The organism is Phocaeicola sp. RTP21198st1_B8_RTP21198_201120, assembly GCF_040929485.1.
GTDB classification, from domain to species: Bacteria; Bacteroidota; Bacteroidia; order Bacteroidales; family Bacteroidaceae; genus Phocaeicola; species Phocaeicola dorei.
This window is the reverse complement of record NZ_JBCOCI010000011.1, coordinates 1-57,671: the sequence shown is the minus strand read 5'-3', so window position 1 is coordinate 57,671 and position 57,671 is coordinate 1. Positions and strand designations below refer to the sequence as shown.

Here is a 57,671-nt window from a genome sequence, read left to right as displayed (position 1 = left end):
AATTCGAATAATCAGGTTTGCAGGTTGTTTCTTCCATCATTTGTATGTCTGTTCTTTTCTATAGGGCTACAAAAATACATAAATTTTAGATGAAAATGTCGTTCATGTTGTTCTTTTAAGAACAAAAACATTCGGGGTTTGTTTCTATTATCGGAATATATTTTTTATTTTGCAAAAAGAACTTGTACAAATGCAACAACGAATGAATAAAACAATAATTTAATACTTATGCTCATTACGATTATTATCCTTGTACTGTCCGCAGTATTTTTTGTAAATGGCAAGATACGGTCGGATCTTGTGGCTCTTTGTGCTTTAGTGGCTTTGTTGATTTTTCAGATATTGACTCCTGACGAGGCTTTGTCCGGATTCTCCAATTCGGTCGTCATTATGATGGTGGGGCTGTTTGTGGTTGGCGGAGCGATTTTCCAGACAGGACTTGCCAAAATGATCAGTTCACACATTCTGAAATTAGCGGGTAAGAGTGAATTGAAATTATTCTTGCTTGTAATGTTGGTGACTTCTGCCATCGGGGCTTTTGTGAGCAATACAGGTACGGTGGCTCTGATGTTGCCTATCGTGGTCAGTCTGGCAGTCAGTGCCAACATGAATCCCAGTCGTCTGCTTATGCCGTTGGCGTTTGCCAGCAGTATGGGAGGTATGATGACACTGATTGGTACGCCGCCCAACCTTGTTATTCAAAATGCGTTGACTTCGGCCGGTTTTCCTCCGCTTTCGTTCTTCTCTTTTTTCCCGGTAGGGATTATTTGTGTGGCAGTGGGTACTTTGGTGTTGCTTCCGCTCAGTAAATGGTTTCTTTCGAAACGGGGGAAAAACGGGGAAGACAATGTTCATTCGGGCAAATCCCTGAAACAGTTGGTGAAGGAATACGGGCTATCCAGTAATTTGTTCCGGTTGAGGGTGGTGGGTGACTCCCGGCTGCATGGAAAGACGATTATAGAGTTGGATATCCGGCGCAAGTATGGATTGAATATACTGGAGGTGCGTCGTGGGGATATGTCACAACACCGCTTCCTGAAAACAATTACTCAGAAGTTGGCCGATCCCGGTACGGTTCTTCAGAAAGAGGATATTCTGTATGTGACGGGGGATTTTGAGAAAATAAAGTTGTTTGCCGAAGATTATCTGCTGGAGATGCTGGACGAGCATACTACCGAAGAAGCGAAAAACTCAGCCAATTCATTGGATTTTTATGACATAGGTATTGCTGAAATCGTTTTGATGCCTTCCTCCAATCTGATAAACCAGACGATAAAGGGGGCGGGCTTTCGTGACAAGTTTAATGTGAATGTACTGGGTATCCGCCGGAAGAAGGAATATTTGTTGCAGGACTTGGGCAATGAGCGGATTCATAGCGGGGATGTGTTGCTGGTGCAGGGTACATGGAACAATATCGCCCGGCTGAGCAAGGAGGATGCCGACTGGGTGGTACTGGGACAACCGCTGGCCGAGGCTGCAAAGGTCACGCTGGATTACAAAGCACCGGTAGCTGCCGTTATCATGGTGCTGATGGTGGCAATGATGGTGTTCGACTTCATTCCGGTAGCTCCGGTGACGGCAGTGATGATTGCGGGTATCCTGATGGTACTGACAGGATGTTTCCGCAATGTGGAGGCGGCTTACAAAACCATTAACTGGGAAAGCATCGTACTCATTGCGGCCATGCTGCCTATGTCGCTGGCATTGGAAAAGACAGGGGCTTCCGAATACATTTCGAACAGTCTGGTCAGTGAACTGGGAACATACGGACCGTTGGCGCTGATGGCAGGTATTTATTTCACTACTTCCCTGATGACGATGTTTATCAGCAACACGGCTACCGCAGTGCTTCTGGCTCCTATCGCGATGCAAAGTGCAACACAGATAGGGGTAAGTCCCGTACCTTTTCTCTTTGCGGTGACACTGGGGGCAAGTATGTGTTTCGCTTCTCCATTCTCCACTCCGCCCAATGCGCTGGTGATGCCCGCCGGACAATATACCTTTATGGATTATGTAAAGGTAGGGCTGCCGTTGCAGATTATTATGGGCATTGTCATGGTGCTGGTACTTCCTTTGCTGTTTCCTTTTTAAGTTGTTTATAATATATGATGCCGATGACGTCCGCTATAAACCATCCGATAGGAATAGACCACCAGATTCCGATGACCCCGATGGCAGGAATGCCGGCAAGCCAATAGGAAAGGGCTACACGGGTTCCCAACGATACCACTGTGAGCACTACGGACATTCCCGGCATACGGATGGCCCGATAATATCCGTATAACAGGAACAAAATCCCGATTCCGCAATAAAACGCTCCCTCGATGCGTAAATAACTGATACCGATGTTCAGAATTTCCGTTTCGTGGGGGCGGACAAAAATCAGCATCAATGGTTTGGCGAATAAAAAGACCAGAATGGAAATGACCAGAGAGAAGAGAACGGTGGTAATCAAGGCACTTTTCACTCCTTTGCGGATCCGTTCCTCTTTTCTCGCTCTGAAGTTCTGGGCAATAAAGGTGGAAAAGGCATTTCCGAATTCCTGTACCGGCATATAGGCGAACGAGTCTATTTTTATTGCTGCCGCAAAGGCGGCCATGACTACAGTGCCAAAACTATTGACCAATCCTTGTACCATCAGAATGCCCAGATTCATCACCGACTGTTGTACACAGGTCAGTGCGGAGAACGAAGTGATCTCTTTCAGGCAGTGACGGTCGAAATGCAGGTCGTTGCGGTGTAATCTCAGTTCGGGGTATTTCACGTAGGCATATCCCATAATTCCCAAAGCGGATACTCCCTGTGCGGCTACCGTGGCGATGGCTGCTCCCTTGATTCCCCAATCCAACTGCAAGATAAAGAATAAATCCAGCCCGATGTTCAGTACAACGGAAACCGCCAGAAACCAAAGAGGAGTAACGGCATCTCCTATGGCACGCAGTAATGCCGCATAGAAATTATAGATAAAGGTAAAGCCGATTCCCCAAAAGATAATCCACAAGTAATCATACATCATGCCATAAATATCTTTGGGAATCTGCAATAACCTGAGAATGGGATGAATCCAGACGAAAGCCGCTATATTTAGAATCAATGTTACTGTACCGATCAGCAGGGCGGATACATAGATGTTACGGCGTAGGGAATCCGTTCGTCCGGCTCCATATTGCAAGGAAAAAACGGTTCCGCTTCCCATGGACAATCCCAGCAGGATGGAAATGAGGAAAACCATCAGCGTATAGGCGGAACCGACGGCAGCCAATGCGCCGGAACCTATACATTGTCCTACAATCAGCGTGTCGGCTATATTGTAACACTGTTGTAGCAGTGAGCCTATAATCATAGGTAAGGTAAAACGTAGCAGAGTGCCGGTGATACCTCCCTGCGTCAAGTCTATTTTAGATAACATGATGCATGTCTGTTCGATTCAATTTCTTATTTATTTTGAAATTTATTGCGAAGGTAGGGAATAAAATATCAAACAACAATAAAGATTGTCTATTTAATACCCGGAATGTTCTTTCTCCTTAAAAAGAGTTAACTTGATAATATTTTCCATAGGAAACTTTTTATTATAAGAAATATCATGTATGTTTGCATAAAGTTTCCATTGGAAAATATTAAATCAAATAAAATAGTTTAATTATGAAGTATATAGTAATAGGAGGCGTAGCAGGAGGTGCAACTGCTGCCGCACGTATCAGAAGAAACACGGAACAGGCGGAAATCATTTTGTTCGAGAAGGGAGAATACATTTCGTATGCCAATTGTGGTCTACCTTATTATATAGGAGGTGTGATTGCGGAGCGGGAAAAATTGTTTGTACAGACTCCGGAGGCTTTCGGGAAACGTTTTAACATAGATGTGCGTACCCGGTCCGAGGTAATAGCCATCCATTCTGCCGAGAAAACAGTGGATATTCGTACTTCCGACGGGAAAACTTATACGGAGAGTTATGACAAATTATTGCTTTCTCCGGGTGCGTCGCCTGTTCGTCCTCCCTTGCCGGGCATTGACAATGAAGGGATTTTTACCCTACGTAATGTGAATGATACCGATGCTATCAAGAGTTACTTGCAGCAGCATAAGGTGAAACGGGCGGTAATCATCGGGGCCGGATTCATCGGGTTGGAGATGGCGGAGAATCTGCAGGAAGCCGGTGCGGAAGTGGCGGTTGTAGAGATGGCAAATCAGGTCATGGCTCCTATTGATTTCTCTATGGCTTCTTTGGTGCACGAGCACTTGTTGCAGAAAGGAGTACATCTCTATCTGGAAAAGGCGGTGGCTTCTTTCGAACGCACGGTCAACGGACTGGAGGTTGTTTTCAAATCGGGCGAAAGGCTGCCTGCCGATATGGTGTTGTTATCCATCGGGGTACGTCCCAATACCTCATTGGCGATAGAGGCTGGACTGGAGATAGGGGAGATGCGCGGTATTAAGGTTAATGATTACTTGCAGACTTCCAACGAGCATATTTATGCGGTGGGCGATGCTATCGAGTTCCGTCATCCACTGACTGATAGACCGTGGTTGAATTATCTGGCAGGTCCGGCCAACCGTCAGGCGCGTATTGTGGCAGATAACATGGTCTTTGGAAATAAGGTTACATACGAAGGGGCTGTCGGTACTTCCATTGCCAAAGTTTTTGATATGACTGTCGCTGCTTCGGGCCTTCCGGCAAAACGGTTGAAACAGGCAGGCATTGATTATTTGTCGGCAACCATCCATTCCGGTTCCCATGCGGGATATTATCCTGATGCTTTACAGATGTCCATTAAAATAACTTTCTCTCCTGTGAATGGGAAATTACTCGGAGCGCAGATTGTGGGGTATAACGGAGTGGACAAACGTATTGACGAATTCTCGCAAGTGATTAAGCATAACGGAACTGTTTATGACTTGATGGCTTTGGAGCAGGCATATGCTCCTCCTTTCTCTTCGGCTAAAGATCCTGTAGCAGTAGCCGGATATGTAGCCGGAAATATACTGAGCGGAAAGATGAAGCCTCTTTATTGGCGCGAATTACAGGCTGCCGATTTGAGTAAAGTTACGTTGGTTGATGTCCGTACTCCCGATGAATTTGCACTCGGTGCTTTGAAAGGGGCTGTCAATATTCCTTTGGATGATATGCGCGAAAGGATGGAAGAGATTCCTCAGGATAAGCCGGTCTATTTGTATTGTGGAGTAGGGTTGAGAGGGTATTTGGCTTCTAATATATTGTTACAGAATGGTTTTGGGGAAGTAAAGAATTTAATAGGAGGTTTAAAACTGTATAAAGCGGCAACGGCTCCTCTGCCCGAGCCGGAGGAGTTTTCAAATTCTGGCTCTTCAAGTTCTGATTCTTCAAAAGTTGATCATTCTGAACACAGTAAAGATTCTGCTGGAGCTTATACTATTGCCTCTTCCGTCATTCCTTCTATGAAAGCAATAAAAGTGGATGCTTGTGGCATATCTTGTCCCGGTCCTATCATGAAACTGAAGAAGAGTATGGAAGAACTGGCGGACGGCGAACGTTTGGAAATTGTCGCTACAGATGCCGGTTTTCCCCGCGATGCCGAGGCATGGTGTCAAACTACCGGAAACCGTTTTGTTTCAGTAAATTCAGGAGCAGGAAAGTATCAGGTAATTGTTGAGAAAAATACTCCGCAATCTTCTTCCTCGGAAGTTTGCCGGGAGGATAAAGGGAAAACTTTTATTCTGTTCAGTGATGACCTGGACAAAGTTTTAGCTACTTTTGTACTCGCAAACGGTGCGGCGGCTACGGGAAAGAAGGTAACCATCTTCTTTACTTTCTGGGGGCTGAATGCCATCAAGAAGCTGGACAAACCTGTGGTGAAGAAAGATATCTGGGGGAAGATGTTCGGCATGATGCTGCCTTCCAGTTCTTTAAAGTTGAAGTTGTCTAAAATGAATATGGGCGGAATGGGAGCTAGGATGATGCGATATATTATGAATAAGAAAAATATCGATTCATTGGAATCTCTGCGTACTCAAGCCATTCAGAACGGAGTGGAATTTATTGCTTGCCAGATGTCAATGGACGTAATGGGTGTGAAACGTGAGGAATTGCTGGATCATGTGACTATTGGTGGAGTGGCAACTTATATGAACCGTGCCGAACAGGCGAATGTAAACTTGTTTATTTAAATTTGCATGGAGAAAATAAAATCAATATGTGTCATGAGAGAGCTGTTCAAGGCTCTCTCTGAACTTGAAACCCGCTTAATGGAACAATATGAAGTGTCATTGAATGAGGCAATGGCACTTTGTTGCATTGGCGGAGATACGCTGACGGCTAGTGTGATATCGGAAAACACAGGTCTGTCTGCTTCGCATACCTCTAAGGTCATCCGTTCCATTGAAGAGAAAGAATTAATCGTCCGTAATTTGGGGGATAAGGATAAACGGCAGATGCATTTTACTTTATCCGATAAAGGGCATGAATGTTTGGAAGCGCTGAAAGCAAATGAAATAGAAATACCGGAACTATTAAAGCCATTGTTTAAATAAACCCTTCTCTTTTCCATTTGTTTATTCCGGATATGAAACTGGAGAAATGGAAAAACAAATGGAAGAAGTGGAGCAATCTGCGCAAATGGCAAATATGGAAACTGAAGCTGATTGATGCCCGTCTGTATTTCGTGAGCATATTCGTGGGGCTGCTTACGGGACTGGTTGCTGTGCCTTATCACTATCTTCTTTGGTATTTCTTTGATGTGCGGAAAACTTTTTTTACGGCACATTATCCGTGGTATTGGCATGTATTGTTGTTTTTTATCTTATGGGGGATTCTGATCTTTGTCGCTTCTTTGGTAAAACGTATGCCATTGATAGCCGGTGGTGGGATTCCTCAGACACGTGCGGCCAATAACGGTCGTATCCGTTATGAGCATCCTTTTAAAGAACTGGTAGCTAAATTCTGCGGAGGGGTGTTGGCTCTCAGTGCGGGGCTGTCTTTGGGACGCGAGGGGCCGTCTGTTCAGATAGGGTCTTATATAGGAACACTTATCTCTCGTTGGGGACATATTCTGAAAGGGGAACGGAAACAATTGCTGGCTGCCGGAGCTGGTGCGGGCTTGTCTGCCGCTTTTGCTGCTCCGTTGTCTTCTTCTTTGTTGGTGATAGAATCCATCGAGCGTTTTGATGCACCTAAAACCGCTATTACTACCTTGTTGGCCGGCGTGGTAGCCGGAGGAGTGGCTAGTTGGATGTTCCCCACGACTCCTTATCATCTGATTAGTGCGGTCGTTCCTGGTTTATCTTTTATCCGTCAGGCGGAGCTTTATATTATCTTTGCCGCCCTTATGGCTGTCATTGCAAAGTTTTATTCGCTCATCGTTCCTTTCTTTCAAGAAAGGATACCTGCCATGAAACTCTCCATTCCTGTCAAGATGTTGTATTTATTAACCATAGCTTATGCCATATCGTTAACAGAGACGAATCTGACAGGTGGCGGAGAGCAGTTTTTGATGATGCAGGGAATGAATGGAACTCATGATATCCAGTGGCTTACTATCATGATGCTTATTCATTTTGTTTTTACGCTGTTTTCTCTTTCTTCAGGTTTGCCGGGAGGAAGTTTCATTCCTACCTTGGTTACGGGAGGATTATTGGGACAAATCTTCGGGTTGGTATTGGTACAACGCGGATGGATAGGGTATGAGAATGTGAGTTATATGATGCTGATCGGGATGGTGGCTTTTTTGGTGGCTGTGGTGCGTACTCCTTTGACTGCTATTGTCCTGATAACGGAGATTACCGGTCATTTCGAGGTGTTCTATCCTTCCATTGTGGTAGGTGGATTGACTTATTATTTCACCGAATTGTTACAGATAAAACCTTACAATGTATTGCTGTATGACAGGATGTTCCGTAGCCATAATCCGGAGTCTTCCGAAGAGGCTGGTGCCCGCTATCATCTTTTTGTCGAGATAATGGATGGGTCTTATTTTGACGGAAAGGAAGTGGATACATTGGCTTTACCTAATCATTGTATCATTCGTAGTATACATCGGAATCGTAAAAACTTACTTCCTCAGGGGCAAACCCTGGTTCCCGGTGATCAAGTGGAGATAGAAATAGATGCGCAGGATATAGAAAAATTATACGAACCGTTAGTCAGTATGGCAAATATCTATTAAATTTGCCGTATGAAAAAGAAATTCCAGCTTGAAGTTCCGGGAGGAGCCGACAAGGTGTTGCTTCATACTTGTTGTGCTCCTTGTTCATCAGCCATCATAGAGTGCTTGATGCAGCATGGTGTCACTCCGGTTATCTATTATTGTAATCCCAATATTTATCCGTTGGAGGAATACATTATCCGCAAGGACGAATGTACGCGGTACGCCCAATCTTTGGGATTGGAAATTATAGATGCCGATTATGATCATGATGCCTGGCGTTGTCGAATGGCAGGAATGGAGCAAGAGCCTGAAAGAGGAGGCCGTTGCTTGCGTTGTTTCAAGATGCGACTGCAGGAAACCGCACGTTATGCTCACGAACATGGATTCCCGGTTATCACTACTACGCTTGCTTCCAGCCGTTGGAAAAGTTTGGAACAGATAGAGGAAGCGGGCCGATATGCTACGGCCCCTTATCCGGATGTCACTTATTGGGAACAGAACTGGCGTAAAGGTGGATTGAGCGAGCGTCGCATTGCTATCATTAAGGAATATAATTTTTATAATCAGCAATATTGTGGCTGTGAGTTCAGTATGCGAAAAGAAGAAAAGGAAGAATGACAGGAATGAGGATGCTTAAACTGTGGGTGGTTGTAATGTTATTGGGACTCTTGCCCGTTGTTTCAGAGGCGCAAGAAGAAATAAATAATGCCATTAATGTACAGTTGGAGTATCTGAAAAAGTATCCTAAAGATAAAGAAGCGCTTCGGAAAGTTAGTTTTCTCTATCTGAATAAAGCAGATTATGATCAGGCTATCTTTTATGGTCGACAATTGTTTGAGATAGGTTATAATGAACGGGATTACAATGGCGCTGTAATTTATTCTCATATTTGTCTGGGGCAGGCCCATATGATGAAGGGAAATGTAAAGGAGGCTTATAGTCATTTAGGGCAGGCCAGGCTGATAGGTGAAAGTAATAAAAATGATTCCGCCTTATGTTCCGTATATAATGGTCTGGGACTTTATGCATCGAATGTCCAAAAAGACTATTATCGTTCACTTACTTATTTCTTCAAAGGAGTTGAAGCTGCAAGACGTTGTCATTATGACAGACTCTATTCCATTTTACTTTCTAATATTGCCGGTATTTATTATTTAAAAAATGATAGCACAGGATTGAAATATGCCCTTGAATGTTATGAACTGGGACATGAACGGAAAGATCCTTATCTGATTTATAGTGGTTCAACCAATACCGCTTATATGTATTATTTGAAGAGTGACTATAATACAGCATTGAAATATATTCAGGAGGCGGAGTTCACCATGGTGCAGAATGACTTTTATGATCAATCAAACGTTTACAATCTTTATGGATATATTCTGCATAAATTGAATAAAGATGATGAAGCGCTGGGCTTTTTCCGGAAGGCTTTGGATTTGAAAGAACAGGGAAATATTTCTTCTGTGATGAATTCCTATTTGGGCTATGCCGAAATTTTAATGGAGCATCATCAGTATGACCGGGCTGTCTGGATGCTGAAAGCCGGAATAGAACTGTCTTACCAACAGGCTAATGCCATTTATCGAAGTGACCTGTTGCAGGCTTTATCCCGATGTTATGAAGAAGATGGTATGCTGGTAGAGGCGTTGAAGTATCATAAGCTCTATCAGCTGGAAACAGATAGCTTATATAATGCGGAAAAGGAACGTGCCGTGGGGGAGATACGTGCAAAATACGATATGGAACGGCAGGAAAACGAGATAAAACAAAACCGTCTGGAATTATTGGAAAAGGAAAATAAGATGCAATTGCTTATAGCCGGATTTATTTGTATCTTCATAGCTGCCTCTTTACTATATTACTTATATTACAGAAAAAATAAGCTGTACCTTACCATTGTGAAGCAAAATCAGGACGCTATCCGGCGTGAACAGCAATTGCAGAATAAAATAGACGAGCAGTTTGCAGAGATAGGCCGCCAGTCCGCTCTTTTACAAGAATATCTTACGGACTCGACGAAAACTTCTTTGCCGCAACCTGAGAAATATGCTTCATCCTCGTTGACAGATGAAAAGAAGCAGGATTTATTTCTGCGTTTGGAAACGCTGTTGCGGGAGGAGAAGGTATTTACAGACAATTTGCTGACCAAAGAGAAAGTAGCGGAAATGTTGGGAACTAATCGTACTTATCTCTCTCAAATTATTAATGAGCAGACCAAGCAGACTTTTACTCAATTTGTAAATGGTTTCCGCACAAAAGAGGCAGTCCGTTTACTTTCCGATCCTGATAACCAAACTCCGCTAAAGGCGATTTCAGCTGAATTGGGCTTTAATTCCATGACTACTTTTTATAGCCAGTTTCAGGCGGCTACTGGTATGACTCCCGCTCAGTATAGAAACAAAGTGCAGGAATTGCATAAAAATAGATAATCTATTAATTTGCTATCATAAATTTATCCAAATGCGGCAATTGCTGTATTTGGATAACCTATTTTTGCTATAATTTAAAACTTTATGCATTAATTTGCTATCGGCGCGATATAAGCTGCAAAACTGTTTTAACAATAAAACGGGACTTAAAAAGTGATTATAAACAGTATTAATATTAAATCTATGAAGAGTATGAAACATTCAGATTACCACGGAAAGCTACTTCGACTGGCGATGGTTTTCGTTGCATTGTTTTTGTGTGGAACAATGGCATATGCACAAACAGACCGGATGATCAGCGGTATAGTTGTAGATGAGAATGGAGATCCCCTGCCTGCCGCTCACATCCGTCAGGTGAGCCAGACGAAAGGGGAGGAACTAGCTGCTGTCATAACCGATATGAACGGGCACTTCCGGCTGACCCTGCTTCGCACAGCGAAAGAGATAGAAATCTCTTACTTGGGCTATGAATCAAAGAAAGTAAGATTGACAAGTGCGAACAGTTACAGAATTGTCTTGGAGCCGGCCTCCGAACTGCTGGACGAGGTGGTGGTAACCGGATATCAGACTATCTCCAGGGAACGGGCTACCGGTTCATTTGCGAAAGTAGATTCGAAAAAGTTGGAAACTCAACGGTTAAGTAGTGTCAGCTCATTGATGGAGGGAAGAATAGCAGGTTATAGTGACGGTAAGATACGTGGTGTGACTTCGATGAACGGACTTACTACTCCTCTGTATGTGATTGATGGGTTTCCGGTAGAGAAAACTATTTCTGACGGACTGGGCAACTGGGTCGAAAATGTACCTGATTTGAATATAGAGGATATAGAGAATATTACGGTATTAAAAGATGCCGCGGCTACGTCTATCTATGGTGCTCGTGCTGCTAATGGTGTAGTAGTCATCACTACTAAAAAAGCCGGAAAGAATCAGCTGAATGTATCATTTTCAGCGACATTGACAGTACGCCCTTATAATTTTTATACCGGTCACTTGGCCGGTACGGCTGACATGATAGAGATGGAAAAGGAGTGGGCGGCCATGAATCCTAATCTTCAAGGAGAGGGAGCATCCCAATATGCACAGAATTTATTGGACAATGCATCCATGTATTCCTGTTTGGGGGTACAGGCTATTTTAAAACATCATACAGGTGCGATCAGCGAAGCACAAATGGAGCAGACGCTACATGAACTGGCTTCACAGGGATTCCGTTATTATGATGATGTGAAGAAATATGGTAAACGAAATCCGTTTTCGCAACAATATAACTTGAATATCGGGCGTGGAACGGAAAAAAATACATTTAATGCTTCGCTGTCTTACAGGAATAACCGGGAAGAAGATAAATATACTGACAGCGAGAGTTTCGGATTGAATTTGCAGAACACTAGCCGGCTTACTTCATGGCTGAGTCTGGATTTGGGAACGTATCTGAATTATGGAGATGGTACAACGCAGAGTTATAATCTGACCTCACCCGGATATAATTATGTTCCTTATAGTTCGTTGTTGAATGGCGATGGAAGCTACTATACTAACACGGCTGCCGACCGGTACAGTAAGTCACAACAGGAAATTATTTCTTCTTACGGATTGTATAGTATGGATATTACCCCTTTGGACGAATTGGGAAGAAACTTGTCGAAGAGTAAGAATTTTAGTAATCGTACTTTTGCGAGACTTAATTTTAAATTCACAGACTGGTTGAGATACACTGCTTCGTTCCAATATGAAGTAGGGGAATATAAGACAAGCCAATTGCAAGATAAGGAAAGCTATGCTGTGCGTAATAAAGTAAATACATTTGCTACTGATGCAAGTGGGAGTGGCCAGGCTACTTATAATCTTCCTTATGGCAATATTTATACAACGGGAACTAATAGTATTCGTGCTTATAATTTCCGTCAGCAATTGGATTTTAACAAGACATTTGCAGAAAAACATGATGTGACCGCTTTGTTTGGTATGGAAGTACGTGAAAATAAGACGGAATACAATAATCGGAAATATTATAATTATGATCCGGCTTTACTAACTTATGATCTTATTGATGAACGGGTGCTGAGTAATACTTATACCGGAGTTTTGGGAAACTATGTATCATTCAATAAAAATGATATCTCCAACATCTATGAACTGGTAAATCGTTTTGTTTCTTTTTATGGGAATGCAGCTTACACGTATGATGGTAAATATATGGTGACAGGAAGCATTCGTTGGGATCGTACCAATTTGTTTGCTACTGGTTCCAAGTATCAGAAGAAACCTATCTGGTCGGTAGGTGCTGGTTGGAATCTGGACAAAGAATCTTTTTTTAAAGTTTCATTTATAAATATGATGAAACTGCGTTTCAGTTATGGTATCGGTGGTAACATCGCCAAGAATTCTGCTCCTTATATGACGGCTTATTATAATAATAATACCCATGTGGGCGGCATACAAGGGACTATCAGCAACCGTCCTAATCCTGATTTGCGGTGGGAAAAGACAACTACAGCTAATATTGGTGTAGATTTCTCTATGTTTAGAAATCGATTGAACGGTTCTATTGAATATTATAATAAGTCGGGCGTGGATTTGTTAGCCAATACCAATGGAGTACCTACCGAAGGTTTTGGTTTTTCTACTTATACCATGAATAATGGTAAAATGAGAAACCGTGGATTCGAGTTGACTCTTTCCGGTGATGTCATTATGGGAAAAGATTGGAATTGGAACGTAGGTGGTGTGCTGGGATACAATAAGAATAAAGTGACTTATGTCAATGTAAAAGCACCTGCTATTTTTCTTCAGTTCGATTATCCTGCCGCCTATCCCCGTGTTGGAGTGCCTTATAATGCCATTTATGGATATCTGTGGGCAGGGCTGGATAGTAAAGGGCAGCCTCAGGTGTATGACTCGGAAGGAAATATCCATGTAAGCAGTTCACCGCAAAAAGTGGAGGATGCTGTGTATTTAGGAACTTCTGTTCCGGTTTATAGTGGGGCTGTTAATACCAATCTCCGTTATAAGAATTGGGAACTGGCTGCTCAACTGCTTTTTGAAGGGGGGCACAAAATGCGGAATACCAATATAGCCTATCCGGGATTAGGAGTGACAAGTAAGGATGTGAGTAAACGTTGGCGTCAGCCTGGTGATGAGGCATATACCGATGTACCACGCTATGTTCCGTCAGAAAGCAAGGATTATAATTCTTACTCATCCGATCTTTATAGCAAGGCTTCCATTCATGTACTTGATGCCGATAACTGGCGCTTGAAGAATCTCTCTGTTACTTATCATGTTCCTGCAAGTGTATGTCAGAAGTTTTATGTAAAAAATGCACGTATCATGCTAGGTATGGAAAATGTGTTCACTTTGGCTAAAAGCCGTGATGTGAAATGGATGCTTGGGGGATATAGTAAACCAAATTATTTGTGTAATGTCAATTTGAACTTTTAAATGAGAGCAATATGAAAAAGATACTATTTATGATAATGACAGTGTTGGGGTGGATAAATCTGACTTCTTGTAATGATTATTTGGATATTGTTCCCAAAGGGAACAAAATTCCTACTACCTTGGCTGATTTTGAAGCATTGCTGCGAGATGAATATACCATTGGCTATATTCCTGTAACGAATAGTCTTTATCTGTTGAATGATAAATTTGTAGGACAAAGCAGTCTGACTAGCGTTACCCTTACGAGTGCCAATTATCTGTGGAATGAAACAGCGGACAGAATTGTACTGAACAATCAGGACGAAGGGACTTATTACCGTAGTTATATGGCTATTTCCACTTGTAATCTCTTGCTGGAGCATGTTCCCGTTGCAACCGAAGCGACTGATTCCGAACGCAATGAGGTAATGGCTTATGCCAAAGTGATTCGTGCTATGAGCTATTACATACTGGCCAATTATTATGCTGATACCTATGTGTCTGCAACTGCCGGTACTAAACTGAGTGTACCTTTGATAACCAGTGCCGATATCAATGCTCCTCACAAGCAGGTCACTATTCAAGAAATCTATGATTTCATGATTAAAGATGTGAAAGAAGCCATAGAACAAGGATTACCCGAACAGTCAAGGACTGTTATCCATCCCAATTTGGGAGCAGCCTATGCCTTCTTGGCACGGGTCTATCTGCAAATGGCGAATTATGAAGAAGCATTGAAATACGCGGATATGGCTTTGGAACAGAACGATAATCTGTATGATTGGATTTCTTATTACGACACTCATAAGGAAGCTATTACAAAAGAAGACAGTTATCCGTCGTTACCGTCAGTGACAGGGTATGATTATGTGGAGAATTACTATTTCCGTTGTGGAGAGGGTAATCCTAACTATGCTACCAGCGAACTTAATATTCCGGTGGAACGTGCGGAGAGTTTCGAGGAAGGGGATGCACGTTTTTTTTCCCGCTGGAAACTACGCACGGTAAATCAGGATACTTACTATCAAGGTTTGGCCAAAGGATATTTCAACGGGGCTGGTCTGACCACTTGCGAGGTATATCTCATCAAGGCCGAATGTTTGGCACGTCAGGTCACAGGTAATGATTTCTCTGCTGCTATGGATGTGTTGAACAAGGTACGTAAGACCCGTATTCTGCCGGAGATATATCAACCCTTGCAGGCTTCAACTTTGACAGAAGCCATTGACTTGATCCGACGTACGAAAGACAATGAATTGATTTTCACTATTGTGCCATTCGCTGATGCCCGGAGGTTTAATGCCGAAGGTACTTTTGCACGTGCGCTATCCAAAACATGGGAAGAGCAGACTTATACATTAACCCCGGCTTCACATCTTTGGATTATGCCTTTCCCGGCAGGTGCCGTTCAGAATCCGGGTAATGGAACTATCACTCAAAATGTATCTAAATAACCTATAAAAACAGACTTTATGAAATTGATGTATTTATTAGCAACATCCGCCGTTGTTTTGGTGATGATGGCATCTTGTACCCGGCAGTCGGTAACGGGGTACACACTGACAGCTGCAATTGATGGAATTCCTGACGGATCCCATGTACAGTTATTTCCTGTAAGTCATGGTCATGAAAAACCGGTGGCGGACACTACTGTTGTAGATGGAAAATTTATATTTAAAGGGGTGGCGGATGAACCTCTGGCTGTACGGTTGATGGTGAAAGATGCATACGGTTCCATGCCTCTGATGTTGGAGAATGGCAGTATAAGCGTGGAGGGTAAGGTGACTTCTGAAAACCTTAATGGAACCGTGAATTATAATTTCTCACAGGTTTCAGTGACGGGATCTCCTTTGACGGACAAATATGTAAAATTATTGAGCACACGTGATGCCTTGGATTCTATTTATGTGACGAATAACGAGAAGTTTAAGGATATCCGTGCTGCCTATGGAAAAGCGAGAGTTGCCAAAGATAAGATCTTGATGGATTCTGTCGTTGCTACGGAAGCTTACAAAGCATCTGCCGTGGCCGATAGTTTGTTCTTTGCTACGGTAGATGCCACTTACTATAAATTAGTTATGGACAATAAAGATTCTTATTGGGGGCCTCTGATGATGATCAGTTTGTTTTCTTATCTTACCGAAGAGCAGAAACCGTGGTATGATGCCTTGTCAGAAGAGGCTAAACATTCCCGCTATGGAAAAATGGTGAAAGAGAGTGTGGCTCCTGATAGTCAGATCGGTTCTAAAGTGCCTGTCTTTACAGCCAAGTCACAAGATGGGAAATCGGTAACTTTAACCGATTTGTGCCAAGGTAAGAAGTATGTCCTTATTGATTTTTGGGCATCATGGTGTAATCCTTGCCGTAAGGAGATTCCTAATTTGAAAAAACTCTATACGCAATATGCAGACAGGGGTTTCCAGATTGTAAGTATCTCTATTGACAAAAAAGAGGCGGAATGGACAAAAGCGCTGAAAGAAGAACAACTTCAGTGGCCTAATTTTTTGGATACTGAAGGTATTGCTGATATATATAAAGTGAAATTTGTTCCTACTATGTATTTGATAGATGCCCAAGGGGTCATGGTAGGAGAAAATCTTCGTGGTGAGGCTTTGGCAAATAAACTGGCTGAGCTTTTTGGAGAGATTGAATAATCATATTCTTTTTATGGCATTCTGACATAGGACGGGGCGGAGTCGATGAATAAGTTGGATCTGTCCCGTTGTCTTATGTTTCGGACTGACCCTTCTGTTGATTCAGCCCCCCTGTACAAGACTATCCAGGTTTATTTTGATTCAAATCCTTCATAAGTGTCTAATCCGCTTGCCTACAGTCGTTTATTATGAAGAATTTAAAGCACAATCCTTCATGAATCCGTCATTTTCGGGTCAACGGTCTAAATTTTAAGGCTGAGCCGTTTTCTAACTGAGCCGTCGGCATACCCTGCACAAAGCAGGATAAAAATAAAGAAGCTATCGAATATTCGATAACTTCTTTATTTGGTAGCCCGTGGGGGAATCGAACCCCCCTTTCAAGAATGAAAATCTTGCGTCCTAACCGATAGACGAACGGGCCATCCTTTTTATCGAGGATTTCTCTCTCGATTGCGGGTGCAAAGGTAGTGACTTTTTTTGAATTTGCAAACATTTCCCAAACTTTTTTCTAAACTTTTTGTTCATAGTCCATTGAATAGACTATTTACCTAAACTTAACTTTTATGAAAACTATCTTTAAATCAATGAGTTGTCTTATACTGGGCGCAATGATTGTTACGCCGATGTTTGCGCAACAAAAAGATCTTTATCCGGAGTTGGAAGGACCGGGACCTGTTGTTATTATCTCAAAAGATAAAAATGGCAAGGAGGAATTAATCAATGTATTTGAAGAAACGCAACGTCCGCATTTCCATGATCCCCGTGCCCCTCGTTTTTTACTTACTGACCAACAGGGAAAGTTTGCATTGGGTATCGGTGGTTATTTGAAAACTACAATGGAATATGATTTTAATGGGATAGTGGATGACGTTGACTTTATCCCTGCACTCATTCCGCAACCGGGATCCACTGCTGTCCGTAATCAGTTCCAGATGGATGCAAGCACTTCCACTATCTTTTTAAAATTGGTGGGGAGAACCAAGCATTTGGGCAACTTCATCGTTTATACAGCCGGAAACTTCCGTGGAAGTGGAAAGACTTTTGAATTGCAGAATGCTTATTTATCTTTCTTGGGTTTTACCATGGGGTATGATACCGGATTGTTTATGGATCTTGCCGCAGCTCCTCCGACTATTGATTTTCAAGGACCTGACGGGATGACTTTCTATCGGGCCACCCAGTTGCGTTATGAAGCTAATTTGATTAAAGGTTTGAAAGTGGGTGTCGGTGTGGAAATGCCTTCAGTAGACGGAACTCCGGCAAAAGATGTGAGAATCGGTAAGCAGCGGATGCCGGATATTCCTGCTTATGTGCAGTATTCCTGGGCGAAAGCGAGCCATATACGTGTGGGAGGAATCTTGAGAAGTATGACTTATGAGGATCAAGTGAATAATAAGGCAAAGTCATTGACCGGTTGGGGGATACAGGCATCGGGAACAGCAAGACTGGGTAATTTCCAGCTTTACGGACAATATACTTATGGTAAAGGTATTGCTCAATATTTGAATGATATCAGTAACTTGAATGTAGATATCGTTCCTTTGGCCGACGAGTCCGGGCGCATGCAGGTACTTCCCATGAAAGGATGGTATGTCGGATTACAGTATAATTTCTCGAAACGGGTATTCGCATCGGCTACGTATAGCCAGTCACGCCTGTTTACGGAAGATTGCTATGCTCACTTTAATGAAACCCAGTATAAAAAAGGTCAGTATCTGGTCGCTAATGTGTTTTGGAATATAAGCCATAACCTGCAGGTGGGTGTGGAATATCTGCATGGCTGGAGAGAGAATTTTAATGATGTGAACCGTGAGGCAAACCGTATAAACTTGAGTGCACAATATAATTTCTAACTTATTCTCTGTATCTTTGTGTCTGTCAATAATGGAAAGAGAATGAAAAAAATAGGTGCACATGTATCCGTAAGCGGGGGCGTAGAAATGGCCCCCGTTAATGCATTAGGGATAGGAGCGGACGCATTCGCTCTTTTTACAAAGAATCAGCGGCAATGGGTTGCAAAACCTTTGTCTGTCGAGAGTATTACTCTGTTTAAAGAAAACTGTGAGAAAGAAGGTTTTGATATCCGGTATATTCTTCCTCATGACAGTTATCTGATAAACTTGGGACATCCTGATAGGGAGGGGATGGAAAAGAGTCGTGCGGCATTCTTGGATGAAATGCGGCGTTGTGAGTTGTTAGGATTGAAAATGCTGAATTTTCATCCCGGAAGTCATTTGAACAAGATATCAATAGAGAAGTGCCTGGACAGGATTGCCGAGTCTGTCAATATGACTTTGGATAAGACGACCGGTGTGACTGCTGTGATTGAGAATACAGCCGGACAGGGAAGTAATGTGGGAAATGAATTCTGGCATTTGAGATATATTATAGATAAGGTGGAGGATAAATCTCGTGTGGGAGTCTGTCTGGATACTTGCCATACCTATACCGCCGGTTATGATATTGCGAATGAATATGACTGGGTCTTTACCGAGTTTGATGAAGTCGTGGGGGGAAACTATTTGTGTGCCATTCACTTGAATGACTCAAAGAAACCATTGGGCAGCCGGGTAGACCGTCATGACAGTATCGGAAAGGGGCTGATTGGTATTGATTTCTTTCGCCGTTTCATGCAGGATTCCCGTTTTAACGATATGCCTGTTATTCTTGAAACTCCCGATGATACCATTTGGAGGGATGAAATTAAAATGCTTCGCAGCTTTGAATTATAGCCTGTGCTTTGAGTGAGATGTGGTGATGCTTTTAATAGTAAACCTGTAGGTGGGAATGATTTGTGTTTTCATGTGTATGGTTAAGCCTTTTTTATTTTATGTCTAAACCTGATTGAACGCATTATTTCTATCTCCATAGTCTTTGGAGTTAACTCCCAAGCTTATGGAGATAACTCCAAAGGCTATGGAGTTAACTCCGCAAGCTTGGGAGATAGAAGTTATCAGTAAAAGAATCTTTAACCTGAAGGATACAACTGTTTAGTTTGCCGTAGTTTATAGGATAATATATCCTTTCCGTATCCTTCAGTTATTTTATACCCTGATTACATGTCTTTTATTTCATCCAGGTTCTTCTGGATATCTTCGTCTTTTAACTCATAATTCATCAAGTTACCTGCCAGATATTGGTCGTATGAGGCCATATCAATCAGTCCGTGACCTGAAAGGTTGAACAGGATCACTTTTTCTTCGCCGGATTCTTTGCATTGATTCGCTTCGCGTATGGCAGCAGCGATGGCATGGCACGATTCGGGAGCCGGAATGATTCCTTCTGCTTGTGCGAACAAACAACCAGCCTGGAAGGATTCTAATTGCTGGATATCAACAGCTTCCATCAAATTATCTTTCAATAATTGTGAAACGATGACACCTGCACCGTGATAACGGAGACCTCCCGCATGGATATTGGCCGGAGAGAAATTATGCCCCAGTGTAAACATGGGCAGCAGCGGGGTATATCCGGCTTCGTCGCCAAAGTCATACTGGAATTTACCACGGGTCAGTTTCGGACACGAAGCCGGTTCGGCAGCAATGTATCGGGTTTGTTTTCCATTCAGGATAGTGTGGCGCATAAAGGGGAAACAGATTCCTCCAAAATTGGAACCACCACCAAAGCAACCGATAATCATGTCGGGATATTCGCCTGCCATTTCCATTTGCTTTTCGGCTTCCAGACCGATAACCGTTTGATGCAGTGTGACATGGCTTAATACCGACCCTAGTGTATATTTACAGTTGGGAGTGCTCATTGCCAGTTCGATAGCTTCGGAAATGGCCGTTCCCAGTGAACCTTGATAATTGGGATTACGGGTAATGATATCTTTGCCGGCACGGGTAGACATGGATGGAGAGGCGGTGACCGTTGCTCCGAATGTCTGCATGATGCTGCGGCGATAGGGTTTTTGATTATAGCTGATTTTTACTTGATAAACGGCAGCTTCCAGTCCGAATACCTTTGCGGCATACGATAGAGCAGCGCCCCATTGTCCGGCACCGGTTTCTGTCGTGACATTGGTTACACCTTCTTCTTTGCAATAATATGCCTGGGCCAGAGCCGAGTTCAGTTTGTGGGAGCCGATGGGGCTGACACTTTCATTTTTGAAATAAATATGTGCGGGAGTCCCTAGTGCTTTTTCCAGTCCGTAGGCACGTACCAATGGTGTGCTGCGATAGTATTTGTACATTTCACGCACTGCTTCAGGGATTTCAATCCATGCGTCTGTCTGGTTTAATTCCTGTTTGCAAAGTTCTTTAGCAAAAATGGGGTAGAGGTCTTCCGGTTTCAGCGCTTCTTTGGTTTTGGGATTCAACGGCGGCATGGGTTTGGTCTTCATGTCTGCCTGTATGTTGTACCAGTATTTAGGAATTTCATCCTCTGGTAAGATAAAACGTTTTTGTTTTGTGCTCATAATCTTTCAATTTAATAGTTTTGCGGTCAAAATTAGGTAAAAAAAGTATTCCTTACTAATTTTCAACTACTTTTTTGTCGGGAACAATAAAAAAAGGGGCTGTCAGAGTAAAAATGCGAAGTTATTTGTTATTATAGACAGAGATGTGAATATTTTGATTAAGTTTGTTTTCTGTTAATGCAAGATAATATCGACATGGAACCTTTACACAAACTATTTATTTATCGTAAGAAGTTAGTAAAACCGTACATAGAGCGATTGCTGAAATGGATGGATGGGATAACTTATATGATGTCGGCTTTGTTAATCCTTACATTGGTTTATGAGCATGGATTTCTTATTTCTTTTGAAGAAATGGAGGTGATAAACATGCTGTATCATTTTGTCTGGATTGTTTTTCTGGTTGATATTTCCCTGCATCTTTTATTAAATTACTCGGACACGAAGCGGAAGTACCGGGGACTGGCGTGGATACTGAGTCTGATGCTTTATCTGACTTTGATTCCGGTTATTTTCCATGAACCGGAGGTGCAAGGGGGAATTCATGATTTCTGGTCTTTTTTCCACAGCCGTTTATATCATGTGGTGCTGCTCACTTTGCTTTCACTGTTGCAATTGTCTAATGGGATAGTCCGGCTGCTGGGCAGGCGCACCAATCCATCTTTGATCTTTGCATCTAGTTTTCTCATATTTATTCTGATAGGGGCGGCGTTACTGATGCTTCCGCGTGCCACTTATCATGGTATTTCTTTTATCGATGCTCTGTTTACCGCTACCAGTGCCACTTGTGTCACGGGGTTGGTCTCGGTCGATGTTTCTTCTACATTCACGCCCGAGGGGTTGTTCATCATTATCATGTTGATACAAATCGGCGGTTTGGGAGTCATGACTCTGACCAGTTTCTTTGCTATGTTTTTTATGGGGAATACTTCGCTCTACAATCAGCTGGTGGTCCGTGATATGGTAAGCTCGCAGTCACTCAGTTCGCTACTTTCCACCTTATTATATATATTAGGATTTACATTGGCGATAGAGGCTGCAGGGATGGGGGTTATTTTTTTAAGTATACATGGCACTATGGGTATGGATATTGAAGAGGAATTGGCTTTTTCTGCTTTCCATTCCATCTCTGCCTTTTGCAATGCTGGATTCTCTACTTTGTATGGAAACTTAGGTAACGAACTGGTACTTCATAATCATAACTTGCTATATATCACTATCTCTTTCCTGATTATTTTGGGAGGTATAGGTTTCCCGATACTGGTAAATCTGTATGAGACGGTTTCTTATGAAAGCAAGCGCTTGTATCACCGTTATGTCAAAAAGAATAAGAGGACAATCCGTAAAATACATTTATATAACCTGAATACCCGTATTGTATTGATTATGACGGCTATCTTGCTAGTGACGGGTACTGTGGCCATTGTTATTTTCGAATGGAATCATGCTTTTGCGGGAATGACGGTTACAGAGAAATGGGTGCAGGGCTTCTTTAATGCGACTTGTCCCCGTACGGCAGGATTTTCAAGTGTGGGCATGACTACTTTCAGTGTGCAGACGTTGCTGCTGATGGTGGTGCTGATGATGATTGGCGGCGGTACGCAGTCTACGGCCGGTGGTGTGAAGGTGAATGTGTTTGCTGTAGTCATGTTGAACTTGCGTGCTATTCTTATAGGTGCCGATAAAGTTAATATTTTCAACAGGGAGTTATCTCATGATTCCATCCGGCGTTCTAATGCCACATTGATTCTTTATCTGCTGATTGTTTTTGCGGGTATCTTTAGTTTAAGCATTCTAGAGCCGCAGGCTTCAGTGATGGCGTTGGTTTTTGAGTGTACTTCGGCACTCAGTACGGTAGGTTCAAGCCTGGATCTGACACCTACTTTGGGAAGTGACAGCAAACTGATTGTCATTGTTCTGATGTTTATCGGACGAGTAGGGGTGCTTACTTTGATATCCAGCCTTATTAAACAGAAAAAAATAACGAAATATAAATATCCGAGTGATAACATCATAATCAACTAGTTATGAAATACATTATTATTGGTTTAGGAAATTACGGCGGTGTGTTGGCCGAAGAGCTTTCCGTATTGGGACATGAGGTGATAGGAGTGGATACAAACGAGCATCGTGTGGATGTGTTGAAGGACAAAATCGCGACTTCTTTTATTATTGATGCTACGGACGAACAATCGCTCAGTGTGCTGCCACTGAAAGATGTGGATGTGGTTATTGTTGCTATCGGCGAGAATTTTGGTGCTTCTGTGCGTGTGGTGGCACTGCTGAAAAAGAAAGGAGTGAAACATATCTATGCCCGTGCGGTAGATGATGTGCATAAGACCGTGCTTGAGGCTTTTAATTTAGATAGTATTCTGACGCCGGAGAAAGAAGCGGCACGCAGTTTGGTCCGGTTATTGGATTTACACGTCAATGTGGAGTCTTTTCAGATTGACGAGGAACATTATGTGATGAAGTTCAAACTTCCTTCTTGTTTTGTAGGCTATAAGGTGAGTGATCTGTCATTAGAAACGGAATTCAATATGAAAATCATTGCATTGATAAAAGGGGAGCAAGTGCTGAATGGTTTGGGTATCTCGATATTGGAGCATCAGGTGGAGAATCATTTTGAGGAAAATTATGAGTTGGAAGAAGAAGATCAGTTGGTCTGCTATGGGCTTTATAAGAATTTTATGGATTTTTGGAAGGCGTTGTAGTAGGAATGCCTTTCAAAGAAAGAATATTTTTTTTCTAAGTGAGATTAAACCTTTTCTTTTGGGTTTAGTCTAATTTAATAAATAATTTAGTTTAGTTTTTAGTTTTCTCTGAAGGCCGGCCAATGTGATATTGCCCGGTTTTCGCTTTTTATAGAGGTTTTCTTGTGAGTGTCCGTTACTTTTTGTTACTTTGTCACCTAGAAATCGAGATTTAGATGAAACAGATATATTTTTTATTTGTCGTTTTACTGGTTGTAATGGCCGCTTGCGGAGGTAAGAAAGAGACTTCCGTTGATGCAGAACAATTGATGTTCCAGATAGACAGTGTGGATCATGTGACAGGTTTGCAGCGTATGCAGGTTTCACGTATTGACCAGCATATTGTCAGTGGCGGAAAAAAATATAATTTGTTTATAGAGCGTGCTCCCAGTGATTCCCTGCCTTCAGTCAAAAGTGATTTGGGGATTTTTGCCGATAATCGTATCGTCGTTAGAATTTCCCGTGAAAATGGGAGTCGGGTCTTTGCCAAAACTTTTACCAAGCAAAGTTTCTCAGGATTCGTAAGTGCTGATCATCTCCGTCATTTTATATTGGAGGGCGTGGTATTTGATGAAGAGAAGACCCGTGAGGGAAAAAATATCATATTGGCTGCCAGTGTGAGTTATCCTCAGACAGATTTGTATATTCCTTTCTCTATCACTATTACTCCTGAAGGAAAAATGAGCATATCTAAAAATGAGGATATGGAGGAGCTTCCTCCTATGTTGGGAGACAGCCTTAATTAAATCTAAAATACAGGAATAATTTTTCGCGTCATAATCTTTTTAGGCGGTTAGTTGTTGGTATGGCATTAACTAACTAAAGAATAAATTAGATTATGAGAAAGATTTTATTTTTAATGGCTATGCTGGTATGCTCTCTTCAGTTCGCCATGGCGGGCGATGTCGTGACCCGCGATGTGAATAAGCTTCCTGTTGCCGCACGTGAAATGATTGGCAAACATTTCTCTCAGACTAAAGTTGCGTATATCAAGATTGAAAAGGACTTGTTTCAGAGCACTTCCTATGATGTAAAATTGGCCGATGGCATTGAATTGGAGTTCAATTCAAAGGGAGAGTGGCTTGAGATAGATTGCAAGAACAAGGCGGTTCCTTCTACTTTTATCCCTCAGGCTATTTCTAAATATATGAAGGCTAATTATAACGGGCATAAAACGGTGAAGATAGAACGTAACCGCAAGGGATATGAACTGACATTGGAAAATGGATTGGAAGTAGACTTTGATCAGTTTGGAGGATTCTTGAAGTTGAGCGATTAAAAAAGATTTTTTCTGTAATAGGGGAACTATCTCTCATTATAGTAATGATGCCATAAGAGGGTGTATCAGGAACAAATTGAACTATCTTTTTATTATCAGCATTGAAAATGATGGTCGCAACGAGTTCTGATTCACCCTTTTATGTATTATAAATACAGTTCTCGGTCTTTTCCCTGTTATTAATCCATCGGCTCGTAATCCTTTGCCAGACCACCTTCGCTGGTTTCTTTATATAAGGAAGGAAGATCATGGCCGGTCTGTTTCATTACTTCCACCACTTTGTCAAAGGATACACGGTGATTACCGTCTGTAAAGGCAGAATAGATATTGGCGTCAAGAGCTCGGGCTGCCGCATAGGCATTTCTTTCGATACAAGGGATTTGTACCAATCCGCATACCGGATCGCAAGTCATTCCCAAGTGATGCTCCAAGCCCATTTCGGCTGCATACTCTATCTGGGCCGGGCTACCTCCGAATAATTGGCTGGCAGCGGCGGATGCCATTGAACAGGCCACTCCTACTTCTGCCTGGCAACCGGCTTCGGCTCCGGAAATGGAGGCGTTGTGTTTTACTATATTTCCTATCAATCCGGCAGTAGCCAGTGCTCTTAAAATCCGCATATCGCTGAAGTCACGGCTTTTTTGCAAGTGATAAAGTACAGCCGGAACCACTCCGCATGATCCGCAAGTAGGGGCTGTGACGATTTTGCCACCTGAGGCGTTTTCTTCACTGACTGCCAGAGCGTATGAGAAGACTAACCCGCGGGAACGCAGATTGTCCTTATAACCTTTTGCCTTAATATAATAGGTGGAGGCTTTTCTGCGCAGATTAAGTGGGCCGGGTAATACGCCTTCTTGATCCAAACCACGCTCAATGGCTTCTCTCATGGTTTTCCATACTTCTGCCAGATAGTCCCAAATGTCTTTGTCTTCACATTGCTGGACGTATTCCCAGTAATTGCGCCCGGTACGTTCACACCAGTAGAGGATTTCACTCATACGGTTCATATCATAGATTTCCGGAGTTGAGCCTTTGTCGTGCCCTTCTTCGGCTAGAGCACCTCCGCCTACACTGAAAACAGTCCATTCATCTGTCACTTTTCCTTTTTCATTCAAAGATTTGAAAGTCATCCCATTGGGATGAAACGGATAGAAGACATGGGCTTTCCAGATAATTTCTGTAGGCGCATGCGGTTGCAATGTATCTAAAATGGCTACATCGGTCATGTGTCCTTTACCGGTAGCGGCGAGGCTTCCATAAAGAGTAACTTGAAAAGCTTTGGCTTCGGGATGTTTTCCTAAGAAGATTTCAGCAGCCTTGCGCGGTCCCATAGTATGACTGCTGGACGGACCGGTGCCGATGCGGTATAGTTCTCGGATAGATTTCATTTCGTTTTATAAGGTTAGTTATTATGAGGAACAAAGGTATAAAATAAAAGGAGGAAACTAGCAAAAAAGGAAAAGAAAAACTCTCTTGACAAATAGGAAAGTTGTCAGGAGAGTTTGGAAAACCACCGGTAGGATTTGGTGTATTGTCTTTATTCTAATTGTCTTTGTATACCTTTGTCACCAACGACAAAATACTGATTATTTTCAATCAGCATGGCACGTCCGCGCTTTTTTTCCCGGTTTTCTTTATTGTCTACATTTACTCCGATAACCTTTCCGTTATAGAAAGTGGAAATATCTTTGAAAATGGTATGTCCCACAATAATGTGTTTTGCCTTATAACGGTCCATAAGCATTTCTAGGGAGTCTTTTACCAGCGGATTGTATTTGACATCGGTGCGTACCAGTCCGCGATACCAGATGGGCCCGCTGTTTCCATACAGGAAGGCTGTGAGTGGAGAAAGCGCTTTACGTTCTTTTTTCGTCATAAATAGTCCTTTGCTCATTTCTTCATTGACAGTGGGGATGCTCAAGTTCTTGTCATAGAAGTCTTTGCCTAGTCCGGCATGCACATATAGGTCGTTACCTATCATTTGCATGGTGTTACGGGTTCCCAACCATCTGCCCAGTTCGGTATCAGGACCGAATAGCCGGGGGTACTTCATTTTTAGTTTTTCAGCCAATATTTTATATTTTTCTTTGGTGTATCGGAGGTCATTGGCCAGTACCATCGGTTCATGATTTCCCAGCATGAACGATACGTGTCCTCCGGCTTTGGCTGCTTCCTCTTCCAGTTTGTAGAATAGCCAGAAGATTTGCGGTACATCTTTTCCTCTGTCAAAAATATCACCGATAATCATCAGATGGTTTTTCCCGAAGCTCCATTTGTAGTCTTTATCAATGATATGGTTGCCTTGTAACAGGCTGATTACACAGTCCAGCCTTCCATGAGGGTCGGACATGACAAAAACTTTGTCTGCCTGAGGATAATTCCATCCGGGACGTTTTACCGGGTGTAGTTTTACATCAAATGGAAACCTGCCTTTGTGGTCTGTCACATGCAGGGTAAAGTTTTGAGGTAATGTGGTATAAGTGGTATCAATGATATTCCCTTTCTTATCTACATTGATTACTCTGATTTGGCCGTCAGGCTGATACAATACGTATGGACCGTCGGCTGTTAATTCTTCTTTTTTCTCTTTGTCTTTCTTCTGGTCTTTGAAATCAAGAGTTCCGGCACTAAGGCCGGAACTGATGAATGCGAGGGTAAATGCAAGAAGAAAGTAGTTGATAAAATTAGTCTTGCTTGTCATCGATTTGATTTATAATTCAGTTAGAGTTTATCAATTTGTGTTGACTATTATTTCAGATATTCTGGTGTTTGTACAATATTAGAATTAGCATTAATTTCTTTTTGAGGAATAGGTAATATTGTACGATAATAGTTTCTGTCGAAATCCATAGATGTTTTTTCGTCAGCGAAATGCACTACCTCTTTCATCATATCGTCTGTTTCGTTAATACGAGTTACTCGTAAGTTATTACGTAATAAGTCAAACATGCGGTGCCCTTCACCAATGAGTTCTTTCCTGCGTTCTTCTAGAACATCATCAAGGGTAACCTTTGCGGGCATCGTATAGTCCGGATTTCCTCGGAGTGCGATGGCTTTCAGGTATTTTGCAGCTTTTGTTGCATCTCCGTTTTTCACGGCTGCTTCGGCTGCATTTAAGTAAGTTTCGGAAAGACGTACTATAGGAATATTGGCATCCATAATATTTTCTCCAGGTTGTGGTTGATACTTATTCAAATACATTACTTTTTTGTCTTGATTAACTAATAACTTAATGCGTACATCATTAGGCGTTTCTAACAGATGGTGATAAAAACTGACTGTAATGCACATATCTTGATATCCTTTTGGAGAAGTTAGATATCCCATACTTTCATTGCCGGGGCTTTCGGTAGTAGTATTGACTATTTCGAAGAGAATTTCTCCCGGATTTGCTTCGGAGGCTTCCGTACCCCATACAGTGGGATATTCTTCGGTATTCCATAATTGGTATTTATTGGCTTCCGATCCTTTTATTGCTTCTTCTGCAGCTTGTAAAGCTTCACTGTTCTTCCCCATATACAGATATGCCCGACTTAACAAAGTTAATGTGCCCCATTTACTGATTTTACCTTTCTTATTTAAGGATAAATCTTTTTGATTCAAACTAGTACCTGACCATGAATATGTGGGTATCATTAAACTAGCCGCATTCTTTAAGTCTTTGATTATTTGATCATAACATTCAGCTACAGTGTTACGTGAAGGCTTACTGTCGGCAGTGGCTGATGCTGAAGTGATGATAGGTACTCCTAAAGAGGCTCCGTTATCTTTTAAATAAGTATATCCGAAGAAGCGCGTAAGGTCAAAAAGGGCCAGACCACGTATTGCTAATGCTTGTCCTTCCAAATCATTGCGGAAGATATGCTCATCTTCATCGTTTGGAAGAATTTCGATATTGTCAATGCCGTCTAAAATTACATTACAGTTTTGAATGATGGAATAAAGATATGACCAGTGTGTACTTGGTCCATTTGCAGGTAACCAATCCATTTGGTAATAGTGAGCTGTTCTACAAGTTGATTGTACAGCTTGCATGTCATCTCCTGTTACATCTCCGTAGTAGATTAAACGCCCGGAATACGCATAGGCATTACGCATTGTCGCATAAATGGCGTTTAGTGAATAATCAATGTCGGAGAGAGATTTGATACTCGTTTCTGTTGGAATTTGTGTGGACGGTTCTAAATCCAACCAATCGTTTCCACATGAAGTAAACAATCCGATGGATAAGACTATTGATAAAAAATTATGTAATGTTCTCATATTGTTGTTTTTTAGTGGTTAAAAATTGATGTTGAGACCAAAAGTAACGGTTTTTAAAGGCGGTGTGGTTTGAGTTGCACTACCGGCACTAACAGCTTCAGGATCATAATTGTCATAGGCCGCCCATGTCCATAAATTGCTTGCTGATGCATAAAAACGAACATTTCCTATATTGATTTTATTTGTCCATTCTTTAGGTAACGTAATGCCGAATGTGATATTTTTTAAGCGGAAATAATCAGTACTGTGGATACGGCGGCTACTTGTTATTTTATGCATTGATACAGAAGATGATTTACCCGGCATATATACTTCTATATTGGTTTGATCACCTGGCTTTTTCCAGCTATCACGATAATAAGTCGGAATGTTTGCATAGGAATCGTAACCGCCATGTTCTGTCTTTTGTGCCCAAGTATCATAAGAATATCCTCCGAATTGATAGGAGAATAAGAAATTTAAATCAAGCCATTTATAACGCAATGAATTAGAGATACCTCCGTTAACAGTTGGTTCTGCATGTTTATAAGGAATGAATTGTGCATTTTTAGAGTTCTCGGTAATTTCTTTTATATAATTTCCGTTCTCATCCAATTCATTGGTATAGAATAGAGGATTTCCTGTTTCAGGATTGATGCCCGCAAATTCTTGTACATAGAATGTACGATAAGAACTTCCTACTTTGTGTATTTGGGTTCCACTGACAATTTGTGTCTGTTCGCCATCTAATTTTACAACTTTATTGGAGTTATGACCTAAATTGAAAGTTGTATTCCAGCTAAAGTCTTTTATTTTAATATTAGTGGAATTAATAGTTAATTCAATACCTTTATTTTTCACTTCACCTATATTCATTAAATAACTACTAAATCCTGTTGTCATGGATACAGGACAGTCCATTAATAAGTTTTTAGTTGTACGGGTATAATATTCAATCGTGAAGTTCAGACGATCCCAAAAAACAAAATCCAAGCCAATATTCATATTATAATTGGTTTCCCATTTCAGATTAGGATTTGCAATTTGGGACATTTGAATACCGGGTTGCTCCAAGTAACCACCACTAATGGAGCTTAATCCCATATAGCCGAAATAATCAGAAGGAAGAGTACCGTTTACACCGTATGATGCTCTTATACGCAAGTCTGTCAACCAATCTTTTACAGGTTGCATAAATTCTTCTTCAATAGTACGCCATGCTCCGGATACAGACCAAAATGTTCCCCAACGATTGTCACGGTGCAAACGTGAACTGCCATCAACACGAAAACTAGCTCCTAGATAATATTTATTTTTGTAATCGTAATTCAAACGGCTTAAATAGGATACCAGTCTGTACCTTGAATCACTTCCCCCTACAGATACTGTTTTCATTCCATTACTAATGGCATGTTTGTCGGGAGTTGTAAAATTGTAAGCTTCCCCTGATAAATAGTCATTGTAGGTATCATCAATTTCATATCCGGCAAGAAAGTCCAAATGATGAATGTTGTTGAAAGTAGTTAAATAGCTTAAGGTGTTACTCCATACCATTTTTTTATATTCTCTTATGCGTTTTACTACTTCTCCATTTTCATCTTCACCGTTGGAAGTACGTGGGTCATACCATTTCTCACCTTTTACAGTAGTGTAATCATAACTGAATGTTGTTTTGAATTTCAGATTTTTTATGATTTCGTATTCGGCATAAAGCGTATTGAATGCGCGTAGCATTTTTTCATGTTTATAATCGTATTCAGCTGATAATTTGGGGTTGCGGTCATTGGCTTTACGAATAAATTTACGATTCCAACTGCCATCTTCATTGTAGACCGGATCTGAAGGAGTAGCCCAATTACGTGAGGAATAGAAAGGAGATGTATAAGTGAATCCTTCGTCATAAACACTCTGATTTACATTTGAGAAAAGTATCTTGGCGCCTACAGTCAATTTGTCTGTTGCACTGAAATCTGCGTTCAAACGCCCTGTTACACGTTCCAAACCGGAACCTTGTACAATACCGTTCTGCTTCATATATGATAAAGAAGAGTAATATTTAAATTTATCGCTGCCACCGGCTAGTGATGCTTCATAGGTAGAATGATGTCCCTTTTGGAAAAGCTCTTTATTCCAGTCTGTGAAACCACACCATGGAATTGGAGCATATTTATCGATTTGCCCATCTGCATAAGTTTTACTTTGTGACATTAGCTCTTCCTCTGATATATTAGGATTTTTATCAGCTAGTTTACGTTGTTGATATAATATCAATCCATTGTAAATATATTCACGTCGTTCTTCTCCCCTCATAACTGGGCGATAATCCATTGCGAAATCATTGCTACCCCAGTCTGCTTTTAATGAAATTTGTGCTTTTCCGCTTTTTCCTTTCTTGGTGGAGATTAAAATAACTCCATTTGCAGCACGTGAACCATAAAGGGAGGCTGCTGCAGCATCTTTTATTACTGTAATATTTTCAATATCCGAGTTGTTTAATGTAGACATTATGTCAAATCCGGAGTCGGAGCTGGTAGCAGCAACAGAACCGGATTGGACGGGAACACCATCGATTACGTATAGTGGAGAATTGCTTGCATTGAAAGAACCCATACCACGAATACGGATAGAAGTGGAGGCACCAGGCTGACCTGAACTGGAAGTGACTTGTACTCCGGGAGCATTACCTTCTAGCAAACTGGAGAATGAAACTACGGGTAAATCTTTTAATTCTCCTGTCTTCACAGTAGAAGCAGAACCTGCGTATGCCGATTTCTTGAAGGTACCATAACCGGTAACAACCACTTCTTCCATAACATTATTATCAGGAGCCATGACTACTTTCAGTGTCTTTCCGGCAGTGGCTTTAATTTCCTGCTTGCCATAACCTATATAGGAGATAATCAAAGTGGCAGGTATACGGTCTACATCTAATGAGAAGTGCCCGTTCAAATCTGTAGTAGTTCCATTCGTAGTACCTTTGACTAAGATATTCGCTCCAATAATAGGTTCTCCCGTCTCATCCAATACTGTACCGGTTAATGTTGTTTTCTGTTGAGGAACAGCAGACTCTTTTTTTTCAATTTGCTTGATAGCAATAACGCCGTTGTGAACTGAATAGGTCAAACCACTATTCATAAGACATTTATCAAGCACATTGGCTATTTTTTCGTTATTTACATTTAGGTTTTGGACTTTTATTTGTTTTACATCATTGGTGCTGTACACAAAAGTAAAGTCGGTTTGTCTTTGGATTTCCCAAAGAATTTCACTCAACGTGGCATTCTTGAATGAGGCTGTGACAGTGGCTTGTGCAAACACTTTGTTGGCTGCCTGCATAAAACCTGTGGTAATGATACAGAAAAATAGGAACGTAATCCACAAACGTTTACTACTTTTACCGTGATTGGTGTAGTTGTGTTTTTTGTCCATAATACATCATTTTTATTAGTTATAGAATGTGATTGTTTTGTTATTGACTTTTACGTGTACTTTTTGAGTCTCTTCCAACAAACGTACAAATGGAGTGATTTCCGAATACCGATCTACATTGCATCCGAAGCGTAGGTCTTTTATTTTCTCATTGGCAAAAATTACTTCCATGTCATACCAGCGTGATAGTATTTTCATGATATCTTCCAATCGCTGGTCTTTGAAATGAATTTTTCCTTTTATCCATGAGGTATAAAATCCGGCATCTACCATGCGTATCTGTATGCTGCTGTTTCCAAGGCTGATGGTAGCTTGCTGGGAGGGCTTTAAAATACAGCTTTCTCCTGTTTCTGTATTTACTTTGACAGAACCGTTTACCAAAGTTGTCTGATACTCTTCCTGTGGATAAGCAGAGATGTTGAATGTGGTTCCCAACACTTCTACTTGCATGCCTTGAGTGCATACTATAAATGGTTGCCCTGTTTTGCAGACTTCAAAATAGGCCTCGCCTTCCAGTTCCACTTTGCGTGGACCGTTATCAAATGTCACAGGAAAGCGGAGACTGGTCATTGCGTTCAGATGCACTTTTGTTCCATCACTTAACAATAGAGCATATTCTCCACCTCGTGGAGTTTCCACTTTATTATATACAGGCTTGTTTTTTTTAGCTGTTTTTGATGTTACTTGGTAATTCAGCATTGTAGAGTCCATGTGGACTCGGGCTCCGTCTATTTTCTCAAGCAGACTCTCTGTTTCTTTATTTATATGGATTGTCTGGCCGTTCTCCAATGTCAGAATAGCTTTGGATTCCCCAGGTAGAATGGATTGTGCAATGAACTGTTTGTCCGAAAGAGAAACGGGCGAGGTGAATTTCATGGAAATACTTACAAAAAGGACAGGTAACAGAATGATTGCGGCATAACTTACTATTTTGATATATCTGCTTCTGTTATTATTTCTTTTGATTCGTTTTTCCACTTCTTTCCATCCGAATGAAGGATTGAATGCCGTTTTTTGCCGGAAATGCTGCTTTTGGTTTTCTTCATCACAAATTTTTTTGAATAAAATCTCGTGCGCTGTAGATTCTTCTCTCCAAGTAGTTAGTTTTATTGTTTCTTCCGGGGTTATTTCTTCCGACAGATACCTTGCTATGAGGTTGGCTATATAGAAATCTTGTTTTATCATATTTTGACCTGTTTTTTATCTCTTTTATAATAAAACAAGTCTGTTTGAAATTTGGGTGAATAATAAAACGACTTTTTTGAAAAAAAACAAATTAATGTCTTTTTATATAAAGAACAAGAGGAAGTAATAGTAGTCTTTCAAGTTCTCTCTGAGTTTCTTGTAGGCTATTTTCTTTAATGTATGGACTGTTTCTGTAGATATGTTTAGTCTGTCTGCTATTTCTGCATTTTTTTTCCCTTCCAGAGCTAGTTGCATAATGGCTTTCATTTGGTCGGGTAATTTATCTATGGCTTCAGAAACGATACGATAAGTTTCCTCTTCAACGATTGCATCGTGAAAAAAGGAATCCTTTTTCTTTTCGATGACATTTTGAGCGTATTCATATACTACTTTTGAATGCTCCAGTTCGTTGAGTGCTTTATTGCGTACAGCTGTATATAAAAATGCTTTTACTTGGTGCAGATAAAAAAAATCTTCTCTTATTTGCCATAGTTTGGCAAATGAATCTTGTACAATATCTGCTGAAGTTTCTTGATTTTCTGTATATTGATTGGCAAATAAGCATAGAGTTACATAATATTTATTGAAAATATCATGAAACCCTTGCTCATTGAGCTTAATACTTATAGTTGTATGAGAAGTTCCAGCTGCCACCTTTGCTTTTAATTTTCTCTAATTTTAGTGCGAATATAGAGAAAATTAATTAAAAACAGCCTCTTATTCTATTAAAATATTATTTTAGATTTTTATCGGTTTGACTTAACCGATTGAAGAATAAACTTTTAGCGAATTATTTGAGAAATAGAGGTAACGATTTGGCAACTGTGCGAATTTCAGCGTTTTGCGTTGCTATGCTGTCAAATAAACCCTTCTAAATGCAAAGTTAGAACAAATATTCAAAACTACAATGTTCCAATCAAAAAACTATATGCATTCAATGTCAATTTGATAAGTATCATCAATCAGAATATGGTTATAGTGTCGTAACACACATTGTTCCAAGTTATACTCGTTTGTTTTTATTATCTCGTCTAAGATTACATCAGAAGACAATCGTTTCTCTATTACTTTTTCAAATCGAAGAATATCATCCAAATGAGTTTCTATATATTTTTTACTGAATATTAAACAGATATACTTGATTTGTCGCAAATCTTCAAGGGAGAAATCTTTTTCCCAACCAAACGGAATATAGCAGCCCTCCACAATCTGGTTCTGAGAATTTTCAATACAGGTCTTTATCATTTCCCGAACAATCGGCCACAGATATTCCGTCAGTTCTGCATCACTGCTATCAGCGGAAAGACCACACTGCCCGCTCCTAATAAGTCCCATTTTCAGATGGTCTATTGACAGATAGGGATATTTGTATTTCTCCAACAGTCTTTGTGCAAGCAAGGTTTTTCCCGTATGCGTGTCACCAGCAATCAAAATAATCATAACTAATATAGCAAAAATAACCCACTATCCAATAGGGTTACAACTCTTCAATAAAATGGTTAGGATGTTCCTCCCAATATTTTTGGTATATCCAATCCTGCCCTTTTGTAAAGTTCAGTTGATACATTCTGAATGCGACCAAAAAATTCTTAGGTTGCCACAATTCCTCATACGTGTAGCAGTATTTCATACCGCAAGCCTGCATTACATTACCGCTTCTTGGATTGTTCCTGTCATGTGTGGCAGTAATGTACGGTAATCCATCTTTCTTTACTTGTTCGACAACAGCCTTGCCAGCCTCCGAAGCGATACCTCTGTGCCAAAATTCTTTACGGAGCCCATAACCAAAATCATGGTGCTCTTCCATATCAACTTTAACATATCCTATTGGAAAATTGTCGTCTTTCAGACAAATGGCATAAGCGTATGCTTGAGGTTGTTCATATTTGGCTGCATACCTTTCCGCATAGAATTTTTTGGTTTCTTCGATATCTTTTAGAGAATACCAAGGAAGGAACTTATTGACTTCTTTGTCTTTCAAAATAAGGAAAAGAGCCTCTATATCGTTTTCCAGAAATTTCCTTAGAATCAATCTGTCAGTTTTTATTGTGGGGGTATTCATATTATAAGCTGCATTCAAATAAAAACATTTCACATCGATCGTTAATGGCTATTTCCTTGTCAAAAGAAGAATAAGTTTTGACTTGAGTAAACCCGACTTCTTTCAAATATTCTTCCATTTCACCATACTTATAAAGGTGCGTCTGGAAATCCATAAATTCGCTTTGAATCAATTTCGTATCACTATACATTTCATAAATTCCGGGAGAGAGCTGGGTCTGACTTTGTTCATCGTAATGGTTCTTCGACTTTAACACCAGTTCAAAATTCTCCTTTGTCTTTACAGAAACCGCAATCGCATAATCATTGTCATCTGTACATCTATTGGCGATTGTATCAACAGCAAATACAAACTTACCCATTGGAGACAACCATTCTTTTATTCTGCACAAGATTTGTTTACACAAATCAGTATCGGTAAATAATGACACAGAGCCCGAGCTGATAAATATATAATCAAACTTCTCTCTTGGAGAATATTTTATAATATCAGCTTGAACGACTTTTGCCTCAGGCAATTTCTGTTTTAACTTTTGTAACATTTCATTGGATAAGTCTATGCCACTTATATCAAGCCCTCTTTCCACGAATGGAACAAGAAAACGTCCACTGCCGCATAAAGGTTCTAAAATCTTTTTTCCTTTTTCAGCATAAGAAAGATAAAAATTCAATTCGTCTTGCGGTGCTTCTGCATGCAAGATTTCGTACATCTCTGTACAAAGGTTTCCGTAATAGTTCTTCTCTTCAATCATCTTATGTAAAGATGTTATTTTCAATTATTTAATTCTGTAAGATTAATCACTTTGTTTTCATATAGTGTTTATATCTCTTTTGCTTTTCATTCTTCATATTCGATGTAAAATTAGCAAAAATACCGCACATTAGCCGTTTATGAACAGCACTTTTTATTGTACTTTAATGTAATGAAGGAATTACAGTTTTATCCCCTTTCCTTTCCTTTGCGGCTGCATGGGGCGATGTATATTCTGCCTTAGCTTGTCGAATTGCTTTTTAAATCATTCGGTTATGGGCTTTCGGTCGATGGCAAGAACCAGTTTCGTCCCGTCCGTGGGGGCTTTCAGCACTTGAAACCCTGCCTTTTCGGTCGTGAATTTCCGTTTGTGTTCCTCCGAGTAGAGTTCCCCTGCATACTCCAACGGTTTTCCCTTGACGAGCGTTGCGATCTGCCCGTCGCTGAACCCGACAAGGCGGCATAGGTTTTCAATACGGAGCATTTCACGGAAATAGGGAAACCATGCCGCCGCCCTTGCGATTACCGTTTTCAGAAACGATATTTCCTGCTTGTGCCTCGCTTCCTTGTCCGCTATCTCCCTGCGGTGCTTCCGCTCTACTTCCGCCATTTGTCGGTTGTGGTCTGCCTGCATGGTCTGTATTCGGGTTTGCAGGGCTTCGATGGCTTCCCCGTGCGTGGCCACCTCCCTATGCAGGGCGGTGTTCTCCCTCTCCAGCGTCTTGACCTTGTTACTACCGAAAAGATAACCGACACTTTCGGCGATGTTGGCGGCTGCGGTGGTCTCTGCCTCTTTCAGCTTCTCGGTCTGTATCTCTTTTTTCGCCCGTTTGAGTTCCTCCTGCGCCGTTTCTTTCTGACGCTGCAAATCCACGACCTCCGCTTTGAGGCTGTCGGCGAGTTTCTTCGTTTCATTGTAATACTGCTGCGTGGACTTGTGCCGTGCCTTCGAGCCGTCTATGCCTCTTTGCAGCCCGTATTTCGCCATCGCTTCGGCATAGGTATCTTGGTAGGACTTTAATTTCAGTCGTGTCATAATATCGTCTGCGCACAGTCTTACGGTGTCGGTCGGCTTCTTGCGGTATCGCTTCTTTGTCTGTTCCTCCCGTTTGCGGTGTTTGCGCTCTCCCTTGACGATGGGGACGAGCGTGACGTGTATGTGGGGCGTTTCCTCGTCCCTATGCAGGTGCGCCGCCACGATGTTCTCCTTTCCGAACGTGTCGGTGAAGTATTTCATATTGTCGGCGCACCACTCGTCCAAACGCCCCTCCCTTTCGATGCGTTCCATGTCCTCGTGCGTTCCCGACACGGTAATGCGGATTGCCCGTACTTGGTTGTTTCCGATTTTGCGTGTCAGTCCCGTTTCTTCCAATCTTCTCTGTATAGCTGCCGAACGGTCTTTAATCCCGTCGGGGTACGCAACGAGTTTTCGGTTCAGGTGCGTCCGTGTCGGGTCTGCGTTCTTCGGGATGATGAAATACTCGATGTGGGCGGTCGTTCCGCTGTCGCTGCCGTGCGCCTTTTCCATGTGCAATACTACGAAACCCATATATATTCCTTTCTTTTTTAGCTTGTGAAACAATGATTCTTCGTATCTTCGGGGGCGGCAAATAGCCGTCCCCGATGGGGCTTGCCCCTTGCCTTATTGGGGAATTTTCAGCGATACGGAGTATTGCGGCTCGGAAAATTCCCTAATAAGCTACGGTATTTTCTCCGTAAATACCCTGCGGCGTGTCGGCGGTCTTTCGGCGGTAGCTCTCCCTGCCGCCTGCTTACCCGTATAACCCCACCTTATTATTTCCCCCTTTCGGTCGGGAAACAGCCCCTTTCCGTCCGTGCGACGGTATGACCGTATGAATGTATGACGGACTGATACCCCGACCGACAGACCGTTACGCCATCTATCGGCGGCTCGGCTCGGTGTCGGCAACGACAGATACGATAACCGTCGTTTTCTCTTTTCGCCGGTGCGTTATTCTCTCCAACAACACTTTGCGGACTTTCGTCGCCCCGAACGATTCGATACGGAAAGCGAGGACGGCTATCGTTTCGAGGTCGTAAACCTCTATGCTGCTCCTATCTCAAAACTCCGCTCTTGCAGAGTGCCTTTATACTTGCCCGAACCGTCGGGGCGACAATCCCGAACAGTTCGCAGATTTCCCACTCGGTCATGGCGGTTGCGCCTATGTCGGTCGGCAGGGAGATATTGCCGTATTCATCTATCGTGATGATGTTCCTTTCTTCTTTCATCGGTATGCTGTTTTAAGGTGACTAAATGGCTCGGCAGATGTTCTTCTCCATCTCCTCCAGCTTGTACGATAAGGTTTCCATGTCTTGGCTTATCTTCTGGACGGTGATTTTGGCGTAAATTGGGGTGGTTTTGATGTTCGTGTGCCCCAATAGGCGGCTCACGGTTTCGATGGGTACGCCGTGCGACAGAAGTACGGTCGTGGCGTTCGTGTGTCGGGCAACATGATAGGTCAGCCGCACCTTGAAGCCGCATTGTCTGCCTATCTCTTTGAGTATCTTGTTATAACTGCCGTTGCTCGGAACGGGAAACACACAACCGTCCTTTGTCAGTCCCCTATACTTCTCGATGATGCGTTTGGGAACGTCCAAAAGACGGATATTCGATTCGGTGTTGGTTTTCTTCCGTCGGGTGATGATCCATAGGTTGCCGTCGAAGAATGTTTGCAGGCGGTCGGCGGTGAGGTTCTTTACGTCCGAGTACGCCAAACCCGTGAAAACAGAAAAGACGAACAAGTCCCGTACAAGTTCATGGTAGGTGTTCTTCATCAGTGCGTCCATGAGCGTCTGTATCTCCTTTTGGGTAAGGTAGCCTCTATTGACGCTTTCGGGCGAGTTGATGTACCCTGCAAAGGGATTGAACGGCAGACGCCCGTCGTTCCTCGCTATGGAAACGATGTGTTTCAGCACGATCATGTAGCCCCACACGGTATTGGTGCGGCATTTCTTCTTCGTGCGCAGGAAATACTCGAAGTCGTTGATGAATGTGAGGTTGAGTTCCTTTAGCGGAATATCCTCACGCTTGTAGGTATGGGGCAGAAACTCCCGAATGTGGTTGCAGACCGTCCGATAACGGGTGAATGTCCCCTGCGCCCTGCTGTGCCCGACTTTCTTGGCGAACTCGGCGTTGTGCTGCTCGAACAGTTTCAGCAAGGTTTCCTGCTTGACGCCGATACCGAGATAGGCGTCTTTGAGCTTGGCGGCGGTAACATACCCGTCCGTCTGCATCAGTTCTTGATAGCGTCGGTTTACCTCCACACGGATTTTATCCACCGCGAGGTTGATTCTCTGCGCTTCGACGCTCTTGCCCGAAGCACGGTTGTTCTTCACGTCCCACAACCGCAGGGGAACGTCCATCTTGCAACTAAACTGTTTAATCTCTCCGTCCACCGTAAGGCGGCACATCAAAGGCAGGTTGCCGTTGGGCTTCTCGCTGCCTTTCTTCACGTAAAATAAGACCTTGAATGTACTTCGCATAACTCACTCCTTTTTTGGGTTACAAAATTAGTTTATAGTGAGTTACCGACAGCTATGTAGAATTACGCAAATCGCAGAAAAAGAACCATTTAGCAAGAAATCCGTACCCGTTACGGGGGTAATGAGGTGGTAACTGAACTTCTGCACCGTTTGGCTGTATCGTGGTTTTCTTTGGCTTTTCGCCAAGAGAAAAATATAGCGTAACGAACGCTATTTCAGCTAATTCGCTACGCTTTGCTCAAATTTGCAAATCCGCTATGTGTTTATTTTAAGTCTACTACAGTAATACCTGCCCCACCAAATTGTACGTGTTCGTCTTGATAGTGTGCTACTCCTGGAACACTTCCCAAATAGCTGCGAATCAGGGTGCGTAGTATGCCTGTACCTGTTCCGTGAAGGATACGTACACGGTCTATTCCCAATAGTATGGCATCATCGATAAAATAAGTTACTGCCTGTATAGCTTCATCGCCACGCATACCGCGTACATCAATATCTTGTTTGAAATTTAGTTTCTTTTCATATACCCGATCTTGTGTTTCACTGCTGACGAAGGTACTTTTTACCATTGTTTTCTGGGTGGGCTGTATTGGTGTGCTACGTTCCAGCTTATCCAGTTTTACATTGGTTTTTATCATTCCGAACATAACTATTGCATTTTTGCCATTAATTCCTAGTACTTCTCCGACACTGGATTGACCTTTGATCTTTACAGTACTACCTACAGTGATAGGCTGTTCTTTGGGTATTGACAGTTGGGAAGATTCCGCCTTGGCTTTATCCTTTTTGTTTTTTTTCCGCTCTTGTTTTTCACGGAGTTTTTCCATTTTCCGGATGATTTCATCTTCCTTGTTCTTTTTCTCGATATCTTCTATCTGATTTTTAAAATCAGTCAGTTCCTGACGTGCCGATTGTGTACGTTCTTTATCGGCTTGTGCTTCCTTGATGATACGGATGGTATTTTCAATTCGGGCATTTGATTCCTGTAACAATTTTTCCGCATCTTCTTTGGCCTTTCGCAAAATCTCTTTACGACTTTTCTCCAGTTCCTGTAGTTCTTCTTCGTATTTGGCGATGGTTTCTTCCATCTGTTTTTCTCGTTTGCGGATGTTCTGACGCTTGGTTTCCCAATAACGTTTGTCACGTACGATATCTTGTAGATATTTATCAGCATTGATATATTCACTCCCTACAATTTCGGATGCGTCGGCTATTACTTCTTCCGGTAAACCTATTTTCCTAGCTATTTCTACTGCAAATGAACTTCCCGGATTTCCTATTTGTAATTGGAATAAAGCTTGCATTAAATGCCTGTCATATAACATGGCGCCATTAACCACTCCTTCGTGATCTTCGGCAAAATGTTTCAAATTTTGATAATGAGTAGTGATAACGCCGAATGTGCCCTTTTCATTGAAACGTTTCAACACAGCTTCAGCTATGGCTCCTCCAATTTGTGGTTCTGTACCTCCGCCGAATTCATCAATGAGGATAAGGCTGCGTTCGTTACAGCTTTTCATCATTGTTTTCATGTTGGTAAGGTGTGAGGAGTAGGTACTCAGATCGTCTTCGATACTTTGTTCGTCACCTATGTCTATAAAGATACTGCCGAATAATCCGGCATGGCTACGTTCATGCATCGGAACCGGCATACCACATTGTAACATATATTGTAGTAATCCCACAGTCTTCAGACAAACGGATTTACCTCCGGCATTCGGTCCGGATATAATTAGGATACGTTGATTTTGAGTTAGTTCTATATCTAGAGGAACAACCTTTTTATTATGCTTGGCCAGCGAGAGTTGTAATAGTGGGTGTATGGCCATGGTCCAATCCAAAATCTGTTTGTCTTCCAATGATGGTTTGGTGGCGTTCGTCTGAATTGAAAAATGGGCTTTGGCACGGATAAAATCAATTTCTGCCAAAAACTCGTATGACTGGAGGATGGCGGGGACCTGTGGACGGACTATGATAGAGAAATCTGTCAGGATACGGATGATTTCCCGGCGTTCTTCTCCTTCCAATTCCCGTATTCTATTGTTTGCTTCCACTACTTCGGCCGGTTCTATGAAAACTGTTTTGCCAGTGGATGATTCATCGTGTACAATTCCCTTGATTTTCCGTTTTAATCCCGGTGCGACAGGGATGACGAGTCTTCCGTCACGCATGGTAGGAGTTACATCTTTATCAACATAACCTTCTGCTTGAGCGTTGCGTAGAATTGCATTCAAACTGCGTGATATGCTTCCGGCTGTCGAGGCCAACTCTCTGCGGATGCGTAATAATTCGGAAGAAGCGTTGTCTTTGATTTTTCCGAATTTGTCTAAGATGTTGTTAATACGCGTAATGAGTTGAGGAAACACGATAATATCTCCTGCCAGTTTTTGTAGGGCAGGGTAGGGGGAGTTTTCTTTTTCTTGTTCTTCGTCATTCGGGGTCAGTGTCAGAAAATGGATGATATCACGAATTGTTTCTAAAGAACGGCGTAAATCAAACAGTTCTTGCTCATCCAAATACATACCTTCTACGCGGATACGTTTTAGTGATGGGCGTACATCAAAAAAATATTGGTCGGGAAAACTGTCTTCCTCTTGTATGATGCGTATGAATTCCATCACCTGTTCCAGCCATTCATTAATATCCTTAAAGGATTCTGAGAAGTTCATTTCATCTACTCTTTCTTGACCTAATGTGCTGAGACATTTCTCTTTTAGTAAATGACGGATGGAATCGAAACCTATTTTCTGTTCGAAATTCTGAGGGTATATCATGATTTATTTCTTTCGTTTATTATTCGTATGCAAAAATACGATTTGAAAATTTTATAGCAAAAAAACTGGTAAACTATTTGCTTATTTAAAATAAAGTCGTACCTTTGCAACGCTTTCAACGGAAAGCACTTCTGAAAAGAAGTCTTGGAGAGGTGGCAGAGTGGTCGATTGCGGCGGTCTTGAAAACCGTTGTACTGCGAGGTACCCGGGGTTCGAATCCCTGTCTCTCCGCTGGAAAGAATTGCAAAACAAAGAAAATCCCTGTAAATTAATACTTTACGGGGATTTTTTGTTTTTGGTGCATAGCAAAAATAAGCATATCAAAGCATTCTTTCGGTGTACTATTCGGTGTACCTGTTTGCTTTCAATGTCAGGTACACCTATTAAGTAAATAATTCATTGTTTATCAGTATTTTGCATCTTGACTTGTTGCTCTTGGAAATTTAGTTTTGTGATTAAAAACAAGTAAGATGGAAAGAACAACATTTTGTCTATTGTTCTACATTCGTAGGACGAAATTGAATCGGAACGGTGAGGCTCCGATAATGATGAGAATTACAGTGAATGGAGTCCGGGTTGACGCTTCAGTGAAGAAAACAATTCTTCCGGAATTTTGGAGTGTGGCAAAAGGAAAGGCTCTGGAAAAGAAGCGTGAGTACAAGGAACTAAATCTGTATCTTGATTCTATCCGTTTGAGGATAATGAAAATACAGCGTGAACTGGAAATAGAAGGTGTAGCGGTTTCTGCCGGCAGTGTCCTGGAGCGTTTTTTGGGTAAGGATGCCCCCGTACAACGTACTCTGTTTGAGGTTTTCCGTGAACATAATGATAAATGCGCCCAATTGTCCGGTACGGACATGGCGCCTGCAACCGTGCAGCGTTATGAGACATCCTTGAAGCATACTCAGGATTTTGTCTGGGAGACATATCATAAGAAAGATATTCTTTTGGATGAAGTTTCCCGCCAGTTTGTTGAGGATTACGAGTTCTGGCTTAAAACCTCGAAAAAGTGTTGTCATAATACAGCCACCAAGTATCTGAAGAACTTCAAGAAGATTATCCGTATCGCTTTGGCCAAGGGATGGATGAAGAATGATCCGTTTTTGGAAATCAGGTTCTCGTTGGATAAGGTGGAGCCGGACTTCTTGGAAGATTCGGAAATCCGAAAACTGATTTCAAAGGAGATTGATATTCCACGGCTGAGTCAGGTGCGGGATATTTTTGTGTTCTGTTGTTTCACTGGTTTGGCCTTTTCGGATATTCACGGATTGAGAAAGGAGCATATTGTGGAGGACTCGAATGGTGTCAGGTGGATACGAAAGGGGAGACAGAAGACCAAAATCATGTGCAACATTCCATTGATGGAAATACCGTTAAAGATATTGGAGAAGTATTCCACCAATGAATATTGCAGGAAACATGGTGTACTTTTTCCGGTGCTTTGTAATCAAAAAATGAACGCGTACCTCAAGGAACTGGCTGATATTTGTGGTATTAAAAAAACATTGACCACTCATGTTGCGCGTCATACTTTTGCCACTTTTGCCTTGGCCAATGGTGTCTCGATAGAGAGCGTTGCTAAGATGTTAGGACATACCAATGTTCAGATGACTCGTCATTATGCGCGTGTGTTAGATCGTACAATAATACGTGAGGTATCACAAATAAAGGTTGACTTTTAATAAGTAGATTGATAAAAAGATGAGAAAAGTGCTATTTGTGTATATAAAGTTGAAATACAATCGTTTCTTTATTTCAACTATACTCTATGACTGAGAAAGTAATAAGGATTTTTTGATGTAATTATTCTATTTTGGTTGTATGGTGTTTAGAATAATTACTTTGAGAGAACCAACAGCTTGCTACGATATAATATCAGTCGACTCAGCAACCATGAAAGTCTTATAGCTTGGTTGCTGTGTTGAAAGCTCATTAAAAAGGAAGTATTATATTAAAGATCAGGTTATGTTCTCATTTGCATTAGTCTATTAAAATTATAACAGTAGAATATTGAATATTTGTATCCTATGATAATGAAAGAAATTTGTAAAAGAATTGCCCACTTGTTTATGGGTATAATAGAGTATATATAGTAAAATATATATGTATAGTTTTTGGGGTGTTTTCAATTAGATTACTACAAAAAAAATGAATACCAACTAACTAACAATGCTTTGAGTATAAATTGGTAGGTTGATTTTTCTGATTTACTGAGTATTTCAGATTGATGTGAAATTATTCTGATATTTTATATTTTCCTAAATAGTCGATGAACTCAACTTCATTATTACGTATTCTCAATAGTCGATGATCAAAATCACTTCCAATTTTGTCTCTAGCATCTAACTTTATATTTTCAATTTTTATTTCACGAGATGATATAGGCTCGCATTTTTTGTAATTATATATGGTTAAATTGATTCCATCATTGTGGAGTGAACTGCTAAAGCGAATTCCGTCATATCCTAAACTCTTAATATATTCAGAGATAATTTGAGATGGGATATAGTCATCTGGATTATTGGTAGGAAATGAGAATGCGCCTTGAATGTATGATAATATTAATTGTTCTTTGGATTTTGCTCTATCTGGAATTCTGTAATCGATGACCAAATCTGCTAGAGTTAAATTTTCTTTTACGGTTATTTCAGCAAGATTTATATTATCGGTAAGTAATGGACGCACTTCGAATATGGCAGTAACGGGGCTTTCTGCCATATATAAATACCGGATAAATTTAGGGTTGGCTCGCCCGTCCCGAACAAAATTATGATTGGGAGGAATAAATGATGCTTCTTTAACAAGACCTCTAAATCGATTGGATTCATTAAAATATCCACTATGATTATTGTTCTTATTACAGAATATTTTTAAAGAATGATCTTTGAGGGCCTTTTCATCAATGATACGAGCTCTATAATATATTGTATTAATTTTAATATTGAGTGTATGCTCTGAAATGTATTTTTTTAATATTTCAAGCAATGGATGAGTGATGAAGAATCTATTTTTGTGATAAACTTCATCTTTGAAAGAATTCCATAATTCATAGGTTTCTATTTCTAATTGGGTTCTATTATCCATAATTTATGAAGAGTATTTTAAGCGTATGAAGCTATGTGATTTAATATAACTTGGAATTTTAGCACTGTATATAAATGTTGAAAATATAGGTAACGATTTAGTTACCAAAGCCTTGCTTTAAGTTATACAGTTTTGCATAAAAATAAATAATTTTGTATACAAAGATAGGGAATAGTTGAATTGTAAACAAATATATTCATATGTGTTTTTAATTGAAGAAATTACTATTCCAGTGTCATAATAAAAAACAAGTGTTTTTTACCTTTTTAATATTTTGCTATATGCAAACTGAAAATCAATCATTTCTCTATTTGTTTCTGCCAAATTTTAATTACTTTTGCAAACAAGGTCTTTTCCATAGAGCAAGGACAAAGCACAGTAAAAAATAGGTTAAGGTTCAAGTATCTATTACGCTTGCTTTTCATGAGGTTGCTGCTCTTCTTATATGTAAAAGAACTATTTATGAGCCTATATTAGTTGCTTGTATGAATGATACACAGTGATAGAAGCCGAGATGTAAGCTCTTAAATTGAAAGACTCATGTGTCAGAGATAAAAAATAAAATACACCGTTAAGCAAATATTGCTACAAAAAATATTAGTGAATCAATTATGGTGAATGAAAACCTTTTAGCTACATATTCATTACTATCTTTTATAAGAGATACGTATGGCAGTGAATGTAACGAAAGTCTTACACAACTTTTCGTTCCATTAATTAAGGAAACTCTAAATAGGATGTTACGGAAGAAGGGGACAGCAATAATGGGTAAAGACTATTCTGAGATTTTCGATTCTGTAAGAGAGAATTTTCAAATAGAAATACCAATTCCTGTGATTATTACCTTAATGCCACAGGTTTGCAAATATTCGGGAGGTAGTTTTACTCTAAATAGTGATCATTCGTTTATTATTGATTCAGAATGTACATCTACGATTACTGAAGATTATCAAAACCAAAAAAAACTAATAAAAAAACTAGCAAACAACTACAAAATCTATTGTAAGGGACGCAATGTACCTTACGATTTTGAAGAGCTTGTGACTTTTATTCAAGATCAAAAGAATCGAATCTTTAACGATCAGTCCACTGCCATCTATAATCAATCATATCACGTTTCAAAGTATGTTTATGATAGAATAAAAAAGAAAGACTTTTATTTCGATATCATTTGTAGCATTTATCTTGGTGGAATTATTTCCTCTTATTTTAAATTTAAAATAAAAGATCGTATTATTGATACAGAATTATTAGTTGATACCAATTTTTATATCAGTTTAATTGAACTTAATACTGAAGAATCTTATGCTGCTTGTAAACAATTATACGACTTGACTATTGCGATGGGATTCCGTTACTCAATCCTTGAAACAACAGTAGAACAGATTCGTATTTTATTATCTAGTAAAGTCAGACAGTTTAAGTCTAAAGATTTATTTGCAACATTGGATGTTGCTGATATACTTTCTGCATGTGGTAGACGCGGTCTGGATCGCTCTTTTCTAGAAGCATGCAAGGATAATCTGAAGAACGATCTTTCAGAAAAAGGAATTTCTATTGTATACAACCAGAATATTCGAGCACTTTATGAAAAGACGGGTAAATCAAAAGATTTGCAGACTCTCACCAATATTCGTGGAAATAGAGAAAGTGCTTTTAATGATTTATTAGCTCAGGAATATGTTGCGTATAAACGAAAAGATAAAATTATAGCAGAATTTAACGATGTGAACTGTTGGTTTTTAAACAACTCCTATTCTGTTAATAGGAAAGAAAAGAGCCTACCTGTCTGGCAGAGAATTAGCATTACTGCTTCTGATTTGCTTGTGTTACTATGGCTTGCAAATCCGTCTCTTTCTATTGGAAATAGCAAAAGTATGCTTGCAATGACAAGTCTTTCTGCTAATGTGATTAAATACCGTTCTGAACATTATCCGTCTCATAAGGTTATTTGCAAAATACAAGATAGAATTGCAAGATTACAAATAGAAAATAATATAAGTGAAGCATCTATTGCCAAGTTATGTATTAGAATGTCAGAAGGTGAAATTGATCGGAATGAAGCTGATAGATTATTAACATTGTCATCTCCGGCGTTGTTAGAATATATCAATCGAGCTACAAAGAATGAAGATATTTATCTCGAAACTTCAGAAAAGAATGAGATATTATCTAGTGAAAACAATTCTTTAAAAGCCCAATTGGAGGATAAATGTATTGAAAACAAACTTATGAAAATGAGAGTATGGGGAGTGGCATACGCTATTATTGTTACTGTAGTCTATTGGTTGGGGATAAAATATGTGAATCCCAGTCCAATAACTTGGTATGAATATTTGGGTCATATAATATATTGGCTTGTTACCACAGTTTGTGTAAATTGGTATAATCACATGTACTTTGTGAATGGTATAATTTCTTTTTTCAAGCGAGATTTGATAATTAAGAGGATTAGGGAAAATTATCCTGTATAAATTCTATATTTTGTAGTGAGGTGAGATGGGGGAATATTCTGAATAAGTTTCAGTAGATGATGTGTAGATATTTATTTAGGTGTTTAAAATGAGGTGAAATAAACTTAGTTCAAAGATATAAGCGAGAATATTTATAAAGAAGCTATTGATAGATATAGTGATTAATATTCTTCGTGTTCGCCTACTTTGGGTGTTTAATAAAATTTTGAGAATAGAGAACGATATTACCTTGCATTAAGAATTCCAATGTAAATATAGGTGTTTCTTAAATTTATAGTGATTACTTTTGTAGGTATTTATTGTATTATCTAATAATAAACGCAATATTAAATATTTGCTTCTTTAAGAATGGCCGGAAATTGTTTCTGGCCATTCTTTTATTTCATTTTGTCGTTTCCTGTCTTTTTTTGGCGGTTGCTCAACGGTTGAGTAACCAACGGCCTTATAATATCTCCGTAATATTGCACCGTAAACAATAAAAACAAGGTCATTATGAACAACAGAAGAACTGCACCGGGTGGGCAGATGACCCACATGCTCAGTGCCATACTCGCCAAAGTAACCAGCATTGAGAAGTTATTGGCTCCTGCCATACATAACTTGCCCGACAGCGAGATACTGGATTCAAAAGGCGTGCGCCTGCTTACCAAGATGTCCGACAGGACACTTCTTAGACGCCGCAATGACGGTTCGTTGCCTTTCCACCGTGACAAGGGGAAGATTTACTACCGCCGTTCGGACGTGCTGCGTGCCATGCTGCTGGAAAAAGAAGAACACTTTAAAAATAAAAGGTTATGAGAAAGATGATTAAGGTTGAAAGCGGCTTGTTCGCCGCACTCGTGAGAAGTTACAAGAAGTCCCTCAACATGCTGGCCGTGCTGCAACATATCTGCGAGGACAACAGTGTCGAACTCTCCATGCTGCCCGATGAGGTTTGTGAGCTGATAAACCTCGACCCGGCAGAGATTGAGAAACAGCGTCTGAGCGGGCGTCTGCGTTTTGCAGAAGAGGAGAACGGGACCAGGCATTATTCGATTGTGGATATAATCAATCTGAAGGATTCCATTGACTGGAAGGTTATTAACAGACAGGTGGAGAGCCTTTCCTTTGAGGAAGAGGAATGACGGAATGGCTTTCTTCCCTTTACAGACAAGGGTATGGCCGGCAGGCCGGATTTATCCGGATGCCGGCCATACCTTTGTCCTTTCCTGAAAAGCGGCTCTTTGCGGCAGACTGCGGAAGCGCAGCTTCCGGGGTTGCCGCAATGTGCCGCGGGAAACTTAGGATATTTTTTTCAGCCCGTTTGACGGGGCGGCAATTTTCATTGGGGGGACGTGCCTCGCTTTCTGTGACTGTTCCGGTCCGTCATCCGTTCCGTTTTCATGCCCGCCTGCCGGCTTTATGGTAAGCTGTATTTTCCGGTTCAGCGTGGCAAGCTCTTCATTCAGCCGCTTGATTTCCGCATCCTTGGGCCATGAGGCCGCCACAATCTCCTGAAGGACCGGGATGTCCTTCGACAGCTCCGCGTTCTCCTTCTCCCGTTTCTCTATCATGGCGGGAATGCGTTCCAGCGCATTGATGAAGTTCGTGACGGCCAGTTTCGGGTCTTTGGCAATATAACCGTTGTTGTAGGTATATTTGATGCCGTCCAGCCCCTCGACCATGAACTTGTTCTGCAAAGCCTGCATGTCCCCCTCACAGGTCCTTTCGGTACGGACAAGGATACGGAAATCGAACAGGGTCCCGATTTTCATATAGTCATCCTCCGTCCGGGCATTCCGGTTGATTGCGGCAAGCCGGTTGCCGAGTACCTCGATATTGTTCGAGTCCACACCGTCCAGTTTCAGGGGATTGGGACGGAGTCCGGTTTTCGCATCTGCGGGGGCCACCTTGTTGAAATATTCCCAGTCCCTGGTGAAACGCCCGATAAAGGCATTGTTTTTTTCTATTCCCGAAGTCCTTTCATTCAGCTTGCCTTTCGCGTTTCCCTTGTTACGGTGGAATGCCTGCCTCTCGCTTTCGAGGACCGCCAGTTTCTTGTCCAGCTTCGCCTTTTCCAGCAGGTCGTCGTTGCCTGAAAGGATGGCTACGTATTCGCTGAAACTGCCGCCTCCGTTTTCGTCAATCGCCCCCTCGTCAATGGTACGGGCGGCCAGATTGCGGCTTTTGAGCTGGTTGATGAACACCTGCTTGTTTTGCAGCAGGTTGAACTTGTAGCTGTCCAGTGACTTCTCCACCGCATAGATATAGCAGTCCACCTTGTTGCCGGCGTACTGCTTGGCAATAATATTGCCTTTTCTCACCGCACGTCCGTTGCGCTGCTCCAGGTCGGACGGCCTTCAGGGTATGTCCAGATGATGGATGGCCACGGCACGTTCCTGCGCGTTGACACCCGTACCCAGTTTCTGTGTCGAACCGAAAAGGAAACGGATGCGGCCCGAGTTTATGTCCCTGAACAGTTCCTTGCGTGCGTTGTCGCTGTTCGCCTCCTGAATGAACCTTATCTGTTTCTCCGGGATATTGTGGTCTTCCACGAGCTTGCGTCTGATTTCACTGTAGATGTTCCACTGGTCCGGCTTATAAGTGCTCAGGTCCGAGAATACGAACTGTGTGCCTTTCTGGTCAAGATATTTGTAGTAATACTCCGCAATCTTGGCCGCGCAATGGGACGCCTTGTTTCCCGGACTGTCGCCGTATTCAGGGTCTATCAGCCGCATGTCAAGCGACATCTTGTTCGAGTAGTTGGTGGCGATCAGCATCTGTGCCTTCTCCTCCGCCTCGGACAGAGGCTCCCTGTCTATGTAGGTCGCATCCCCGGTTTCAGCGAACTTTATCAGTTTCTGAATGAAAATCTCCTGCTGGGGAGTAGGCGGTATATGATACAGTTGTTCGTTGAGTTCCGGCCTGTCAACCCCCACGTCTTCAGTGGTCTTGTAATCGGTTATCTCCGCATAGAAATTGGCGAGTTCCGGCACCTTGATAAAATAGCGGAAACGCTCTTTCTGCACCACCTGGTTGGTCACTGAAAATTCAAAGTCCGTGCTTTTCTTCGCATAGACTGCGGCCCAGCCGTCAAAGCAGGTAATCCCCTGCCGCTCCATTTCCTTCGGACGGAGATACTTGAAAAGGAGATAGAGTTCGGTCAGGCTGTTGGAGATGGTCGTGCCGGAGAGGAAAGTGGCCCCCAAATCCCTGCCTGTACGCTCCTGGATGGTGCGGATGGCGAAAAGCATGTTCATGGCCTTCGTACTTCCTTCGGGATTGCCCAGGCCGGAAACCCTCGCATGGCGTGTGTTGAACATCAGGTTCTTGAAATTGTGCGATTCGTCAACGAAGAGGTGGTCGATGCCCATCTGCCTGAAATCTGTAACATCATCTGTCCGGTCCTTTATATCCTGCTCCAATTTTTCAAGTTTGGCTTCCAGGTTCTCCTTCCTTCTTTCCAGCCCCTTCTTTATCCAGCCGGTCACTTCATTGCCCTGCTGCTCGAATACGGCGAGGTTCTCTTCGATACTCTCAATTTCCTGCGTATATATCTCCTGCTGTATTTCGGGGGACTGGGGTATTTTTCCGAACTGGTCGTGCGTCAGGATGATGCAGTCCCAGTTGTTGTTCTTGATGTCATGGAATATTCCGACGCGTTTCTCCGGCGTGAAGTCCTCCCTGCCCGGATACAGTACCCTGGCATTCGGATAGGCCCTCCTGAACGTGTCGGCTATGTCATGCACATTGCTCTTGAGTCCGATAATCATCGGCTTGTTCGCCAGTCCGAGACGTTTCATCTCAAAGGCGGCCACGCACATGATGAGGGTCTTGCCCGTACCTACCTGATGGTCGATTATCCCGCCGCCGTTCATCTTCAGCATCCAGACGGCGTTCTTCTGGCTGCCGTACAGGGACGGTATGCCCAGTCCTTTCAGGTCAAGGAACGGGAAACTTTGCAGGGAGCCGTCGTAATCGGGACGTACATAGCAGTTGAACTTGCGGTTGTACATGTCCGCAAGGTTCTGCTTGAACTCGGGCAGCTGCTCGTTCAGCCAGCCGGTGAAGGCGGAGCGTATCTCGTTGATTTTGGTGTCGGCAAGCTGGATGGCCTCCGCATCACGTACCTTTATGTCATTGCCCTCCTTGTCCTGAACAGTCTTGGTTATGTCGGGGACGGTGTTGTGCAGCGCATGTTTCAGCAGGTCATTGCCGTAATAGCCTCTCTTTTCCCCTTTCACGTAATATCTGTCGGTGATGTTCGCGTTGCTGCTCTCGAAGCTCACGCTGAACTCGTCGATGGATTCCGTATAATGGATACGGGCCTTTGTCTCGAAGAGGTATCCGGCGAACTCTTCATATACGGACATGGGTATCCACCGTTCCCCCAGGTTGAAGTCAAGCTGTTCAAAACTTATAGGCTCCGGTATGGCTTTCCGCAGGGCTTCCAATGATTTTTTGCCTGCATCATCATCGGGATGGTCTTTCAGGTAGTTCTCTATCCATTCGGCTTTGGCTATTACATTGCCCGCAATGAAGCGGTCCTTGATTTCATGGTTCTTCATCATGGGATTGTAGAAGATGCGCTCTTCCAGCTGTTCGAGCAGTTCCTGCCTGCCGATGTCGCAGAGATTCTCCATATATTCCAGATTGACCTCGCCGAACTTGTTCAGGGATGCCGCAAGGGCTTCCTGCGGAGTGTCCACATGTGTCACCTCGTTGGCGTTGAACGATACGGGCACGGTGAATATGTCCGCCTTCTGTATCTTCCCGTTGACGGAACGTTCCAATGAGAGCATTTCCCGTCCTCCTGCATCCATCAGCAGGAACTTGGCGTTGTCCTTTCCGTTCAGCTCCCTGAACATGCGGTGGAAACGGTCATACTGCCGGTTCAGTTCCTCCCTTAGTTCCGGCTGTTCGGTTTCCGTTTCGGCTTCCGCATTGTAGAGATTGTGGTAGGCTTCCCGAAGGGGGATGTAGTAGGCGGCCCGGTATTGCTGGGTGACAGTCAGCCTGAGCGGATGGAACTGTACTTCGGGAGTGCCCACTCCCTGCAAATACCCGTATTGCTCACCGGCTTTCACGAGAGAGCCGTTCTTGTATTCGGGACGTATCTCTCCGGTAAACGGACGTGGTTCCATTTCCTTCTTCCGCTCTTCCTCGATTTTTTGTCTGCGCTCCTGCCATCTGGCTTCCGCTGCCGCCCGTTCCCCGGTCATGTCTTCCTGCGTGGCGGCTTCATCGTACATGTTCTCTTGGGAGAAGAGATTGAACATTTCCGGTTCATCCCCTTTCTTTTTGCGGGATGCCGACGGTGCCCGGCCTGGCGAAGGTCTGCTTTCTACCACTTGCACCTCCGTTTGCTCTTCATCCGCATAGGCGGCAAACAGGTTGAGCATGGGTTCATAAGGCTTGGTGGAAAGGAGACTTTTTTCCTGCATCTCCTGCCGGTGCTCCACTGCTGTTGTTTCCGGTGGGATTTCCGGTCCGGTTTTCAGGATAGTGGAAACGGTGGGACGGGACAGGTTTGCCTCATAAAGTTTCCGGTCAAGATGGTTTCCCACATCTTGCGCCAATAACTGCCTGAGATGTTCGGAAATGGTGCCGACACCTCCTTCATGAATAAAATTCATGGCCGGTTGTCCGTACATGTTCTTGCCCATGGATACGGAAGTATGGACGATATGCTCTAAATCGGCATAGCTGTTGTTGATATGGATACCGCCGGATATGATGCGGGTCTCGATAAAGTTCCGCTCCTTTTCGGTCAGTTCCGATTTTCGGGTGTTCTTCTGCAACACAATCAGGTCGCTGCCCACTTCCGTACCCGCATCAACAAACAGATTGTCCGGCAGACGGATGACGGAAACCAGGTTGGCATGGTTCACCAGCCATTCCCTGACGGGGCGGTTCTGTGGCGAGTCCATGACACCCGAAGTCGTGATGTAGGCCAGTATCCCGCCTTCACGCAGCGTATCCATGCCTTTGAGAAAGAAATAGTTGTGTACGGCGGCAAGTGAGAATTTACGCACGGCGTCTTCACTCCGGTCAAAATCCAGGTCATAAACTCTGGTATTTCCAAACGGGATATTGGATGAGACCACGTCGAAATAGTTGTTATAATAGGGCTGTATGGACTGGAAACCGTCTATGGTCACCCTGCTTTCCGGATAGAGGGATGAGAGTATCCTTCCCGTCAGCCTGTCCTTCTCGAAGCAATGGATTTCGGGAACATCCTTCAGAGTGCTGATGAACATGCCCGTTCCGGCGGAAGGGTCAAGAAAACGTTCCGGACGGATTTCCGGTACCAGCAGTGCTTCCTGCATGGCCGTTACCACCGGCTCGGGTGTGTAAAAGGCTGTGAGGACGGAACTTTTAAGGCTTTGGACGTATGCCTTGTATTCTTTCCCGTCTTTGGAATACTCACGCAGAAGTTCATGCAGCAGCCGGACCTGGGGAAACAGCTCCCTGTCTGTCCTTCATTTTTCTATGTCCGTGTCTTTCTCCGCCGGATTCAGGATGCACTTCAACCCTCCGAAACCCGAATAACCGTTCAAGACCTTGCGTCCCTGTTCCGTAAGACAGAACTCCGGACGCATGAGTATCAGCTCAAGTGCGGCTATGTTATCCGCCAGATGTTGTCGTCTGTTATATGCCATATCGTTCTATATAGGATTGTATGAAACCTGTAAGTTCAACGGTAAGTGTATGATAGGACGGGGATGATTCAAACCTGTCGTCTATGGGGTATTTGCCGAATATCGCCTCTGCGGGCAGCAATACCTTCAGACAGAAATCCGTCCGTCTTTCGGGCTGTACTTCGGGAAACCACTCCGATACGGCCTCGAAAACCGCATCGAACCGGGAAAAGCGCAAGTCCTGATAGAGAACCGTGTCAGCCAGTTCCAAAGCCTGCGTAACAGATAAGCCCTCACGTATGGCGTGTTCGTAAGCCTCTGCGGCACTGTCCGCACGCTCCCGGATGAAAGCCTTGTCATCGGCCATGTGCGGGTGACTTTCTCTCAAATAAAAAAGGAGAGCTGTCTCAAAATAGGACAATTCTCCGGTTGCGGTATTTTTATCTTGTATAGTCATTTGTTTTCACTTTAAAATGTTAATCGGATATTAGATATATACCCGGCTGCCATAAAAGAGAACCGGGTATATATCTGATGTAAACATGAATAATCTGTCTGTTACACGACTGAAAGGCTCTTTTTTGACCGGGCCTTTACAGACGCCACATGACGGGGTGCCTGCTGTTTCACCTCCTTTTTTCTGTCGTTCTTCTTACTGTCAATGGCAGGCTTGTATTCACGGGCGTTACGTCCTATCAGCAGTTGGTTGCTCTTGTTGCTGAAGCGTACATCATCGGAAAATAGCCTGCCTTTGTAGCGCATATTTTCAACGAACACCATTTCATGGTTCTGGAGCATCTTCTTCTGCTCCGGTGTGATTTTGGCACCCATGATAGTGTCGTTGACTTTCAGTTGTTCACCGGACTGTTTGAAAGCGATGTCCATTATTCTCGGATCGACGAAAGCAACCCCGGAAAGTAGTGTGTCATTTTTGCGCTGTATGTCGTTGATGGGAAGTTGGCCGCCTGACGCGAGGATTTGCTTCTGTTTGTCATCCAGCCTTTTCCCGTAGATATAATCGGGTATCTTGATGGCATCCACGGGCATGGTTATGATACGGTTGCTTGGTTCATGGAAAGATACATAACAGTTGCAGACCGTTCCTGTATGTGTATCCCTCATCTCTTTGATTGCCCCCAAAGTTCCGGTGTCTTTAAGCGACTGCTTTTCCTCGTCCGTGAATACTCCTTTATAGGCCGGAAGGTCATACTGCGGTTTGTCGAGCCTGCTTAAAGTTTTCAGTTGCACCTTGCCGTCCTCCCCTTTGACACAGAGGAAACAGGCTTCTCCCATATCCTTCTTTTCACCGTTCACTTCCTTGCTGATAGGGAAAGCCATTGAGGTAATTCTTCCTTTCAGCATCTCACCCATGCAGTGGTTATCAAACAAGAGTTGCTTGTCAACTCCCAATGCGGCGAGTTCTTTCCACGGAAGCTGGTGCTCGTCGAACTTATATCGGCGGGCGAGTTTGGCGATACGACCTTCATCGTTGAGTTCGCTGTTCTCCACCAGTTTTTTACCTTCCACTCCGGGGTCTTCCCCTTTTCGGATCTGGACAACGGCGTTCAACGTCTTGTCCAATGCTGCGAGAGGAATAAGGAAAAAACTGAAACTCGTGGGATTTTCGTACTGGTTCTTGAAATTCGTGAAGAATAGTTCCAGTGGTGAGGTACGGTCCAATTTGAGGAAACTGTTGCTGTTCTTCTTGTCGGGTGGCACGATTTCGAGACTGCCGTCCTGCTCGTTCATTTTGGAAACGACTGCGGTCTTGTTTGTTCGCTTGTCAAGGATGGCCATTACATGTTCGTCCTGACTCTGTTCTTGTTGTTCTTGCTTTTTCTTAACCATAAAATCAATAATTTAAGTGATACAATAATTAATAAATACCGGGTAAACTTTAGTCCGTCGGTGCGAATGTAGGATATTAGTTAATAGTATGTTATAATTTTGACAGTATGGGGAATGAATGGCGGTATTTGGCATTTTTTGGCGAGTAATGCAAATAAGATTCAGTTATTGTAATACAAAAAGTCAAGAGGATTACAGCCAGAGGATTATTGTCTTACGGTATCATTGTACATAAAATAATAAGAGCCATCTAATTTATGTTTGGAATGATAAAATATATATTTTATCTACTATCTGCATTTTGCAAATTGAGTTAGCTTATTTGATACTATAGTTGGAATCTGCGTGAAGATGTCGTTTGTATTAATTTTGTTCTCTGTGCTAACTGGAACAGATATAGAAATATTTCCTTTAAAAAAAAGACAATATAGTAAATTGACTTGAACTATTTTCAATATATTTGCATATTACATCTACTATTTGGAGTATTACGAATGATATAAATCGTATAAAAGTTATTCTGGTGGAGAAGAATAAAACCTTAATTCCGCAACACTATTATAAATTAAACTTTTTAAGTACCTGAGCAACAAAAAGTTGCTCAGGATTTTGCCA

The 57,671-nt window shown here is 42.1% G+C and carries 40 protein-coding genes, 2 tRNA genes and 2 pseudogenes (1 of these 44 running past the window's edge); 20 read left to right on the top strand and 24 right to left on the bottom strand.

Going from position 1 to position 57,671, the window contains the following annotated elements; translation table 11 throughout:
- Window positions 1–40, bottom strand: the start of a protein-coding gene (locus tag AB5935_RS07335) for a PaaI family thioesterase (RefSeq protein WP_011965596.1). It extends 368 nt beyond the left edge of the window; the window shows 40 of its 408 coding nt (coding positions 1–40); it begins with the start codon at window positions 38–40; its stop codon lies beyond the left edge, outside the window.
- A 188-nt stretch (window positions 41–228) separates the two neighbouring features.
- Here AB5935_RS07335 and AB5935_RS07330 point away from each other — a divergent pair, with 188 nt between their 5' ends.
- Complete coding sequence (locus AB5935_RS07330; RefSeq protein WP_005840483.1) at window positions 229–2,091, top strand: SLC13 family permease; 1,863 nt, start codon at window positions 229–231, stop codon at window positions 2,089–2,091.
- Here AB5935_RS07330 and AB5935_RS07325 read toward each other — a convergent pair.
- Window positions 2,054–3,409, bottom strand: coding sequence for an MATE family efflux transporter (locus AB5935_RS07325; protein ID WP_368327379.1), 1,356 nt, complete (start codon window positions 3,407–3,409; stop codon window positions 2,054–2,056). The two genes, AB5935_RS07330 and AB5935_RS07325, sit on opposite strands and share 38 nt — an antisense overlap.
- Window positions 3,410–3,645: 236 nt before the next feature.
- Here AB5935_RS07325 and AB5935_RS07320 point away from each other — a divergent pair, with 236 nt between their 5' ends.
- The 8 genes from AB5935_RS07320 (at window position 3,646) to AB5935_RS07285 (ending at window position 16,632) form a co-directional block, all read left to right on the top strand.
- Window positions 3,646–6,147, top strand: coding sequence for an FAD-dependent oxidoreductase (locus AB5935_RS07320; protein WP_007852851.1), 2,502 nt, complete (start codon window positions 3,646–3,648; stop codon window positions 6,145–6,147).
- A gap of 33 nt (window positions 6,148–6,180) precedes the next feature.
- The gene (locus tag AB5935_RS07315) at window positions 6,181–6,510 is read left to right on the top strand and encodes a MarR family transcriptional regulator (protein WP_007852850.1); all 330 of its coding nucleotides are present in this window, start codon (window positions 6,181–6,183) and stop codon (window positions 6,508–6,510) included.
- Between the two features lie 32 nt (window positions 6,511–6,542).
- Window positions 6,543–8,141, top strand: a complete 1,599-nt coding sequence (locus AB5935_RS07310; protein ID WP_007842557.1) for a ClC family H(+)/Cl(-) exchange transporter — start codon at window positions 6,543–6,545, stop codon at window positions 8,139–8,141.
- A gap of 9 nt (window positions 8,142–8,150) precedes the next feature.
- Entirely contained in the window at window positions 8,151–8,741 is a 591-nt protein-coding gene (locus tag AB5935_RS07305) for an epoxyqueuosine reductase QueH (RefSeq protein WP_007837572.1), read from the top strand.
- The gene (locus AB5935_RS07300; protein ID WP_007842559.1) at window positions 8,738–10,555 is read left to right on the top strand and encodes a helix-turn-helix domain-containing protein; all 1,818 of its coding nucleotides are present in this window, start codon (window positions 8,738–8,740) and stop codon (window positions 10,553–10,555) included. Before AB5935_RS07305 ends, AB5935_RS07300 begins: the two co-directional genes overlap by 4 nt.
- A 192-nt stretch (window positions 10,556–10,747) precedes the next feature.
- The gene (locus AB5935_RS07295; RefSeq protein WP_038612221.1) at window positions 10,748–13,999 is read left to right on the top strand and encodes a SusC/RagA family TonB-linked outer membrane protein; all 3,252 of its coding nucleotides are present in this window, start codon (window positions 10,748–10,750) and stop codon (window positions 13,997–13,999) included.
- A gap of 11 nt (window positions 14,000–14,010) precedes the next feature.
- On the top strand, window positions 14,011–15,432 hold the full coding sequence (locus AB5935_RS07290) for a RagB/SusD family nutrient uptake outer membrane protein (protein WP_038609050.1): 1,422 nt from the start codon (window positions 14,011–14,013) through the stop codon (window positions 15,430–15,432).
- Between the two features lie 18 nt (window positions 15,433–15,450).
- The gene (locus AB5935_RS07285) at window positions 15,451–16,632 is read left to right on the top strand and encodes a TlpA disulfide reductase family protein (RefSeq protein ID WP_007842565.1); all 1,182 of its coding nucleotides are present in this window, start codon (window positions 15,451–15,453) and stop codon (window positions 16,630–16,632) included.
- 346 nt (window positions 16,633–16,978) lie between these two features.
- Here AB5935_RS07285 and AB5935_RS07280 read toward each other — a convergent pair.
- Window positions 16,979–17,053: transfer RNA gene (locus AB5935_RS07280), tRNA-Glu, on the bottom strand.
- Window positions 17,054–17,195: 142 nt separating this feature from the next.
- On the opposite strand from AB5935_RS07280, the gene AB5935_RS07275 reads away from it, so the two are divergent.
- Together AB5935_RS07275 and nfo are read left to right on the top strand one after the other, a co-directional pair.
- Entirely contained in the window at window positions 17,196–18,485 is a 1,290-nt protein-coding gene (locus AB5935_RS07275; protein WP_007842567.1) for a DcaP family trimeric outer membrane transporter, read from the top strand.
- A gap of 42 nt (window positions 18,486–18,527) precedes the next feature.
- Window positions 18,528–19,364 (top strand): deoxyribonuclease IV, encoded by an 837-nt coding sequence (nfo, locus tag AB5935_RS07270; RefSeq protein ID WP_007837578.1) that lies wholly within the window; start codon window positions 18,528–18,530, stop codon window positions 19,362–19,364.
- A gap of 323 nt (window positions 19,365–19,687) precedes the next feature.
- On the opposite strand, the gene AB5935_RS07265 is transcribed toward nfo, so the two are convergent.
- Window positions 19,688–21,052 carry a TrpB-like pyridoxal phosphate-dependent enzyme gene (locus tag AB5935_RS07265; RefSeq protein ID WP_007837579.1) on the bottom strand — a complete coding sequence of 455 codons (1,365 nt, stop codon included), beginning with the start codon at window positions 21,050–21,052 and terminating at the stop codon, window positions 19,688–19,690.
- Window positions 21,053–21,247: 195 nt separating this feature from the next.
- On the opposite strand from AB5935_RS07265, the gene AB5935_RS07260 reads away from it, so the two are divergent.
- From AB5935_RS07260 to AB5935_RS07245, 4 genes are all read left to right on the top strand, one after another.
- On the top strand, window positions 21,248–23,077 hold the full coding sequence (locus AB5935_RS07260; protein WP_008652720.1) for a TrkH family potassium uptake protein: 1,830 nt from the start codon (window positions 21,248–21,250) through the stop codon (window positions 23,075–23,077).
- A 2-nt stretch (window positions 23,078–23,079) separates the two neighbouring features.
- The gene (locus tag AB5935_RS07255; RefSeq protein ID WP_007837583.1) at window positions 23,080–23,766 is read left to right on the top strand and encodes a potassium channel family protein; all 687 of its coding nucleotides are present in this window, start codon (window positions 23,080–23,082) and stop codon (window positions 23,764–23,766) included.
- A 215-nt stretch (window positions 23,767–23,981) separates the two neighbouring features.
- Window positions 23,982–24,551, top strand: coding sequence for a DUF4738 domain-containing protein (locus AB5935_RS07250; protein ID WP_007837585.1), 570 nt, complete (start codon window positions 23,982–23,984; stop codon window positions 24,549–24,551).
- Window positions 24,552–24,643: 92 nt separating this feature from the next.
- Window positions 24,644–25,084 (top strand): PepSY-like domain-containing protein, encoded by a 441-nt coding sequence (locus AB5935_RS07245; RefSeq protein WP_007837589.1) that lies wholly within the window; start codon window positions 24,644–24,646, stop codon window positions 25,082–25,084.
- A gap of 179 nt (window positions 25,085–25,263) precedes the next feature.
- Here the strand turns inward: AB5935_RS07245 and AB5935_RS07240 are convergent, their stop codons facing one another.
- The 14 genes and pseudogenes from AB5935_RS07240 to AB5935_RS07175 form a co-directional block, all read right to left on the bottom strand.
- Window positions 25,264–26,472, bottom strand: a complete 1,209-nt coding sequence (locus AB5935_RS07240; protein WP_007842574.1) for an L-serine ammonia-lyase — start codon at window positions 26,470–26,472, stop codon at window positions 25,264–25,266.
- Between the two features lie 149 nt (window positions 26,473–26,621).
- Complete coding sequence (locus AB5935_RS07235) at window positions 26,622–27,785, bottom strand: metallophosphoesterase (protein ID WP_368327378.1); 1,164 nt, start codon at window positions 27,783–27,785, stop codon at window positions 26,622–26,624.
- 47 nt (window positions 27,786–27,832) lie between these two features.
- Window positions 27,833–29,347: a RagB/SusD family nutrient uptake outer membrane protein gene (locus AB5935_RS07230; protein ID WP_007842578.1), complete on the bottom strand. Its 1,515-nt coding sequence runs from the start codon at window positions 29,345–29,347 to the stop codon at window positions 27,833–27,835.
- An 18-nt stretch (window positions 29,348–29,365) separates the two neighbouring features.
- On the bottom strand, window positions 29,366–32,755 hold the full coding sequence (locus tag AB5935_RS07225; protein ID WP_368327377.1) for a TonB-dependent receptor: 3,390 nt from the start codon (window positions 32,753–32,755) through the stop codon (window positions 29,366–29,368).
- A 15-nt stretch (window positions 32,756–32,770) separates the two neighbouring features.
- On the bottom strand, window positions 32,771–33,940 hold the full coding sequence (locus AB5935_RS07220; RefSeq protein ID WP_007845280.1) for a FecR family protein: 1,170 nt from the start codon (window positions 33,938–33,940) through the stop codon (window positions 32,771–32,773).
- 102 nt (window positions 33,941–34,042) lie between these two features.
- Entirely contained in the window at window positions 34,043–34,594 is a 552-nt protein-coding gene (locus tag AB5935_RS07215) for an RNA polymerase sigma-70 factor (RefSeq protein ID WP_007837603.1), read from the bottom strand.
- Window positions 34,595–34,864: 270 nt separating this feature from the next.
- A complete protein-coding gene (locus tag AB5935_RS07210) occupies window positions 34,865–35,380 on the bottom strand; it encodes a hypothetical protein (protein ID WP_007852829.1) in 516 nt (171 codons plus the stop codon).
- 37 nt (window positions 35,381–35,417) lie between these two features.
- Window positions 35,418–36,002, bottom strand: coding sequence for a GNAT family N-acetyltransferase (locus tag AB5935_RS07205; RefSeq protein WP_007837605.1), 585 nt, complete (start codon window positions 36,000–36,002; stop codon window positions 35,418–35,420).
- A gap of 1 nt (window position 36,003) precedes the next feature.
- Window positions 36,004–36,753, bottom strand: a complete 750-nt coding sequence (locus tag AB5935_RS07200) for a class I SAM-dependent methyltransferase (RefSeq protein ID WP_007837606.1) — start codon at window positions 36,751–36,753, stop codon at window positions 36,004–36,006.
- A 180-nt stretch (window positions 36,754–36,933) separates the two neighbouring features.
- A pseudogene (mobV, locus tag AB5935_RS07195) lies at window positions 36,934–38,301 on the bottom strand (MobV family relaxase).
- 150 nt (window positions 38,302–38,451) lie between these two features.
- Window positions 38,452–38,682, bottom strand: coding sequence for a hypothetical protein (locus AB5935_RS07190; RefSeq protein WP_120053292.1), 231 nt, complete (start codon window positions 38,680–38,682; stop codon window positions 38,452–38,454).
- Window positions 38,654–39,002 (bottom strand): annotated as a pseudogene (locus AB5935_RS07185) (hypothetical protein). Before AB5935_RS07185 ends, AB5935_RS07190 begins: the two are co-directional and overlap by 29 nt.
- A gap of 21 nt (window positions 39,003–39,023) precedes the next feature.
- Window positions 39,024–40,256: a site-specific integrase gene (locus tag AB5935_RS07180; RefSeq protein WP_038609063.1), complete on the bottom strand. Its 1,233-nt coding sequence runs from the start codon at window positions 40,254–40,256 to the stop codon at window positions 39,024–39,026.
- A 263-nt stretch (window positions 40,257–40,519) separates the two neighbouring features.
- Window positions 40,520–43,030 carry an endonuclease MutS2 gene (locus tag AB5935_RS07175; RefSeq protein WP_007837615.1) on the bottom strand — a complete coding sequence of 837 codons (2,511 nt, stop codon included), beginning with the start codon at window positions 43,028–43,030 and terminating at the stop codon, window positions 40,520–40,522.
- A 146-nt stretch (window positions 43,031–43,176) separates the two neighbouring features.
- Between AB5935_RS07175 and AB5935_RS07170 the strand changes: the two genes are divergently transcribed.
- Window positions 43,177–43,261, top strand: a tRNA-Ser gene (locus AB5935_RS07170).
- A gap of 239 nt (window positions 43,262–43,500) precedes the next feature.
- The gene (locus AB5935_RS07165) at window positions 43,501–44,712 is read left to right on the top strand and encodes a site-specific integrase (protein WP_016278512.1); all 1,212 of its coding nucleotides are present in this window, start codon (window positions 43,501–43,503) and stop codon (window positions 44,710–44,712) included.
- Window positions 44,713–45,265: 553 nt separating this feature from the next.
- Here the strand turns inward: AB5935_RS07165 and AB5935_RS07160 are convergent.
- Entirely contained in the window at window positions 45,266–46,114 is an 849-nt protein-coding gene (locus AB5935_RS07160) for an RES family NAD+ phosphorylase (protein ID WP_016278513.1), read from the bottom strand.
- A 611-nt stretch (window positions 46,115–46,725) separates the two neighbouring features.
- Between AB5935_RS07160 and AB5935_RS07155 the strand changes: the two genes are divergently transcribed.
- The 3 genes from AB5935_RS07155 (at window position 46,726) to AB5935_RS07145 (ending at window position 49,712) form a co-directional block, all read left to right on the top strand.
- Window positions 46,726–48,588 (top strand): hypothetical protein, encoded by a 1,863-nt coding sequence (locus AB5935_RS07155; RefSeq protein WP_368327376.1) that lies wholly within the window; start codon window positions 46,726–46,728, stop codon window positions 48,586–48,588.
- Window positions 48,589–49,080: 492 nt separating this feature from the next.
- Window positions 49,081–49,386, top strand: coding sequence for a DNA-binding protein (locus tag AB5935_RS07150; protein WP_016278515.1), 306 nt, complete (start codon window positions 49,081–49,083; stop codon window positions 49,384–49,386).
- Window positions 49,383–49,712, top strand: a complete 330-nt coding sequence (locus AB5935_RS07145) for a hypothetical protein (RefSeq protein ID WP_016278516.1) — start codon at window positions 49,383–49,385, stop codon at window positions 49,710–49,712. The genes AB5935_RS07150 and AB5935_RS07145 overlap by 4 nt, the downstream gene beginning before the upstream one ends.
- A 156-nt stretch (window positions 49,713–49,868) precedes the next feature.
- Here AB5935_RS07145 and AB5935_RS07140 read toward each other — a convergent pair whose 3' ends face one another.
- The 5 genes from AB5935_RS07140 to AB5935_RS07120 all read right to left on the bottom strand — a co-directional run bounded on the left by AB5935_RS07140 (window position 49,869) and on the right by AB5935_RS07120 (window position 57,056).
- Entirely contained in the window at window positions 49,869–50,846 is a 978-nt protein-coding gene (locus AB5935_RS07140) for a hypothetical protein (RefSeq protein WP_025076640.1), read from the bottom strand.
- Window positions 50,847–50,927: 81 nt separating this feature from the next.
- Window positions 50,928–54,896 (bottom strand): N-6 DNA methylase, encoded by a 3,969-nt coding sequence (locus AB5935_RS07135; RefSeq protein WP_122287921.1) that lies wholly within the window; start codon window positions 54,894–54,896, stop codon window positions 50,928–50,930.
- 153 nt (window positions 54,897–55,049) lie between these two features.
- The gene (locus tag AB5935_RS07130) at window positions 55,050–55,229 is read right to left on the bottom strand and encodes a hypothetical protein (RefSeq protein ID WP_016278431.1); all 180 of its coding nucleotides are present in this window, start codon (window positions 55,227–55,229) and stop codon (window positions 55,050–55,052) included.
- Window positions 55,219–55,665: a DUF1896 domain-containing protein gene (locus tag AB5935_RS07125; RefSeq protein ID WP_016278430.1), complete on the bottom strand. Its 447-nt coding sequence runs from the start codon at window positions 55,663–55,665 to the stop codon at window positions 55,219–55,221. Before AB5935_RS07125 ends, AB5935_RS07130 begins: the two co-directional genes overlap by 11 nt.
- Window positions 55,666–55,766: 101 nt before the next feature.
- On the bottom strand, window positions 55,767–57,056 hold the full coding sequence (locus AB5935_RS07120) for a DUF3945 domain-containing protein (protein WP_016278429.1): 1,290 nt from the start codon (window positions 57,054–57,056) through the stop codon (window positions 55,767–55,769).
- Window positions 57,057–57,671 lie beyond the last annotated feature (615 nt).

Bases quoted from the DNA above. Each gene is read 5' to 3' on its own strand.
- AB5935_RS07330 (WP_005840483.1), top strand. From the start codon at position 229: ATGCTCATTACGATTATTATCCTTGTACTGTCCGCAGTATTTTTTGTA.
- AB5935_RS07325 (WP_368327379.1), bottom strand. From the start codon at position 3,409: ATGTTATCTAAAATAGACTTGACGCAGGGAGGTATCACCGGCACTCTG.
- AB5935_RS07320 (WP_007852851.1), top strand. From the start codon at position 3,646: ATGAAGTATATAGTAATAGGAGGCGTAGCAGGAGGTGCAACTGCTGCC.
- AB5935_RS07315 (WP_007852850.1), top strand. From the start codon at position 6,181: ATGAGAGAGCTGTTCAAGGCTCTCTCTGAACTTGAAACCCGCTTAATG.
- AB5935_RS07310 (WP_007842557.1), top strand. From the start codon at position 6,543: ATGAAACTGGAGAAATGGAAAAACAAATGGAAGAAGTGGAGCAATCTG.
- AB5935_RS07305 (WP_007837572.1), top strand. From the start codon at position 8,151: ATGAAAAAGAAATTCCAGCTTGAAGTTCCGGGAGGAGCCGACAAGGTG.
- AB5935_RS07300 (WP_007842559.1), top strand. From the start codon at position 8,738: ATGACAGGAATGAGGATGCTTAAACTGTGGGTGGTTGTAATGTTATTG.
- AB5935_RS07295 (WP_038612221.1), top strand. From the start codon at position 10,748: ATGAAACATTCAGATTACCACGGAAAGCTACTTCGACTGGCGATGGTT.
- AB5935_RS07290 (WP_038609050.1), top strand. From the start codon at position 14,011: ATGAAAAAGATACTATTTATGATAATGACAGTGTTGGGGTGGATAAAT.
- AB5935_RS07285 (WP_007842565.1), top strand. From the start codon at position 15,451: ATGAAATTGATGTATTTATTAGCAACATCCGCCGTTGTTTTGGTGATG.
- AB5935_RS07275 (WP_007842567.1), top strand. From the start codon at position 17,196: ATGAAAACTATCTTTAAATCAATGAGTTGTCTTATACTGGGCGCAATG.
- nfo (WP_007837578.1), top strand. From the start codon at position 18,528: ATGAAAAAAATAGGTGCACATGTATCCGTAAGCGGGGGCGTAGAAATG.
- AB5935_RS07265 (WP_007837579.1), bottom strand. From the start codon at position 21,052: ATGAGCACAAAACAAAAACGTTTTATCTTACCAGAGGATGAAATTCCT.
- AB5935_RS07260 (WP_008652720.1), top strand. From the start codon at position 21,248: ATGGAACCTTTACACAAACTATTTATTTATCGTAAGAAGTTAGTAAAA.
- AB5935_RS07255 (WP_007837583.1), top strand. From the start codon at position 23,080: ATGAAATACATTATTATTGGTTTAGGAAATTACGGCGGTGTGTTGGCC.
- AB5935_RS07250 (WP_007837585.1), top strand. From the start codon at position 23,982: ATGAAACAGATATATTTTTTATTTGTCGTTTTACTGGTTGTAATGGCC.
- AB5935_RS07245 (WP_007837589.1), top strand. From the start codon at position 24,644: ATGAGAAAGATTTTATTTTTAATGGCTATGCTGGTATGCTCTCTTCAG.
- AB5935_RS07240 (WP_007842574.1), bottom strand. From the start codon at position 26,472: ATGAAATCTATCCGAGAACTATACCGCATCGGCACCGGTCCGTCCAGC.
- AB5935_RS07235 (WP_368327378.1), bottom strand. From the start codon at position 27,785: ATGACAAGCAAGACTAATTTTATCAACTACTTTCTTCTTGCATTTACC.
- AB5935_RS07230 (WP_007842578.1), bottom strand. From the start codon at position 29,347: ATGAGAACATTACATAATTTTTTATCAATAGTCTTATCCATCGGATTG.
- AB5935_RS07225 (WP_368327377.1), bottom strand. From the start codon at position 32,755: ATGGACAAAAAACACAACTACACCAATCACGGTAAAAGTAGTAAACGT.
- AB5935_RS07220 (WP_007845280.1), bottom strand. From the start codon at position 33,940: ATGATAAAACAAGATTTCTATATAGCCAACCTCATAGCAAGGTATCTG.
- AB5935_RS07210 (WP_007852829.1), bottom strand. From the start codon at position 35,380: ATGATTATTTTGATTGCTGGTGACACGCATACGGGAAAAACCTTGCTT.
- AB5935_RS07205 (WP_007837605.1), bottom strand. From the start codon at position 36,002: ATGAATACCCCCACAATAAAAACTGACAGATTGATTCTAAGGAAATTT.
- AB5935_RS07200 (WP_007837606.1), bottom strand. From the start codon at position 36,753: ATGATTGAAGAGAAGAACTATTACGGAAACCTTTGTACAGAGATGTAC.
- AB5935_RS07180 (WP_038609063.1), bottom strand. From the start codon at position 40,256: ATGCGAAGTACATTCAAGGTCTTATTTTACGTGAAGAAAGGCAGCGAG.
- AB5935_RS07175 (WP_007837615.1), bottom strand. From the start codon at position 43,030: ATGATATACCCTCAGAATTTCGAACAGAAAATAGGTTTCGATTCCATC.
- AB5935_RS07165 (WP_016278512.1), top strand. From the start codon at position 43,501: ATGGAAAGAACAACATTTTGTCTATTGTTCTACATTCGTAGGACGAAA.
- AB5935_RS07160 (WP_016278513.1), bottom strand. From the start codon at position 46,114: ATGGATAATAGAACCCAATTAGAAATAGAAACCTATGAATTATGGAAT.
- AB5935_RS07155 (WP_368327376.1), top strand. From the start codon at position 46,726: ATGGTGAATGAAAACCTTTTAGCTACATATTCATTACTATCTTTTATA.
- AB5935_RS07150 (WP_016278515.1), top strand. From the start codon at position 49,081: ATGAACAACAGAAGAACTGCACCGGGTGGGCAGATGACCCACATGCTC.
- AB5935_RS07145 (WP_016278516.1), top strand. From the start codon at position 49,383: ATGAGAAAGATGATTAAGGTTGAAAGCGGCTTGTTCGCCGCACTCGTG.
- AB5935_RS07135 (WP_122287921.1), bottom strand. From the start codon at position 54,896: ATGCAGGAAGCACTGCTGGTACCGGAAATCCGTCCGGAACGTTTTCTT.
- AB5935_RS07130 (WP_016278431.1), bottom strand. From the start codon at position 55,229: ATGGCATATAACAGACGACAACATCTGGCGGATAACATAGCCGCACTT.
- AB5935_RS07125 (WP_016278430.1), bottom strand. From the start codon at position 55,665: ATGACTATACAAGATAAAAATACCGCAACCGGAGAATTGTCCTATTTT.
- AB5935_RS07120 (WP_016278429.1), bottom strand. From the start codon at position 57,056: ATGGTTAAGAAAAAGCAAGAACAACAAGAACAGAGTCAGGACGAACAT.